Raw genomic sequence first — 52,007 nt, 5'->3', positions numbered from 1 at the left:
CGGAAATTCACCGTCAACTCACATACGGCCGCATACGGTTCGTTGCGGAAATGTTCGATGTACGGGACAAATCCGGATTTACCGGCGTCCTTGAGATCACACTGACCGTCATGTCCGATAATGATGACGTGGCAGTCCGTGTGAATCCGCGTAAGCACCTTTTTAAGCTCGCCGCGTGTTAAGTTCTGCGCCTCATCGATGATTACCGTTTTCCCTTTCAGGTTCATGCCGCGAGCGAATACGTGCGACATCGGATACACCCACACGTCACCGCGCTTCTGCGCCTCCATATTCTCCGGATCGAATATCGATTTCGACGGATTCTCGCCGATCTCATACAGCGCATCGGTTAGCGGAGTGATATACGCGGCTTCCTTTTCGCGCTGCGTGCCTGGGCGGAATCCCATACGCCCTTCTTCGACCGGACTGAATACGTAGACTAGCGGCTTTCCGAGCAGTTTCGCAACGGCGACAGCGAGCGTAGTCTTTCCGGTACCTGATGGCGCGTTAACAATCGTGAGCTGACGGTCGAATATCGAGTTAACATAGGCGCGCTGCTCGTCCGTTAGCTTGGCGGCGAATCCGAAGAATAGCGAGTCTTTCGGTAGTGGCATAGCGTGCGTTCCTCCTTCGTTAGATTGGTTCCGGCGCGGCGTATTGGCGCCTTCCCTGTATATGTTCCCTCTCAGGCGCTTTCCGCACAGTTTGCGGTAATTATTTTTGCGCCTTACATATACCTAGACGTACGTCAACTAGAAACCGTACACCTAAACGCAAAAAAGGAGACGGAAAATTATCCGCCTCCCTCGTTTATAAATCGTCGAATCCGTTGTCGCCGCCCACTTTGCCGTAATTGCGCGACTTCCCTTCGAAAAAGTCCGTTTTCGTTGCGTTGAGCGCATCGTCCGAGAACGGTTTAATCCACGGCATACAGTTAACGTCGACGCCTTCGTATAGATTCGGCAGTCCCATCATGCGCAGGCGTCTGTTCGCAATGTACCGGATATAATCGGACAGCTCGCCGAGATCAATGCCGCGGACGTTAGCGAGCGTATAGCGCGCCCAATTCGTCTCGAGTTCGACGGCACGGTCGATCGTTGCGTAAACGTAATCGCGATTGGCCTGCGTATCGAGTTCCGGGAAGTCTACGAGAAGCTGCTTGAATACTTCCGCGAAGAAATAACAATGCTGGTTCTCGTCGCGTTGAATATACGATATCATCTGCGACGTTCCCATCATCTTCTGATCGCGCGCCAGGTTGTAGAAGAACGCGAACGTGCTGTAGAAGAAGATGCCCTCGAGAATGAGATCCGCGACCAGCGCTTCGAAAAACGTCTGCGGCGACGGCTCATCGCGGAACTTCTGGTATATCGCGCTAATAAACGTATTCCTTTCGAGCAACACAGCGTCATGCTTCCAGTATTCGAAGATTTCGCGCTGTTCCTTATCGCTTACGATCGACGACAACACGTACGAATACGATTGATTGTGCACGACCTCCTGCTGTCCGATAATGGCCGCGATTGCTTCGAGTGAGCTATCGGTAAAATATCGCTTAACATCGCCGACGAACATCGTCTGCATCGAGTCCAGGACCGCGAGCAATCCGATATTAATCTTGAACGTGCGCTGTTCTTCCGGGTCCAGACGCGCAAATTGCTGCGCATCCTTCGCCATCGGAATTTCGTCCGCTATCCAGTGATTGAGCAGCAGGACCTTGTACAGCTTATACATATGCGGCATCCGGATATCGTTCCAGTTGAGAATACCGGAGCACTCTCCGTCAATAATCCGCGTAGATTTATTCGGTGCGTTCGTGTTGAATATCGCTTGTTGGCGCAAGATATCGCCCTCCTATTCGTTATTTGCAGCAGGTGAGTTATGAAGCTTTAAACTTATGTTTTATGTGCCATATAGCCTGCGGAGTCACCCCGTAGTCTTTAGCTATCTCCGAGAGTGTCCGTTGGTCGGCTAATATCTCCATCCTTTGATAATCTTTTAGTTTCGAATTACCGTTATCCTCTCCCCTAACCCTCCTGCCGTCAAAAAGTCCGGTAGCAAACGCGTGCCTGATGTTATATTTGCGATCACACCACTCAAGATTGGATACGAAATTATCAGTTTTAATCCCGTTTCTATGATTAACTTCTGGTAAACCATCGGGATTAGGGATGAAAGCAATAGCGACTAGGCGGTGAACTAAGAACATCTTTCTTTCGCGTGAAGGGCTAACCAGACATATTTGTAGATACCCTCCTTTAATAGGGTTTCCTCTCATAACTCTACGTGTGGTTATGTTCCTAACTAAGCCGGTATCGCTGACCTCGTAGTTGCAAAACCCCTCGATACGTCTCCACGTTTCTCGACCACTCATCTGCAGCCCCCTCATCGTATTAAGACGAACAACTCTGACATTCCTCAATCGTTAATGCACGGCTTCTAATGTAGTAGCTACTCTTGATTCCGGACTTCCACGCGTCAATATGAAGCGCCAAGAATGCGCTCGCCTTAATATCCGGCGTTACGTAAAGATTGAATGATTGCGCTTGGTCAACGTGACGCTGACGGACTGCGGCCGCCTTAATCGACCAGTGCTGATCGATAGTGAACGCGGTCTTGTAGTACCACATCGTGGCCGGCGAAAGGTCTGGCGCAGGATTAGCGATTTTATACGTCGTCTTTTCCTCGTACGACAGCAGCTCGTAAATTGGGTCGATACTGGCGGTCGAACCCGCGATAATGGACGTTGAGCCATTCGGTGCGATCGCGAGTAAATAGCCGTTACGGATTCCGTGCTGAACGACCTGCAGCGTTAACTGCGCCCATCTGTCGTCGGCAACGATAGTGTCCGCTACTGGATCGATATAACCGCGTTTAGCGAAATACTCTCCGCTATGCCAATCGCTGCCCTCGAACGCAGGATATGCGCCTTTTTCTTTCGCCAGGTCAGCGCTCGCCTTTATCGTCAAATACGCGATGTCTTCGTACAGGCGGTCGTTGTAGGCGACGGCTTCGTCCGATTCCCAGCGGATACCCTCAAGCGCGAGTAGGTGGTGGAGACCGAACGTACCGAGTCCGACCGCGCGGTATTGCTGATTCGTATATTGCGCCTGCAGGATTTCGATATTGTTGATATCGATAACGTTATCGAGCATGCGGACTTGTATCGGAATCAAGCGGTCGAGGACGCCGTCCGGAACAGCACGCGCCAAGTGAATCGAGTTCAAGTTACATACGACGAAATCGCCTGGCACCTTCGTAATGATGATGCGCGTTTGACCGTCCTTCGTTACGAGTTCCTCAGTTTCCGTCACGGTCGGCGATTGATTCTGCATGATTTCCGTACACAGATTCGACGAATAGATCATGCCGCGATGACTGTTCGGGTTCGCGCGGTTGACGGTATCTCGATAAAACATGTACGGCGTGCCGGTCTCAAGTTGCGACTTCATAATGCGCTTCATAATATCGATCGCCTGCACGGTAATTCGCGGTAACAACGGATGCGCCAGCGCTTCGGCGTACTTCTCGCGGAATGAGCCGGCGCCGACTTCCTCATCGTAGAAGTCTTCGAGGCCCCATCCGAATGTTTTGCGGACTTCATGCGGACAGAATAGCGCCCACTCGCCGCGCTGCTCGACCGTTTCCATGAAGAGATCCGGAATGCAGACGCCGTGGAAGATATCATGCGCGCGCATCCGCTCGTCTCCGTTGTTTAATTTGAGGTCAAGGAACGCTAGGATATCCTTGTGGAATACGTCGAGATAGACGGCGATTGCGCCTTTACGTGTGCCGAGCTGGTCTACGCTGACGGCCGTATTGTTGAGCTGCCGAATCCACGGAATGACGCCGCTTGACGTGTTCTTATGGCCGCGGATGTCCGATCCTCTTGCGCGCACCTTGCCGAGGTAAACGCCGATGCCGCCGCCCATTTTCGATAGGCGCGCTACGTCCGTATTAGAGTCGAAGATACCCTCGAGTGAATCGTCGACCGTATCGATGAAACACGATGATAACTGTCCGCCCGTCGCCTTGCCTGCGTTCGATAGCGTAGGCGTCGCGACCGTCATGTACAGATTGGACATCGCCCAATACGCCTCTTTGACGAGATCAAGGCGTTTGTCGGCCGGTTCATTCTGCATAAGGAACATTGCGATAACCATATAGCGTTCTTGCGGAAGCTCCATAACACGTCCTTCGAAATCTGTCGCGAGATAACGTTCCTGCAGCGTAAGTAATCCAATATAATCGAAAAGTAAATCGCGTCGGTAGTCGATACACTCGCCAAGCGCCGCAATCTGTTCCGGTGTGTACGCGCTAAGCAATTCCTCGCGATAGATGCCGCGCTCGACCAGTTCGCTGACTAGCGGTAGGAATGCACCGTATGGCCGGTCGCTATACGCCTTATAGCGCCGATTAACTGCGGCCTTCTTATACAGCGTAGTCAATAGCGCACGAGCCGCCGCGAATTTCCATTCCGGAGTCTCCTTCGTTACGAGTTCAAGCGCAGACATAGCGAAGGCCGTCGTAATCTCATCGCCTGATACGGATTCGGCGCGTAGCTTGGCGTTGACGCCGCGTAGGAGCTGCGTCTTATCTACGCCGGCCAAACCGGAGAGAATCCGGTCGGCGAACGTGGATAGGCGGCCTGGATCGAACGTAAGTCGGCGGTTATTAGGCTTCGTTACATATTGCGGTGTGTGCGTGATATGTCATCGCTCCGTTTCGTATTTTTGTATTTGGCGCTCAATCTGCGAGAGTCTGGCGCATAGCCTTGCGATATCTTCGCCCTTAATGCGGAGGGCTTCCGTTAACTGTTCGCGTTCGTGGCGTAAGTAGTGGGCGAGAAGTTGGTCGCGGCTCATACACCACTGCACAGCGGAACGATGTTCGGATCGATAATACCTTCGCCAGTTTCGTCGACATCCCATTCGCTACCACATGACGGACAACTTACGTCTTCCGGAACTTCAAATTTCGGAATAGCAAAACCGCAACCACAATCACAAGCGAAAACAATCCACGTCATTACGCAATCCCTCCGTCTATTAGATTTTCGCGAATTAAGTACGTCAGCGTTACCGTGATTGCATCCGCCTCGTCGCCGTCTTTATTGAGCGGTAAGTCCGGCAGGTTGAAGAATATACGCACGGCTTCCGCAATCATCGCCTTATCGTTCCGCTTACCTGGCGATTCCGTTATCCGCCTTGCCCACGCCTTAACCGTTTGTATATTGATGTCGTAAATTTCGTAATCCGCGAGTGCGAACTCAGTTACTCCGTGGCTTTTGAATATCTGTTTTGTCGGAAGGTTAAACCGCACGATGCCGGCTTCTCGCGGTATCACTCGTTCTATCGGATATTTGCTTATGATCCCCGTTATGCCTGCGTGAATCTGACGAAGACGCTCTCCGTCCGATAGATTAGCGTTAGATTTTATAAGTCCGTAATCAACTAACGTCGGTTTCCGATCAGTGACGGATATGATTGCGAAGCCTGATTTCGTGAGTGACGTATCAAGTCCGAGGTGTATCGTTGTCTTCGCCAGAATCGACCGCCTCCTCTCCGCCATAGTATCCGCACAGAAACAGGACTAGCGCGAGTATTACGGCAACAATGCGCAGGAATAGCGTCGAGTCACCGAATATTAGCTCCATTACGAAGCCGACGCCGAGCGCTACCGCACCGCCGAGTCCAACGAATAGTAAACCGGTCGCAATCCGTTCCAACATTAAGCAGCGCCTCCATTTCGTAGTTTCATAATTTCCGCCAATGCTTTTACCGCGCTATTCTTCCGCCAGTCCGGAAGTCCTGATCGCTGAATCGCGCTCACTTCGCGTTTAATCTGCGCTATTTCCTCGTCTGTTAATGACGCTGATATCAACCGTTTATACGGATTAAACGTCCAGCGACTTATATCGGTCTTTGGCGGAGTGCTTGAGTCGGCTGCCGTTACAATGTCCGCAAAGTGATCGAGAATTTCAGCGCGGTCAGCATCCGTAATATAGACGCCGAACGCCATAATATCCGGATTCTTTTCGAAGTCCTCCGCAGACATGTCCCACGCCTTACGAGCGCCGTTTACGTAGATGATGACGTAGATGTCAACGTCGTACATGATCGAGTAGCAGACGCATTGCTTAACGTGCTTGTCTTCCGCGCCATTACGCATTGAATACGGAGACGTTTTCGCATACGTCGATTGCTTCGACTTTATCTCGAGGCCGACGCGCAGCACTTCGCCATCTTCGGAGACATAGCGCATGATGCCGTCGCAAGTACCGTATAACGCGAATTGCTTACCGCGATGAGTAATTCGTTTCGCTATCTGTGCAAAGTTTTCGAACATCGGCTCGCCGCGGTCATTACGTTCGAATGCGAAACGGCTGGCGCTCATATGTTTCTCTGCGAATAGAATATCGCGCTGGATAACGTCGCCGATCGCGGTACCGATTCGAGTCTGACGCCCTTGATTCGGTTGGCTGGCGCTAATTTCCCGTTTAGCACCGCGAACTTTTTCGTATAAGGCGCGCGGATCTGTGTCGGCCGACGATGGCGAGAAATACGGAATGCCTCGTGGCGGCCATACTTTGCGCGACTTGTCCGATAAGATGTCTGCGTACCAGCGGTGAATCTGCGCGTCGAGTGCGTCGTCGTACACTTCGGGCGCTGAGTGCCAAGCGTTAAGGTAGTCCGTAAAGTCTTGCGCTATTTTATCCGCGATTGATTGTGTAATGAAAACCACACTCCTTATTTATATTTATCTGCGAACTCCGGCAGCGGCCGGTTATTCGCGTAATCCCAATCGTCCGGACCGAATTCCTGCATCCAGCGTTTTTGTATAACGATGTCGGTCGTCAATGGCACGCTCAATTCCGTCGTCTTCGTCATTACATCGTTAATGAGCGCAATCGTTTCTGGCGTCACCTGCTCGTCCGGTACGCTGACGATAATTTCATCGTGTATGGAGGCGTTAAATTCCCAACCACGTTCGCGACAAATTTGCGCAATGCGAATGCCGATGCGCTTGAGGATGTCCGCACCTGTTCCTTGAATGACCGCGTTAAATGCTGCGCGTTCCCAATATCCGATGAGACCGCGCTTAGCCGCTAAGATATCGATTTCGTCCTGTACCGCGAGCATTCTCTGCTCATCGCGTGGAGATGGTTTTGTTATATTGCGAAGCGCCTTCCGCTCGGTATATAACCGTATTAAACGCTGCTCGTTCTTGGTCTGCGCTGCCGCAACGGATTTATAATCGGGAAAACGACGTTTACGTCCGTCCAATGTCTCTACGTACCCGTGTCTGCGCATAAACTCGCGGATATCTGCCACCATCGTTTTAAACGACGGAAATGTACGGTCGAAGTTTTCGAAGAACATATGCGCCACATCGTCCGTTACGTTCATTTTCTTCGCGAACGATTTCGGCGATTGGTCGTACGATACCGCGAGTTGGCCGGTCTTCATCATCTTCCGCGGCTGAAACGTGCCGGTCGGATCGTACGCCTTGTCTACGCAATATTCTTGCGCCAGGCCAAACGTCATCATTGCCATCGTTGTATAAAGATCAACGCCGTCTAAGAAGATTTGCCGCATGGAGTTATCTCCGTATCTCACGTACATTATGTGCGACATATTTCTAGGCTCGATCTGGCCGAGATCAGCGCCGATAAACGTAAAGCCTTCGCGTGGTATGAATTGATTACGGACGCGATTGCCTGCGCCTTTTGACGGCATGTTCTGCAGGTTCGTCCCTTTCGCTACCTTGCGCTCATCAGCGATGAGTTTACGAACAATGGCGTGATAGTTGGCGTCAGTTATCGTCATCCCCATCGATCAACCTCCAAAGATGTACTGCGCTGGGAACGACAAAAGAAATATGAAAATTACCGTAATCCAGAAGAACTTAGCCGACTCTTTTGCTGTATCAAAGAAAAAAGATAACACAAGTCCGATTAAACTAAGACCTGATATTAACGACAGAATAACAAATGCCGTCCACGCTATAATCACGCTTACCCCTCCGTTTCAAATTCGCTTAGAATATCGATCGGTCTGCCGCTATATCCTGCGGAACTATACCGCCCTGTCGCCGTACCGCCCGCCTTGAACTCGGAATGCAGACGCCCGTCTCCTTCGAGCGCATCCGGAATCTTCTTCACGTACGTATTCAGCAATTTCTCGTACGCAGCAACGACCGCCAGCGGTTTTAGCGCTTCTTCCTCTTCGTAATAAACTTCGAGGATCTCCGCAGCCGTCGACCGCGTCTTGCCGCGCTTAAACTGGCCGGTACGATCGCGAATGCCGAGGTAATCGTAAATCAGATACGCCAGGTGATTTCCGTTCGTTATCGTAAACTCCTCTACGAATAACGGCGCGTGTTCCTCGTCTGCTGGCGACAATTCGCGCGCTTCCGTCTGCAGCTCCGCAAGCCTAGCGACCGCGCTCGTATATTTCTTAAGCGTTGTTTTGCCGGCTGCCTCGCATTCCGCGATAATAGCGCGCTGTTTCTCCTGCGCCTCTTTATTCCGTGCGATCCGTTTGCGCTGCGCCTCAACCCACGCCTCGACCTTCTTAGCGTTAAGCGTACGGTCCATCTTCCGAACAAAGTCCGCGTCGATCTTGTACGAATCAACAACGTCCTGGCGCGCCTTTTCGAGCAATGGCGTGAACTCCGCCTCTAACTCCGCAAGTCCGTCGAGATCCACGACGAAGCCGCACCGCGCCATGAATACGTCCGTCTCCGGCAACTTCGAGTCAATGAGCGCATAGCATTCGAGCAGCTTACCGGCGCCACTAGCGGACGGAGCTTTCGCCATTTGAGCGAATTGCCATTCCGTCAGTTTCCATCCGTAGAGAACGTCCTTAATCGCGTAGATGCCGACCAATTCGACGCTGAACGGAGCTGGCGACCGGTTGCCGAACATGTCTTCGAACGTGTAGATTGGACCGTTTATGCCGAAGTGTGCACCGTATTTCGCGATTAGCGGTTTGAGACCGAAAGACTCTTCGTGCTCATTTAGCGAGTTCATCGCATCCAACGAGTCCCATACGCAGCCGCGGATCTCGTATCCGTCTTTAATCGCAACGTGAAGGTCATAGCGCGCCGACCCCATGTGAAACGACTTGCCGTGCGCCTGGCTCGATAAATACGGCTTAATGGCCGCCAGCACTTTCGAACGTGTGAGCTGCTTATCGTCCGCCTTAAACGCACATGTATCATCCAGGAAATCGAAGCCGTCCTCGCCGCGCATATCAACGTGACCGTACGGAAGATAGTAGCCTTCGTCCAATAACGGCAGCCATATCGAAAAGCCAATCGATAGGTCGATATACGTATCTACGCCGGTACCTTCGAAGTCGCCCGCAGTCATCGTTTCAACGCCGAGTATGCGCCAGCGGTCCGTCCATTCCGCCATTTGCCGCCGACATTCCGTTCTCACACGCTCGATGAACGCTGGTAATTCCGCGTCGTCCGTCAGTATGTGGAAGTTGGCCGGCTTTGACCGTAATGTCTCCGCGATCCTTTCCGCGCGCTCACTGTGCTTCCTTTCCGCGAGTAGGCGCGATCCTGCCGCTAATACGTCCGCCTTCGAAATCTGTCCGCCACCGGACCGGAGACTGCCTGTCTCTCCGGTCTTGACGGATTCCTTAACGATGTCTACGAGTTGGCGCTCGCGGTCCGTTAATTTCATTTGGCTAACGCGTTCGATCGCTTCTTCTACGGTTTCGGATGCGTCTTTCTTCCGCTTGGCTGCCGCTTTGACAGCTTCGCGTGCTACCGCTCTTGATGCGCTGTCGTCCGGACGGTTAAGCGAAAGTTTTATTTCGATGTGGATACGCCTCCTTCCGCACGGTCAAAGCGTTGTTCGACCGGTACAATGAGTTTTACCTTAGACCAGCACGCACTTCCACTCGGACGATCAACCGTCGCTACTCTGATGTCGCCGTTATGGTCCATTGCGCTAACTGTCTCGCCGATATGCCCGACTGGTGCGTGCCCTCCGCGGCTGTTCACCACCTCAACGATATCGCCCTTTCTAATCTCGCCGACTTTCCGCCCGATCGCCGCCCATTTCGCTTCCTCTTCGATACGTGCGACCTCCTCTGCGCTGACCTTTTCGATGTTCTTCGCGTGGATATATCCATTGCCGCCGTAAGTGAGGCGTTTAACTGCGTAATCAAAAGAATCGAAAGGGCCGTCGGTGATCTTAGTAATCTGGACGATATGTCCGACGCGATGTTCGTAGTTATCAGCGATAACTTTCGCGTAGTCACCAACGCTAAACACCGGCTTCGACTTCGTCGCCTCCTCGTATTCCTCACGCGTCACCTTGCGGAGTGCGTCGGCGTTGCAGTAACCGCTGTTATTTCCGACAACCTTCAGCGGATAAATGCGGTGGTCAGGTTCGTAAAGTTCGACGGTAACGTAATCTCCGTCTTTAAATCCGGCCAGACAATGCGACTTACTCACGTCAACCACTACCGCATAGCCGCCGTCCGCAAACTCTCCGATTGCTTTCGCACGTTCAGCGGCCTTTTTGGCGGCTTCGACTTCGGATTCGGTGGCGCGGACTAGACTTTCCGGATCAGCCCACGGATTTCCACCGTAGTCGTGACCGTCAATACGTTCGCACTTGTATCGACTATCCGATTCTCTGACGATGTTAACGACATCCCCGTCTTTCCCTCCGAAAAAGCTACGGTGAGAACTGCCGATAACCCTCGCGTACTCACCGACTTTCAAGCGTTCAGGCTGCGGTGCTGGCTCGGCAACATTGACCGGCTCGATTACGGCGTATTCACTTAGGAGGACAAGTTTGCGAGAGTTTCCGGGAATCCTGACGCGTACATCACCGTCACCGTCTGTGTTACATACAACAAATTCGGCACCATTCTCATATTTATCTTCGGTTGGATACTTATCAACGATCCGAATACGCTCTCCGACCTCCGCCTCACGCTTAACCTCGCGATACTCAACCGCAGCCGGCCTCGTCACCTTTTCGTAGACTTCGAATCTTTGCGGATGATAGCGCAACCCAGCACAACGAAGGTCTCCGACGTTATCGCAGAAACCCGTCTCCCCATCCGCGTCAATAACTTCATAGAATGCGCCCTTATCTACGTCAGTATTACGATCAGTTAGCGCCTTAACGATATCGCCCGCCTGCGCCTTACGCTCAACCTTGCGGTATTTAACAGCTTCGCCACTCGCGCCCCTAACCTCGACCTCATTACTCGGAACTACTACGCTCAATTTCGCCATATTTAATCGATCTCCCCTCGGATATTAATCGTTCCCATTGCGTCGTATACTCGTTCTTCTGCGTACTTGACTGCGCAGTCCGTTCCGTAATTAGCGTGAACGTAGCCGCCCACGTCATCAATCCGCTTAACCTCGTCGCCTGCGTAGATTTCGCGGTGACAATACGCACACTCTGCGACTACGGCCGGCTCGTCTGGCGGTGCGAAACGGTCAAACTGCGTCATACCGCCGCAACCTCAACGGGACCGTCCAGCGTCTGCTGCGTATAGATTTCGCGCTGAATACTTAGCGGAAGTTCAATCCAACGCTTTTCTGCGCTCGCTTCCGTAGCCCAATACTCGGTAAGTCCGGTATTTTCGAATACCCAAACGCGCGGTGCTTCGGCTTCTTTCGCGCCAAGTACGCCAATAATATAGTCGGCTTCTGGCTGCGTATAAGCCTCTCCGTTACCTTTCCGCGCATAAACGACCATTTCATTACGGCGGTCCGAGCGGAGCTTGATCGTCTTGACTTGGAACGTTTTCCATGCGCCATTATTAGGCTCTCGCGCCACAATGTCGTATGATTCCCGCGTCTCCGTCTTCGCCACCGTCCAGCCGGCGCAGATTAACGCCGTCCGTGCGAAAGCCTCCGATACTTGTCCAACGATTTCAGTAATGTGCGCCATTCATTCGTCCCCTTCCGGTATACATACGATTTCGATTTCGTTAGACTCCTCCGGCGGCTGTGCGGCGCCGAACGCGGTTGACTCCGCAGGTTCGACGCTCACCGCTATGCTGACCGCAAACAGTCCGTGTTCTTGCGTTAGATTCGTCAGGAACTTCGAAAGATAGGCGCCCGTTTGCGGCAGCTTCTTCGCATCCCTAACGTTGAGTAAGACGGTAACATTGCGCATTTCCGGGCCTGCTACGTCCATATGTGCCGCCTCCTTTCGGTTGATTGCGTGTTAGAACGGCAAGTCCTCTTCCGAAATGTCGAGCGGTCCGTCGTCGATTGGCGTTACGTTATCGTTGGATTGCGTTTTTGTCTGGACAGTGTCGCCAGGCAATACGGACTTATCGATATGGTCCGGATCGGCCTCGTTAAGCAGCGCGATGATATCGTCCTCTTCGCGGAAATTGGCGAGTTCTTCGTAAGGGAACGCGAATCCCACAAACTGAGCGGCCTCTGCCGGTACGTCTGCGTCGCCCGATTCGAGGGAATACGACTTACCGTCGGACGTCTTTCCGATTTTGATTACGTCGCCTACGATCGAATATTCCTTGTTGAATTTCTTCGCGGCCTTCTCGAGTTTGTCGTAGTCGCCGATTAAGTTATTCGCGTGGAACTCTTTAACGTCCAGGACGCGCCAAGTCATATACTCGAGGTCGAATACCGGAATCATAAAGTAGAGTTTGCGCTTGGCCTTCGCTTTGCACGAGATGCATACGCCGCCATTCGGCTTTTGATACGCGGTAAAGTTGGCGCCGACTTCTTTCGGAGAATGGAGACAAGTGTGTTTTCTGACGTAAGTTGCGCGCGTGGCGTAATCTCCGTCCTCGTGGCAGTGGTAGAAGAACCAATTATCCGGGTCTGCGAGCATAACGAATTGGCGGCCATCTTTCAATTCCGCACCAAGTCGGACATATCGCGTTACGCCTTCCGGCAATCCGTCGTTCAGTCCGTTTCCTTTCGGTGCGCTGCGTTCCTCTTCACGCTTTTTCAGTTGGTCGCGAATGGACATTTAATCACGTTCCTTTTCGTTTATTTTGTGCGGAAGGATTGCGCTCGCCTACGTGTCGACCCGCAGGTTTGCGGCTTACGCTTCGGCAAGGTGACGGCGGATTATTCCGCGGCCCTCCTCTCTACGTGCGCGGTGAGAGCTTTCGCAGTCTCCGCATGGTTCACGGCTCCTTCCGCTCGGACACGTCTTTCCTGCGCCCGTGACGCGACATCAACGCTACTTTCCGAAACACGCGGATTCGGCGACCGAGATACCCCGGTCCTTCACGTTGATAACGCGTAGCCGACGCAGGAACATCGGCATTATTCAAACGTAAGCAGCTACGCTTTTCATAATCGTCTTCTTTTCGCGTTTGATATCGAACAATTCGCGTTCCAATTTCGCAATTTCAACGTCAATTTCCGTTATCTTTGCGTTCATATCGGCGATAACCTTAACGGATTCAGACTTCGCTTGCCGTAATTCGCAGTTAGCGCGCTCAACCATTAACTCCGCCTTCTGTACCGTAATACGTTTAGTTTCGCGTACCTCTTTGCGCTGAGCCGCCTTAATCGCGCGTTGGATAATCCTTTCGATCGGACTGCGTACAATCTCGTTAGCCTGCGATTGCGGATGGATTGTGATAACGGTCGATTCCGTCGGCGATACGATAAGGACAACGCGGTTATGTGCGAACATGCGGGCGGAGTTTCCGTTATCGTCGATTACGTCCGGATCGATTAGCGCGGCTTTGCGCAGGATATCCATTACGAACATTGGCGCCTTGCTGCGGTCGATTCCGAAATGTTCGGTTGCGCGGTCGCAAGCGTGAGGAGTGACGAATATCTTGCCGGTGAAATGCGTGCCGGCCTTCGGATCAATAGCGATACTCATCCGACGCGCACCCCTTTCAACGTGAGTTCTGGCGAATAGTAATCCGCGATATCTTCGTGTTCTTCGATGCCTCCGTGATAGGCGACGTCAACGCTGCGTGGATTTTTCGAATTATTTTTCGGGGAAAACGAAACCTTTCCCGCTGTTAGCCGTATTGTAGTCATATAGTTAGCCTCCGTTAGAGTTTTGGGCATGGTTAAAGAAGCGTTTGACAAGCACTCAATTTTTGAGTAAAATATTAAACGTCGAGGTATACTATTGGAATTTTTAGGTAAGTATTATACATAAGCGTCTTGTATGTTATAATTTAATTGAGAACGACTTTCATGCCTGAAAAGCCGTTCTCGGTTTTTCTACCTAGGCCGATATAAACTCGCTTCTTAGCCGAAGACTTTTCGGCAAGTAATCGGATAAATCTCCGTGAACTTTGCGGTCATAGTTTCGAGCAAGACGTCGTAGTTTACGGTCTACGGTGTTGCGTTGAAGCCCGAGCGATTTTGCGATCGCATTCGGAGTCTCACCGCGCATGGTTCCTTCGATGACGGCAATCATCGTTGGATCTAACAGAATCTTGGCAGATTCGAGAAGGGAATCAATCAGTTGGCGCTGGTTGGTTCTCTTCTTTTCTTCATTTTGAAGCGCTTCCCCTTCGACATCCACATCAGCTTTGAGTACCAGCGTTGGCGCGCCTTCACTCTCTGTGGTATGCTCGTCCAGGTAGTGCTCGATCTTCTTCCTTCGGCTGCTCTCAGACCTCACGAAGTCGATCCTTGCGTTCCGAAGCGACGTTCGCATTGCTAGGGCGAACTCTTTGATTTCTCGGTCTTTGGATAGTTTCCAAAAAACATCATCAAAAATCGTGTCCGCATCATTCGGGTCTATGTATCCCATGGTGATTAATTTCCCGCGATTTGGAATGAGGAATACTTTCCTTGCGATCTTGTACATCAAGACTAGTGACTCTTCGCAAGAGTTGGCTTTGTACTCCTGGAACGCTTTATTCAGTTTTTCAAGACTCAAACAACTCACCTCTTTTCAATTTTGTGCGTTACATATACTTAGACGTACTTCAATCCAAAACCGTACACTTTGAAATGAAAAATATGCTAAAATTATTTTTGGGTAAAATTTCTAACACCGACTTGGAGGAGCGCACACATGGTACCTGTTGCCGTGCGCTGCCGTATCTCCGATCTTGCTAGCGAAAAAGGCTGGTCATTAGGCGAACTATCTCGCCGCACAGGGATAAGCAAATCAACGTTATCCTCGTACGATACAATGCGGACAAAAGATATGCCTCTCCGGATTGCCATAATAGTATCAGGCGCTCTCGGCGTCGAACCGGTTGACCTTTACGTTTGGAAATGGCGGTAGCGCTACCCGTAGGAACTTTCGTTCCTGCGCAGGCATCTCGTCCACAATCCTGCACGGTGACTTCCATTATATAACATGTCTGTGTAAAGTGTCGATATAAATTGCGTTTTTGTAACTATTGTTTAGGGCAGTAAGTCCCTTTATTCTCGCTAACTCGTTCGCATCCTTCACGTAACTTGGTACTATCGCAATAGATACGCCTACACTCCCGCGCAAGTCCGCCACGATTCGATTACGCCATTGCCGGCCTGCAGCGTCCACATCGCGCAGAATCACGACCTCCTCGATCGGTGACCTCGCTATCATATCGCGCTTACCGGCGTTCCAGGACGTAGCGCCACCGGTTGCTATCGCGGGTATTCCAGCCGACATCAACGTCATAGCGTCAACCTCCGCCTCCACTAGCGCCACCTTACGCAGCCGCCTCGCATACACGACATCGATTCCGTAGAGCATGTCGCGGATTGGCCGTCCGCCTCGTTCGTACCAGAAGACCTTCGTATCTACGCGCCTATACTTGATCGCGCCGAGACTTCCGTCCGGATTGAACCACGGAATAACTACGGCATTCCTTTCGCGGTCGAATCCGATGCGCATGAGCCGTTGGACCGGTTCGCTAATGCTGCGCTCGCCTAAATACGGATGGCGCCACTTGTAGTGGTCGAGAATCGCGCTATCGAGCGGTCGGTACCGTCGCGCCGTCTCCTGCGTGAGTCTCAGCGGTTTAAGTTGCGGAAGTCCGTCCGAGTTGGCGCTCGTGTCCTCTCCGTACTTATCGCGCAAATACTCAAGCGTTTCGGCCGGCGTTTCGTTGCGTAGGAAGGCCAGCAGCTTAACGATGCCGCCACGTTGCCATTCCGGATCGCGTGCGCCAGGATCGCCCCAATAGCCGGATTTAGCGTCGGCCGTGTCCGCAGTATAAACGTAGAATGATGGCGTGCGGTCATAGCGGAACGGTGATACGGCGATTAAGCGGTCATGCGTCCAAGTTGCACGCTCCCATTCGAAGAGTTCGAGTTCGGCGCGTACGTCGATTGGAATGTTCATACGCCTTCTCCGTTAATGTGCGGAAATACCTCCTCGAAAGTGAAACCGTCAGTGATCGCGGGATGCATATACCGTCTCCATACGTCTTCATACGAACAGTTGAAGAGACCGGCCAGCTCCTTTACGGCATTAGCAACAGATTCGATTGTCATGTTTACGCCTCCCTTATATAGCTATACGAAAGTTGTCCGAAATCCCACGCTAGAACGCAAATTGTTGTGCGGCGGCTTGTCCGGTTTCGAACTCGCGGACGATCCCGTAATTAGGTAGAAACACGATTTCGACCTGCGTATCCTCTCCGCCATTCCGTCCCTTACCGAGTTCGAGTATTCCGCGCCCTTCCTGCGCTAATGTGTCGACGCCAATAAGGAGCGCCGCGTCCTGCAGGATCGCCTTACTCTTCATGACTTCCGCACGTTTTGGCGGCTTCAACTCGCGAATACCGTCCGTCTTTTCCGACGCATCTTCCTCCGCCTGGGTTATAACGTGGATAACCGCGCCTGTTGCTCCGGCCACTCTACGTAAGGCGATCGAGGTCGCTGCCACGTCTCCGCCTGTCGTACGCGATGTATTCGCCTCGAAATCCATATAATAGATCGGATCGATTACGACGACGTCCGCCTTTGTCCGCCGAATGTCCGCCTCAAGCTCACGGATCGTACGGACACTAAAATCCGCATCGTCTACGGCACGAAGCGTTATGTTACCCGCGAGCGTGTCCGGCAGCGTAGTCGCAAATGTGCGCAATCCTTCTTCGAACTCTGGCGACAGGTTGCCGGTTAATAGCGCGCGGTTCTCGAAGCCGGCCTCGTATTTCGCGCCGTCAATCATTGCGGTAACTAAGCCCTGGCGCGCTGATAACGATGAGTAAGCGCGGGCTAACCACTCATAGCGCGACATCTCCATCGCCCACACGAGAACATTTGCGCCTTGAGCTGCGGACTCGATTCCGTCCTCCATCGTTACAACGGACTTACCGCGACCAGACCGGCCGAACCATGCGTAAACGTTGCCGCTAATGTATCCGCCTCCGATCGCTTTATTTATAGACGGAAACTTACTCCGCCAAATTTTAAATGACTCGCCTTTTCGGCGCTTCTCATACTCTTCTAGAAATGTCGTTGCCGATTCTTTAACGTTAATTCCCTTTTGGCAACGAACTGATGTTCCCATTTTAATCGATTGAAGTCTCTCCTGCAAGGTAGAAATTACCGTGTCAGAATCTGAGGAATCGTATAACGTAGGGAGTTCTTTGTTGATCAACTCCGCAATCCTCTGTTTTCCTTCCTTTTCCTTAATTTTTCGTGCCAAATATTCGAATGAGTCCGTAACGCTTGGAACATACATGAAGTCGGGGAAATTCGTAACGATCGTCGCGTAACTTGGTGCACTTCCTCCGTTTTCCTTCGCATAATCGAGCGTAAACTTAACCACGCTAGACTCGAGCGGCGTCGCGAAACTCTCCGGCTCAATGCCGAACTCCTTAAACGCGGCTACGTTATTCTCATCGATTACTTTCGATACAAATAGTTCGCAAGTCATTCGCTATCTCCGCCCCCTTTTCGATTTGCCTACGAAATGAATCTCGCCGCACATGTCGCGTATACGGTCCGCAATCCTGGCGTCAAACAGCCGCAGCATGTCCGCCATCGGAATATTCGAAGTGTATACGTCAGTTAATCCGTTCGCGGTCCGATCATTAACTACGGAATGCAGATCCGCACGAAACGCGTCACTTGCGTCACGTACCCCGATATCGTCGAGGACCAGAAACGGAACTTTCGACGCGATCGTCATCGTACGGTAATAGCGTGCTGCGGCCGGCTCCGCGATCTCTTCCGGAACGCGCGGACGATTGAACGCGTTAAAATCTTTCTGCCAGGCGTTGACATCGAGAAAGAAAGCCGGACGCTCAAGCGGAGTCTCGCCGCGCTGCAGACATCCGATATAGTGTGCGGTCAGATATTCGTTAAGGAGTGCGGCAGCCGTCGTCGTCTTACCCGTTCCAGGCTCCGCGCTATACAAGTACAGCGACTTGACGCGATCGCCCGTCTTAAACGTGTCTACGTATTTGTCTACGGCAACGTATACGTCAGCTTGTCCGGCGCGTGCTGGCGAGTTGTTAACGGTAAGGTGCCGGTATTCTGACGGCAGGCCCGCCGCTCCTACTCGTCCGCCATCGCCGGCATAACCGTGCATCGCGACATATGACGGACACATCCGATTGCACTTATCCGTATCAGCGAGCGTACAGGGTCCGCTTAAGATACAATTTGCGCTGTGATTAATCGCAACCGCCTCCGTTCGTGACGCGTAGGTAATTTCGTAACCACATGCGTCTAAGATTCGTGTTATTGCGTGACAGGTCCGCGAGGAATAAGAAGATGCGCGGCGGGCATTCGATGAAATCTACGACTTTCATTTGCGTTCCACCTTTACCATTCGGATTATTGCGGCCATATACGCGGACAGACGCTTCTGCCGGTACTGATTCCGTATAGGAGCCGCGGCTTTCTTTTCTGCGAAGTCAATTCGGTCGATTAACGTTTTCATTAACGTATCTCCTTTAACGCGAAATAACCTCGCGCTGCCCTGCCGTTTTGGAGGTCGGCAAAGCTGTCGCCGGATCTGCGTAAGAGGTACGCTGGGTCCGTGATCGTTTTAGGCGGAGGTTTTGGTGCGTGGGCGGACGGTCGAGGATGTCCGCGTGTAATGCGAAGGTTGGCGCTGATGGCCGAAGAGGTAAATATTTCTTATGATGCTACTTTAAACCTATATGACGGAGATGTCAATCACTTTTTGTGACTTTTGCTACATATTGACGTTGGTTCCATCATATATGATATAATAGACAAACTTATACATATAGGAAGGTGTAATTATGCCTTTGTTCCCAAGCTATAAACCTCTAAGAAAATTAGTAGTAGACCGAGATATGAAAATGTCTGACTTGTACAAGAATGACGTTGTCTCACGCTCTACCGTATCCGTCCTAAATATGGATCGATTTGTTTCACTCGAAACGCTGGCTTTGATTTGCGAATACCTTAACTGCCGCATAGAAGACGTTGTCGAGTTCGTTGACGACACGCAATCATAACCAATCGACCAACTCGCTAATACTTGGCGCCTCGCTCTCCGCAGCCTGGCGCCTTTTGGCCGTCTCCATTTCCGCCAGCACACGCGGCATGATACGCGGCAGCATATACGTCAGCAGAAAGCCGGCCGTTAATTGCGGATAGTCAGCGCTCGGCCGATATTCGGCGAAGGAGCGCTCGATCGTTTCGCGTACAGCCTCCGCGCCGTATTCGTTGAGCACGCGTTTGATTACGCCCTGTTCGTATCCGTATCCGCGATTCGGAACGTATTTCTCGACACCGTAATGTTCGCGATTGAGATCCGCAACCATCGTCTGCACCGAGAGCGTGTTCCAGTGTTCGAGCGGAAGGTTTCGCCAGTCCTTGCGCTCATCGGCCGTTATTTTCTTGCGTGGACTTTTCGCCATTACTTAGCGCCTCCCTTGCCTTCCGTTTAATATCGCGAGCCATATCGTCGACGGATGCGTATTGCGACATCGTAGCGCCTGCGATTTGTTCGAGTGCATCGCGGAGGCGTGCGTTCTCCTTCTGCAGTCGAATATTTTTGATTCTGCATTCGTACCAATTGCGGGAATAATTTATGGCGCGCTCCTCCGCCTGGTCACGCGACTTTCGCGCGTCATCAAGGGCTACGCAAAGAAAATCGTACTTCTTCCGCAGTTTACTCCGCCACATCTGAACCCACCTCCAACAGAATGTACCGTTCTATCTTCCGCAACATATCTTCCAGTCCGTTCTCATGTACGAATGTACAGTCGGTTATATACGCGGATGATCTCGCCGCCTCCAATTCAACGGTTATACTATTTCGTAGGTGATTAACGCCGTTCCTCAACCGCTCAACCTCCGCCTCGGCCGTCATTGCCCTCCGTATTGCTTCCGGCCAGCCTTCGCGTGATTCGACGAATAAGAGCGCGTCTTCCGTCTTCTCAAACCGCGCAATAATCGGATACTGCTCGTCCTCCGAAAGTAGCGGTTGCCAATACGATAAATGTACATCCGTATCGCCCACGCACATATCCGCGCCATCTGTCGCCGCCTCGCATATCGCCAGGTCTGCCGCAAGGTCACGCTTATTTTCCGTTGTCATTCCGTTTGCACCTCTTCCGCTTGGATTTGATTATATTTCGTGTCTGTCCGATTGGTCGAACGTCATATTCGGCCGTTTTCACATTCGAAATCGCTCGCGCGTAGGTATCGAAAATTTCCGGTTTTACCAGGTATAAGTCCGATTTAAGAAAAAATATTTCCGCTTTTACCAGGTAAAACTTCGCTTTTTCGCAACTATCCGGAAACGCTTATCGACAGGCGCGATCTCTTTAATTCTCGCGGTATCTCATCCGTACGTACTTTTACGCTCATTTCACGGGAGACGTACGCTCACCCTTTCCGCCCATAATATCGCAAGATCCCGTCAACCGTCCGCAGCTCAAGCGCGGCGTCCAACTGGCGCTCGATTTCCTGCGCGATCGCTGCGGCTTCGTTACGTTGTTGGTCCGTGTTCATTCCGATTCCTCCTCGATTCTTGGATACGTACACATTACCGCGCACTGTTTGCAGATATCGTACTCACGTCCGGTTACTGGCGATTTAACCGCTACGGCCTTTAGGCGGTCATCGCAAAAGTCGCACCATTCGTCATTACGCGCCATCTATTCGCCCACCTCCCCGTTGAGTAATTCCGGCCGACATTCCGCGCACCAATCGTATCCTGGAACGACTAGATTTCGTCCGCATCTTGCGCAATGGTCTTCGTTTAGCCATTCGAGAAACAGCGCCCTCATATCGTCCATTATTCGCCCACCTCCCGTTCCTCAATAACGTAAATCTTCCCGCGCTGCTCGACGATTTCGTATTTCGTCGCGTCGATAACGTGGCCTGGGCGGAGTGTGACTTCGTGGCGGATTGGCTCGCGCCCATTGTCGTCCGCTAGAACTAATAGCGTGACTCCTCCGATAAGTATTGCGCAGATTAAATTTCCGGCTGCGTTGCCGGTTTCCTTGCGTATCAAGCTATATAGTCCTACCGCCCATAGCAAGATCGAGAGAATTGCTGTGCATATCGCTACGATTATTTGCGGAGCGCTTAGTCCGCCGCCTGTCGTATTCAATACGTCCATTTACCGTTCACACCCTTCGGGGAAATTTTTTGCTCTTATATAGCTATACGGAAGCCGCGCGGAATCACACAGAGCGAATAAACTTCGCTCATTTTGCCGTCGATAATTTCGCAATGATTGCCGCGAGTCCGATCGCTTCCGGTGCGGTCTCTTTCGTAATATCAATCGGATATGAATACGGATGTGTGTCCGTATATGTGTACACTTCGTAATAACGAGCGTCCGGTTTTCCGTAACATCCGATCTGCATTCCGCCCCATTTCGCGCTTTCGTCGACAACTGTCCACGCTGCGGCAATGTCTGTCGTGTAATTCGGTAATATAATCGAGAACCTACCGTCCTCATACTGGACCTTACTGCTGCGTAACTGTTCGCCTTCTGGCGGAAATATTTGATCGCCCATGATACGCCATTTAAAAACAGCGAGCGCCACCCATGCGTCACGTGCGCGTGGATCGAGCGTCTCCCATTTATCGATAATTTGTTCGCGTGTCATTCTGCGGACACCTCCTTCGGGTGAAATAGATGCGGAACGATATACGGTTCCTTTTCTTCGCCAGCCGGTTCGCTATTCTGAACGAGCATGAACATGCCCTTAATGCGGTGATGCTTCGGTAATTCATGGAACAACGCATCATATCCGCACACACCTTCCGGTAACTCTACGGTCTCTTGCGTGTAGTATTTTCCGCTCGGCTTAAAGTACGTTACATTTACCGTTTTCACTTAATCGCTCCCCTTCTCGCTAATTTTAAGTGCCATTCCAGCGCCTTCTCCCCTTGCCCTTCCGTTAACCCTACCGCACGCCCAACGCGCCTATTTCGCCGCTAATGTTCGGGCTGACGCCCCGTAAGGCTTAACGCGGCATTAATCGCGTCAGCTAACCGCGCTGTCTCTTCCGCATAGATAGCGAGCGCCTCCGACAATGTCTCCGCACGACTAACGTTCGTATCGCGCAGAATAGCCGTCTTAGTGGCCGCGGTAATGCCGGCGCTATTGTACGTATAGAATCCGTCATCCTTCCACGTTTCGCGAACCGGTGGCGGTGGCGATCCGTCTGCAGGCGGCGCGTAGGCGGGCGATTTCGTAGGGTCGACGATGTGGCGGCGCTGTAGGATGAATTGTTGGGCTGGCGCTGTCTTCGTTTCATCCGTTGTTAGGCGGTAGTTTTGCGTGATATATACGTTAAATTTCGTGTTCATGCGTTCACCCCTTCGATTTTGATGCCGAACGTTTCGAGCGTGTAGATAATACCGTGTCGCGCGCCTCTTCCGTATGGATCTCCGCAATAATATCGATACTCTGCGCGGATACACTCGTGCGCCAGCTCCTCCGCGGACTTCTCGACGACGTATCCGTTGACTAGTGCGGATAGGAGCGTGTCGAACGGTATTAGGCGCAACGTAATCGTATCGTTGTGAAGTCCGCCTCCTGTGCGCGAAGCTAAGTCGCAAATAAATGCGTCACCGTAGTCGGGGTTCCGGCGAAGTTTTTCGATTACTTCCGCAACCTCCTTCGGAATAATGGGCAGCGTGACCATAACAGCAGTGCGTTTGTTTTCGTTCATAACGTGATCCCTCCTATAATTGTGTGAAATAGTGCAAATAAATGGCGCTATAAAAATAAGTGTTGACAAGTCGGCGTCGATGTGCTATTTTATAAATCTTTTAAGATCTTAAAGATCTAAGAACTTAAGATCTAGTTATTACTCACTTACGTTCGTAATAACTCCGACAACGAAACGAAAATCCGTTTCATTATCGGTATTAACAAGGGATTAACGGCGCGTAGGCTCTTAAAAGAGAGAGAGAAGACAACGATGATCCGGCCGATTTCCGCCGCGCCACCTCCGCACGAATCCTGCGCATATACCTGCGGCCAAATTTCAGCGGCGATTTAGGCGTTCTGGCTGCGATCGGGTACGTTTATGCTGTCCGGATATATCTGCGCCTAAATCTGCGGTAATTTTACGCCAACTCCACGGGACCGGAAATGTCCCGATTTGATAACGGTGGGTTGGCGCGGATTTGTGCGTCGGTTTCCTGTTTGTGTGAAATAGTGCAAATGCGTCGTTCGAACGATTGCCTGTTTCGCTCGATCAGCGTTTATCTTATCGCCTCCCTTTCGCCTTCTACCGAATATGTTCCCTTACGAGTGCGTCTCGCACACTTTTGCGTAAATTAATTTCGCGACTTACACATACCTAGACGGACGCCAATCGGAAACCGTACAGCCTGCCGCTAAATTTTTCCGCGTACACTAACATCAACGACGGTCGATTGCGATCCGCACATTTTGCGCAAAAAAATAACGCCCACCTCCGAAGAGATGAGCGTTACGATTAGACGATATGTGTTTTCTCTAATGAGCGGTGTTTGTGCAGCTCCGTTTCGTATTTCAATAACGTAGTCCTCACGCGATTGATGTGAGAATCCCCATCAGGATGATCTTTAAATAGTTGCTCAGTCTTTTCGACATAATGCCGCAACGCAATAACAACATCAGTAAGCTCGTTAATCTTCTCTCTGTTGGCTACATAATTGAATTCCCTCACGCTAAACCCTCCGCTCATAATTATCATTACGATTACGTTGACGTCAACGATTACGTTTAAAATATTCGTCCAGCAGCTCGTTAATGATCGCAGTCATGGCGCCGCGCTCCGCCTGGATTTCTTCGTCAACCATTGCGGCGATATCATTGCGAATCCAAAACGTTTTACGCGTGTGCGTTTCCTCAAACTTCGGCTTGGGCGTGCGTTTCTTGCGCGTATTATCAGCGCTTAATAATTGCGCATGTACGTCCGACTTCGTTCCACCGGCTATCTTCGCCTTAATCTGATCCAGTTTATTTGTTGACACGTTCAATCAACTCCTTTAAGAAGTCTCGATATTGAGTAACCGCGACGTTTAATTCCGGGTTATCCAGGAATCCGTTAATACTGATCCGGCCGGCAGCCGCAGTCCGCGTTAGAATCGTATCGAAGCACAAATCGCCGTACTCGTCGCCTACGATCTGCAGGAGCGCCTTATTATCCGTACGTCGCGAATCAATCATGCCGCGGAGTATGCCGACGATCTCCATATTAACTTCCGGTAGCTGCTGAACGTGTACGCACGTTTCCAGGAAGCGCGACAACGCCGTATAGCAGAATTTGCTCGCTTCGAACATCGCGACAACATGGTCGGACGCTGCGAGCGCATTTATCGTCTGCTCGCCGAGTGCTGGCGGAGTGTCCACGATAATGTAATCGTATTGATCGGCCACCGTCGCTAATGTTTCCGCAAGCACTAGCGAAGGGTTTCCGTGATAACCTCCGTTATACAGCCACTTCGAGAACGTCGCCAGCAAGTCGTTCGCGGCCAATATGTGCAGCTTGTCCGTAATTTTATGTATGTATTCCCGCGCGTCCTGCGCCTTGAGCGCTTCGAAAACCGTTACGCCTTGGAAATCGTATATGTCTTGTTGCGTCAATAATTCCGTAAGATTGCCTTGCGAATCCATGTCGACAGCCAATACGCGATACTCTTCGCTCAACAAATACGCCACGACTCCGCTTGTTGTCGTTTTCGAGCTGCCGCCTTTCTGTATGCCGAACGTGATAATCTTCGCCAATTTATCCACATCCTCTTTCGCGGTGTTTGCGAATAGTATAACGCGATGCGTACGTCAACGTCAACATAAACGATTACGTAGTGTTTAAAGTTCGGCGTAATTGGGCACGCTGAAACTAACCCCAAACCTTGCGCAAATAATCGTCAAGCAGGTAATCGCAAAGCACCCGGTAGAAGTAGCCGCCAAGTCCGTCATCGCTCGAATTGCGGATCTTGCGCTGTTTATACTGACGCACGACATCGCGCCAGGCTTGTCCGATCGTATCCCACGAAGCATTCGTCATATCAACGCAACTCTTCTTAATCGCAACGCAGACGGTTTTCCAGCGCGCAGCAATAACGTCAGGAGATCCGTCATAATACGGCTTCATGATTGCGATAAATTCCGTTGGGACCGATTTTAAAACGTCATCAACGTCAGGCTCGTTATTATCGATTTTTATCGAATTGGTTTTATCTTTTAATGTTTTATGTGAGTTTGTATCTAAGTTCTTATGTACTTGCGGCTGACTCGCGGAAACCTCGGCCTGGCGCGGCATCTCGGCCACTTTTTCGGACTCGTACGGTGATTCATTCGCGGATTCATTCGCCGGTTCAATGGCCGCTAATTCTGCGCCTATAAACTCGCGATTGATGACGTATACGCTGTGCGTTTGGCCGCCGCGTTTAGTATGTATCGTGTGGTGAACGGTTAGGATGCCGGTTTCCTTTAGCGCCTTGATCGCGCGGTTAACCGACGAAAGGGATACGCCGGCTTTACGTGCGATTTCCTCGCGATAGAGCCAGCAGACGCCGACGAAGCGCTTGGCGTGGAGTTTAATCGTATTGAGGACGGACTCGGCTGCGGAAGTGAGTTCGTAGACGGAAACGAAGCGCTTGACCACGGCGTTCATTTCGTCCACGTTTGTGAACGATTGATATTCGGAGAAAGACTGCCAGTATGCGGATGCGGACTTAAATTTAAACATATAAAAACGCTCCTCTTTGGATACCGATACTTGTCCAAATTTGAGCGCGCTAAAGTCTTCCGTTTTCACTAGTTATGTGGTATACTTGTCCCATAACTTAATGATTTACGGAAGTCCTTACTTTGCGCTTCGATCTCATGGAAACCTTTAAGTGATAAACTTTGGTCGGTTGGTCACTTAAACGGTAATGGTCGATTTGGAAAAGGTAAGGGCTTCTTTGTTTTTGTCGAATCGAATCTATTAACTTGATTCATAGTATAACATAGACATAAAAAGTTGCCCACAAGTATTTTAGAAAAGTTATCCACATATGCACAGAAAAGCCGGGTTCAAGTTTTCGCTTGATACGACCGGCTCTTGATTTTATTCTATTGTGAAATATTCATATGGTGTAAAGTTCATAATAGTACGCCACAATTTTGTCGTATTAACGCGACCTCCTCACCGCTTTATACGCGCCATCATCTCGTCAACGCTCGCCTGGTACACGCGGAACGGACGCTCTCCGACGTTATACTTCGCGGCTCCGATAATCCATACGTACGGAAATATCGCACGGTTCTGCGGCTGCCACGGCTCGCGCTTCCATTCTCCGCTATTGTAGTACGCCTCATAGCGATTTAGCTTCTCCGCCATCTGTTTATCCGTATAGGTCGACCGCTGAATCTCTACGTACCACGGAGCGCCTTTCCATATCGTAAATACGTCCGGCTCCGGCTGTCCTTTTCCGCCAAGTTTCGGTTCAACTTCGAATACTCGCGGCTCCTCTACGGCACGTATGCGCTTGTAATAGTCCGCGATCGCCAGGAAGTGCGCCACCTTCTGCGAGTCCGCCTTTAACTTCCGGTCTGCAGCGTAATAGACGTATTTGCGCCGCTCGGTCGAACACTTAACGTATCCATCGCGTCTCAATCGCTTGAGCACGAGATTAGTCTGCGTTATGGGATGGCGCGTATGACCGAAGTACAGCTCCGCAATGTCATCGCGAGTTAGGTACCGAAACCGCTCAATGTCCGCGATTATCGCCTTGTCACGCGCATTCATTACAGCACCTCCAATTCGATTACGTCATCGTTATTAATATCATGATTATTATTGATAACATTAACGTTAGCATTATTAATTTTGTAATCCTTAAGCAGTTCGCGCGCAGCCGGCAACGTTAAGTGCGGTCCCTGTACGTATTCGCATCCGTTTAGCTTCAATACCATGCGCCCCTTGTCGCGCTCCATTATCGCCGCAGCTTCGTCTGATCCGATCGTTATGCGGCTGTTAATCGCGTCCGAATGACGGAAGGCCATGCGCACAGTCAAATTGTTCTTTAGGCGCCCCTCCAATACGCCAGCATCCGGCCGCTGCATCGATAGGATAAGGAATACGCCTAAGGCACGCCCAATCGTGCTGACGTCCTCTACAGCGGCCATGACGTCTTTCTCACGCTTCAATAGCGCCACCTCATCGATTGCCAGAACGATATAAGGCGGCCGCTTATTCGCAGGTAAGTCGTCAACGTGCGCTACCTCTTCCGCGTCCAGGAGATCGCCACGCTTCCGCATTTCACGCTGCAGGCGGAGGACAATGCGCTCCAATCCGTCGACATCCGTTACGACTTCGCGGGCCACTCCGCGAAATACGTGGAACTCCGACCGCTTGAGATCCGCGCAATATAGTTCGAGCTTATCGCCGCTATGACGGATGAGCGTCGTCAATATCGAGCGCAATGCGACGGACTTGCCGCTGCCCGTTTCGCCGGCTACGAGTAGATGCGGATTGTCGACCATCTCGTACGCGACGTTGCCTGTGCGCGATTTGCCGACGTATATCGGTAACCGCATACCGCGAATCGTTTCCGTTACCTCATCCGGATCGTACGCGAACTCCGCCATATTGACCGTGTACACACGTAGGACGAACGTACGCGCATCGTTGACCGGCGATAACTCCGCATCAGCTCCGAACACCTGGCGAAATAACCACTCGGATTCCGTTATGCGTGACGGGTCCATTCCGACCGGTAATCGAAACGCCGCCTCAATCCGGTTGAGATACGTATTCACGCGTAAGATGGTCGGATAGCTGCGCACCTCTCGGCCGCGAAATCCGCGTATCTTATAGTACAAGTCGCCGCGCCGGAAGACGTTAACGAGTGACCTCCGCAATACTTGGTCCGGAAACGTATGCCACAACTGCCACGCTGCGATTCCGCATCCTCCTGCGCCGATTACTTTAGCGAGCGCCAACGCGCCGCCTGCTCCGCTTACCAACATTCAGCCCGCCTCCTTTGGTGCCGTGCTTTAAACAGTTTCGTAAAACCGCGCCACTATGCGCCTTTAGACGCCGATTACATAAGTACCGATACATACGTTGATGTATACGTAAATGCATACGTCACAGGTCGAATATGCGGACGGCAAAACGGAAGAGGTCGCGCCATTGATACATAGTTATTACGCCGTAAATTACATACGTAGCCAGGCGGATAAAGACAACCTTTCCGCCATGTCCTGCGTGTTCAACCTTGCGCTCGAGCATATGCGAAGCCACTCCAACAACCGCCATCTGGACGAACGGTACTGCGTTAATCATTTCGACCACACTCCTTAATCGCGTTTGCTAAATACATATGTACGACGGCCTGGTCATCTTTCCGCATTTTTGCGGATAGAGTCGTATAAATTTCGCTAGACTTGTCCACGCTATGGATGAGGTGATCGTATGGGACTCGGAAAACAGCGCAGCAAATTCGGCGCCTACTTGGACCGTAAGAGGATTCCGCAGGAGAGGATACGCGAGGAAACGAAACTAGGCCGCGACACATTAACGCGGGTCTGCAGCCGGCCGGAATATTACCCGAGCGGTTCGACTATGCGCAAACTAATCGCTGCCGTCCGAAAGTTGACCGGCGATAACGTGTCGCCTGACGATTTTTGGTCGATGTAATCCGCTGCAAATTGCGCTATAATATACGAACAAACATTCGGAGGTGAACGTCATGCCGCCGCTAATTAGTTCGGAGGATTACGTGTTAATACAACCGTATATTGTGCTGCCGTTCATCATATCGGCGCTTGAACGCGATCGGAAGGTTATCGCCGAGTCGGGCGTGATTCGGACGCCATATCCGTATATACTGGCGATTGATGACGCGATTAAGCAGGCGAGGGCGGACTTGTACGAAATCAAGCAGGAGTGCCGGAAGCGCGGAATAAAAGTGTTCGATACTGAGCGGAATAAATACGGAATTGCAGCGCGTTATATGTGCCGCGGCTATCACGGAGTGTTCGAAATGCTGGACGATTACTTGACCGCGCAGGCAAGCGTATTAATGCACGGATACATTGGCGGACGTGGTGCGGAGGTTTTAGCGGACATGAAAAGACCGCCTGATTAGCGGCGGCCTGGTGGATTATAGTTCGAGTTTTATCGTTTTATATTCGGCTTTATTTCCGAAAGCCTTATCTACGGAACTTTGGATCGCGTCATAATTAACCGCGGCCTTTAATCCGTACGCATCATCAGGCACCTCAAACGTCACTTTGCCCTCGGTTTCCATCCCGGGATTAACCGTTAACTTAGAAACGGTATCCAGTGCGTGCTCATAGATTCGGCCGTTAACGTCTACCAGACGCACACTTCCTCCGTAAAGCGCTTCGGCCTGGCTTCCGTGATTCTTCGCCCGGACATGCAGCGTTACCTCTTCTCCGTCGCGTTTGGCGTCAGTTATCGTGAAACCAAAAGGCCCGTCAATTAACTCGTCACCAATACCGTACTGGATCGAAGGCTGCGGCGGTTCGTTCTGAATGTCGATTGATAATATCGCAGGTATCGTTATGAAAAGAACTACTAAAACAAGGACTCCCCCTGCAATATTCTCTTTGGTTAGGTACTTTTTCATTGAGTTATTTCCCCCCCTTATCGCCTAAATAATACCACAAACAAAGAAAAGCGCCCACCAACGAAGTGTATACGATCCTATACGTATCAACTCCGCCGATGGGCGCATTTATTTTATTCGTTTTCGCTATCTGTGTACCCGTTGCCTTCTTTCGGATTGCTTACGATGCCCAGGACGACCAGCACGCCGAGCACCGCGTTAACAGCGGCCACAACTTCGTCATACTGTTCCGGCGTAATCGTAAAGCCGAAGATGCCGCCCACCGCCTGAATCGCGAGCAATACCGCAGCCGTCAACGATACCCACATTCCGTAGTTTTTCCACTTACTCATATTAACCACGCTCCTTAGACGTAATAGTTGCGATTTTCTTCGTATTGTCCCACGCCACATTTGCGCCGACTCTCTCGGCAATATAGCGCAAGGGTACGTACACGCTGCCGTCAATGATAACGGCGTCCTGCGCCTTAACTCCGTCGTACATGACGGTTGCTTTCGGAATTTCCACTTTGGCCGTTGCTCCTTTCATTTCGTCCAGCTTACGTTGTACTGACGCCTTGAACGCGAACCAGCCCGTCCATTTTCCGTCATCATACATAAGCCGCGGACAAATCTTGCCGGACCAATCGAAATGGCGGCGCAATCGATCAACGCCCCATCCCCGGTCCTTTAACATCTGCGCAACCAATGACGCAGCGTTATCGAGTGTCTTCGCGTAGTTCCCACTTTCGCATATTTCAACGCCGATTGATGTGCGGTTGCCGGACTTAGCGCCGCTGCCGTCGCCCGCGTGCCAGGCGCTCTCGTTCAACGGAATGCATTCGATAGCCTCGCGCTCGTCGACAACAATGTGATACGATGCCTGAGCCTTATTTGCCGGATTCGTTAGCCAACTGCGTTCGTTCGCCGCTGTTGACGTCAGGTTAGCGGTATTGTGAATCGTAATCGTCGAAGGCGCCATGAAGTATTCCGGACGCCTATTTTGCGGAGTATCTTTCGGTATGTGATTCGATACATATCGCATTGATTAAACGCCGCCTTTCGTGAACACATACGTTATGAGCGCTATGATAGTACCGCCGAGAACGTATTTGATTAGCGATATCCAAGCGCGCTGATTCGCCGTCCTTTCCTTCGCACCGTCCGTCTGTGTTTGTTGTAGTAGCGTAAACAACTTCGTTTCGAGCGAGTCAAACCGCCCGAGAATCTGCATATAGTGCTCTTTCATCGCGCCCGTTGATATCTTGATTTCGCGGATTTCGTCGTCATGTCGTTTTTGCGTCTCCTCTAGTAGTTTTAACCGCGTTTCGTCCGCCACGTTTGCCGCCGACAGCCGCGCAAATTCGGCCGACAGCGATTGTAGCTGCTGGATTACTTCGTCCTGATCCGGCATATTTCCGTACTCCTTCCGTCTTTCCATATAACAAAAACCCCCGGAAATTTATCCGAGGGCTTTATACTTGCGGTTCTTTCAGCGCCACTGTTGCGTCATATTCTTCCTGCGTTATCCATCCGGAAGCGAGTGCACGATCGAGCGTCGCCATATCGTACTCTGCAGCCGCGTATTCCTTGACCGGCTCTACATAACTGGCGAAGATGTCCGGAAACGTCTTCGTGCCGTGGCGGAATATTGCCGTCGAGTATGCGATCTTAAGCGAGTTGATTATCGTAGCCATTATACGCCACCTCCTGCGAGTGTTTCCCATACGTCGATGATTGCGAGGTTAAGTGCGGCCGTTTCCGCCTTGAGTTCCGCGACTTGTGCGGTTAGTGGCGGTTGATATACCGGCGGTTGCTCAGGGTTAGTCGGATCGGGATACGCGAACTCGATTTCGCCTGTGTCCGGATTGAAGCGCCAACTTGACGCGGTTGCGAACTCTTCCGCATATTGTCCGGGTTCAAACGTGGTCATTTCGATAGCGTCCGGCTCGTACGGCTTTAACTCCACGTAGACTGCGAAATCTTCCTCTTTCGTGGATTCGATGCCGGCGGACATTTCGTTCCGCTGCGCCACTATATTTCCGGTAGACTTCACCCAAAAGAAGCGTCTACCTAACGGTTCAACTGTTCTCATCCGTTATTCCCTCCCTATACTCCGAATACGATATACGCTGTTCCATTAGGGGATACCGTTCCCGTAATGCCATCAAAACTCACAGAATTTGCGCCAAATACGACGTTTGTTAGTGTCTGTGTATTAGTTTCTATGCTAAAACCATCCCGATATAGGTCAGCCAGCAGTGAGTTACCAATTGTGTTGCTACCACTAAGGTTATACGCGATTCCGTAGCCGCGTGCTCGTGCCTGATACCCTGAGTTAATTAAAGTTTCTGCTCTCCCATATACTATTAATATCTGCGGTTTAAACGGTAAATTCGATATGGTTCTCGCCCCAGTTGAGACCGCCAAGTTACCCGACGACACTTGTATCCCCGTCTTAATCTGCGAAATCTTATTCGCTAATACCGCAAACTCGTCGCTACCTGATGCCGGAACTCCCTTGCCGCTAATGGCGGTAGCGATCGCCTGTTTCCCGTTAGCGACAGAGGACTTTAAATCAGCTACACTTGTCTGTCCAGACTCATCCAAAAAAACAATATTACCGCCGGAGCATTGGATATGAAAGTCCGCAAGGTCTCCTCCGAACCCTGTGTAAGCCTTTCTCCCTGCCGCAATACCTTTAGGATAATACTCTTGGTATGCATGAGTAGCCCCAACAATTCCGAAGATAGGACCATCGCCTGATAGGAGTCCACCCGTCCTCGGTAAACTTGCGTTCTTCGCATTCGTCTCCGCAGTATTCGCTTTCGCCTGTGCCCCTGCCGGAGTCTCTGCCGCATCTGCCTTCGCTTGTGCCGCCGCCGCTGCCGTTACGCCTTCGCTACCTCGATCATACGCACGCCTAACCGCATCAGCCGTCCCAGCTTGCGTCTTATTCGTACTTGTCGTCGTATCGTTAAGCTGCACAACGCCCTTCTGTGTAGTCGTAGCGTCCGGCACCGTTACGCCCTCGACCGCCTCCGTTACCGCCGTATCTACCGCCTCGGCCAACGCGTTCATGTCGCGCGGTACATCCGCCGTCATATTCGCATCGATTAGCGGTAGCCCTAAATTCGCTGTTTGCGCCATATATTACGTCAACCCCCGATTATAAATTTCGCCGTACGTCTTGCCCGTCGCCACCACATCCCCGTAAGTCCGTCCGCCTGCCGCCAATTCCGCGTAAGTGTAGAAACGGAATACGTACTCAATCGCAAGATGAGCCGGCGTAGTATCGCGTACGGCCGCCTTGAGCGCGTCAATCTGATCCGGAACGCCTAGCGAGCTGACAAACGTGATAATGACGGTATATGCCGGCGCGTTGATGTCTACGTCTACGTCACCGTTTGCGTACGCTTGAGCGACGTTTTCGATAAGCTCCGCCGTTACCGTGCCGACGCCACGCAGTCTCGACAGAAGGATCTCGCGCCGCTGTGCGTATGTCTTCGTTAAGTCCGTCGTCAGGCCGAAGATACGCTCCCAATGCGTTAGCCCCCACGTTGCCGTCTCGATAAAGAATTGCGCCAGGACATCGTCAATGCTGGCGTCAAGTCGCGCAATCTCTTCGGCTTCGCGGTCGAGTATGTTCGTGGCGACCGGCATTTCCGTATAGTATTTCGGCACATAGTCGCGCATTCTCTTCGCTACTTCGTTCACGTCGTCACCACCACCGTACCTAATACCGCAACCTCTCCGTCAGCGATCGCGATGTTAGCTCCGCCACCATTTACCGTAAGATTCTCGTAGTCAATGACTGGCGGAATGTCGAGGATTACGTTAGCGATCCGCGTCACACGTACAAGCGGATCAGTAAACGCGAGGCTCTGCAGATAAGCGCGTACGCCCGCCTCAATTTGCGCCTGTACTTCCGCCGTCGTTGCGCCAGGAGCGAGTTGTACTTTTACCGCGGTATTAATCGGAACCTCTACCGCGCCCGCCACCGTAGCGACTGCGCCAATAGGAGCGACGCCCTGGCCCGTTCCGTCTTGCGTCGGATCAATGTACGCCTGAACTGCGCTAACAATCGTCGAGTCCGGCGCGGTCTTCTCATCGTCAAGCAGGACGATTTTAACCGTTCCCGGTCCGTTCCATATCGGATAGACTCGCGCATCAGATACGCCAGGAACTTCGAGCGCCCATTGCCGATATTGATTCGCGTTGCCTGACGTAGCCGGACGCCCTGCACGTTCGAGATAGCGCGCCAATAACGACGCATCGGATTCGGCATCGACGCCGCCTTCGAAGAATGTGCCGTTTGTAACCGTTACGACGCCGACTAAATCGCCGATGAGAGTGTTAATCGTGCCTGCGCCTGCATTTCCGTCCGCTCCGCCTTCCTGCGCTTCTGCAGCGACCGTAACCGTTCCGCCTGCGATTGCGGCCGGCGCCTTCGTTACGAAATAGACCGGAGTCTCTCCGCCCGTTGACGCGACTGTTCCCGCAGGAATAACGGTTCCGTCCGGACCGCTGAACGTTAGCGAGCCGATTGCCTTAACCGCAGGCTTACGTGTCAGGCCGTATTCTCGCGCTCGCATATCGAGCCACGGTCCGTAAGTTGTATCCGCAAATCCTGCGGCCAGCACGACGTCGAGTTCGACATATGCGCGCTCAATCTCGATCGCTGCTGGCGCCGTCAAATCGTACGTAACCGAGCCTTGCCGCTTATCAATGTCCGGAGGCGACGCGTCTAACATCCGCTGTTGTATCGCGGCTTGCGTTTGGTCCTCATACGCCATTAAATCGTCACCTCCATCGGTATAACTTCCTCGTTTATCTCAATGTAAAAAGACACGAAAAGGCGGTCGCCCTCGCGTGTCAATTCGAAATCATATACGTCGTCAATGCGGTCATCGTAGAGCAGCGCCTCCTCGATAACACGCGGCACCTCTGTATCCAACAATTCTGCAGATGCATCCGAGCCGATAAGGTCCTCGATCTCGCTACCGTAATCATCGTCATAAATCGTAAATCGGAATCGCGCCGTCTTTACCGCTTTGACAACGAATTGCTTAATCGCGGTCATGCCGTCAACCGTCCCGCCCAACTCGCCGTTAACGAAGTCGAGTCCGTATGTCTTAAGCGGCTGCTCATCCGTTAAATCTGCGACCTCTTCTGCTGCGATATCAACCGGTTCTAGCGGACTTAGCGCCATACTATACGCCTCCTATCCGGTCGAGAATGACGTACACTTGCGCGGACTCATTGGACGCGACGATTACGCGATCTCCGGTCGCCAACGCTGCGCTGTAAACGATATCGACCTCGGAACCGCCGTCTATCGTAGCTTTGCGCGTATGCTCCGTAAGATGCTCGCAGATAACGAGGTCGTCAGCGTCCAATTCTACCGGCATATTGTCGATTTTGATGCGCAGATTAGGAGGCGCGGCTGTTACCGTCGCAAACTCGATATCTACGTCTTTGTTGTATCCTAGCGTTTGTATCAACGCCTTAAACTGGCTGATTCCGCTGCCTTCGATTAATTGCGTCAAATCTCCGCACCTCCTATCGATTGCTTATCGATTGTATAAATAAATCCGATGCGCTCGGCTTTTTCGTCTTCTTCGATTTGGTCGTCTTGCCGGCCGCTTTCTTTTTCTTCTTCTTAACTTCGGCTTTCTTAACCGGATCGTCTTCGTATTCCAATTTCGGCAAGTCGTCCGTTTTGGAAAGCGTGACATCCATTAGGTGCGTGCCGCCCTGGAACGTATGAGTATCCGCGTTAACGTAAAACCCGCCGACCAGGTCCGTCATGCTCTCGAACGCGTAAACGGCTGTGCCGGCCACGACATCCGATATTCCGAGCGCCTCGACCGATACCTCTTCGTTTACTTTCGCGAGATCCTTTAGTCGTTGCTTGGCGAGCTGCGTTATCGCGGATTGCTTAAGGTCGGACTCCGCCTGCTCTAAATGCTGCATAAGACCGTACTGCTTTACCATGGCCGCGTCCGTTTCCGTAGCTGTCAGCGGCTTCTTATCGTCGCCACCGATTACCTTAACGGATGTACGCGTCTCCTCTATCGACCGCGACCGGCTGGCACTCGTAATATTAACGCCGTCTTCGAGCATCCAACGCACGGCTCCGTCTTTCTTTTCGCGCAGATGGAGCTTTCCGTTACTCGCGACCGGGACGAATTTACGACCGTTCTGCTTGCGTGTTTCAGTTAGCGCGGTAACGATCATGTCCCACAGCGTCATATTGCGCAGTATCAGCTTCGGTATAACGTAGCCTGTCGCCGCGATATCACCCGTTGGGATGCCGTATGCCTTGCCGATTTCCTTAACGATGGCCTGCGCGGTCATATTCACGAATTTGCGCGTATCTACGTTCTTCGTGAGGTAGACGTTCTCATCGTGCGCGGTCAGCGTTGCGTCGCCGCGATTGCTCACGTTGTATTCGAATATGATGCCGCGGAACAGGCCGGCCCCGTCCGCATAGAAACGGATCTCTTTGCCGACTTCGATATCGACCGCCTGTTCCTCGCCATTTATCGTATTGGATAACGATACCTGCAGCGTACGGTGCGGCTTCGCTACGTCACCGGACCATTTGACGGATTTAACAAGCGGTTCGATATAATACTTGCCGTCATACAATACGCGAATATTCGTCGCCATTACGGTATCACCAACTTCAACCCAGGCCGGATAACGTTCGGATTCGCACCGATCGCCTTTTTATTCGCGTCGTAAATCTTCCGCCAATCGTTGCCCTTACCGTAAACCGTCGCGCTGATCTTGAAGAGCGAGTCGCCGGATTTAACCGTATAGGACGTCGGAACAACTCGCGTACTTGGCCGCTGCGCTGACGTTGTGGCCTTCGGTGCGGCTGCGCTACTGTTTGCGTTTGGATCGCCCTTCTTTGCGACTTTAATAAACGTGTACTCTTTAAGGTCCAGCGTATAATAAATATCGCCAGGCTCACCGCCGCGCTCCTCGTATTCGAAATTACGAATTGTGACCGCGATGTTAATCGGCGTATTGGTGACGATATAGCGGACAGGCTTTCCGGACCGCTGCCACCGTTCGATTGTCTTTACGTATTCCCACGGATCTAATAACCTCGGATGCTCGCAAAAGGAGGCGTTATAATCACGCGGAAACAAAGAAGACAGGGTGAACTCTTTCTGGCGGCCGTTACCGATAATGGTATACTCGCCGAGATTAGAGACTTCGATGTCTTCGTAACCGTGCACAGATGCTACGGCAATTGTGTCCGGATTGACCGGTAACCACATCACCTCTGCGCCGTTATTAAATTTCAGCCAAAACTGCGGCTTTCCTCGCGCCATGTATTCGCCTCCTTATTGCGACATTTCGTATGCCAATCGTTTTGCAATTCGTTCGATATCTGCTTCTTCGCGTACAGTTAGGCCGTACACGTTAACCGTTACTCCGCCTGTTCCTGCGCCATTGGCACCGCGCTCATTTCTGTACCTTTTCGCTTCCTCACGAGGCAAGACAGCTTCGCCTGCGTGCAATCTCGCCGGCATATTATTGTAAGGGACATTTTGGATTCCCCCACTAAACCCGAGGCCCAAGAAACCTTTCTTCTTGGTCGGTGCCTGCATAACGCCGCCTTCCCCAAGCAGTGGAACGTTATCCGGAGTGGATTCCATTTTACTGTTAAAATCTATTAGGCGTTGTTTTTGAGGTGATTCTGCGCCAGGGACTAGATTCAGAATGGACTCCGGAAGAGTAAACGCGTCCATAATTCCTTTGCGGATTCCGTTGGCAATTCCTACCCCCAACTTTATGGCCGCATCAATAAGGGGCTGAGAGTTTCCAAGTACGTTCGCAACAACGTTAGTTATGTTCGTGGCTGCCTTAGTTACAAGCGATTCCCCGTCAGATGACCACCATTGGTTAAATGCTTCACCAAACTTATCGAACGTAAATGCTATCTTCTGCTCTAATGTTGTGAGCTTCTGCCACTCCGGATTGTCCGTAAAATTCGTCTTGATGTACGCTTTCGCACGGTCAACCATCGATTGGATTCCGGCCGTAATCTGCGGACTGTATGCCTCAATGAAATCCGCAGCTCCATTCGCGAGATCCTTAACGAGTGGTAATATCGGCATCATGCCCGCAATCTGCAGCGTTTCGAGCGCGCCGCGGAATTGTTCAACCGCACCGGCCGCGTTATCCATCTTCTTACGCGCAACATCGAGCGCTGTGACCTTCGACATTTCCTCGCGGAACTCTTCTACGCCTTCCGAACCCTCTTTAAACAGGATCGTAGCCGCACGTACCGCGTCTGTACCGAACATGAGTTTAAGCGCGTGCTGTCGCTCTTGGTTCGTCAACTTCGCCATGGATTTACGTAAGGTTCCCGCGATATCGTTCAGCGATTTGATATTACCGGCCGCGTCGAAGAACTGGTTTGATCCGTCCGCCGTCACGAGTCCGAGTGCGCGGAATAATTCGATTTGCTCGTCCGTTACTGGCTGTAGCGTTTGAAGCATCGTTTTCAATGACGTACCGGCGTCCGATCCTTTAAGGCCGCGGTTCGCGAATAGGCCGAGCGCAACGTTAACGTCTTCGAAGTTCATGCCGAGACCGGCCGCAACCGCCGACGACATCGAAAGGGAATAGCGCAATTCCTCGACGCTTGTTGCGGATGCATTCGCCGTACCTGCGAGAATGTCCGCCGCTTGTGCCGCTGTCATGCCGTCTTCCTGGAACGCGTTAAGCGCGGTCGACATAATTTCCGCAGCCGCTGCGAGATCAAGTCCGCCAGCCGTCGCGAGGTTAAGTGCCGCCTCCAATGCGCCTGATTGAACGGTTGCCGGCCGTATACCTGCCTTGAGCAGCTCTTCGATGGCTTGCGCAGCTTCTAACGCGTTGTATTTCGTAGCCGCGCCCATCTTAAGGGCGAGCGCCTGCATCTGCGCCATTTCCTTTTCGGTCGCGCCCGTTAACGCCTCGATCGAGGACATCTGCGCCTCGAAATCCATCGCCTTACTAAGCGACTTTCCACCGAAGTATGCCGCCGTACCGAGCGCTGCGATTCCGCCGAATAACGCGCCCTTACCGATGCCTGCGCCCATGCTGCGGAAAACGTTCTTAACCTTCGAGTTAAGTCCGTCCATCGCCTTTTCCGCGTTCTTTGTGGCGCGTTCAACTCCGGACAATTCCCGTTTTACATTGGTCGAGGCGGAACTTGCGGCTTGCTGCGCTCTGGCGAGCATCTTATTGGTGTCCGTAAACTCCGAACTTGCTTTTTTGGCGCGGTCTAGTTGCTTCTCTAAGTCCCTTAGCGTTCGGCTTGCGCCATCGTCTTTAATTCGGATGCGTCCTTCGAGATTAAATGCCAATTACTCGTCGCCCTCCTCCCTGCGCACGATTTCGCGCTCTCTCTGCGGTTTTCCGTTCCTTTTCCTCGTCTTCCAGGACTAAGAGCATCGACGCAAACAGGAAGATTTGATGACGTTTTTCTTTTGCGTAAATTTCATCAGGCGGGATATGGTGCCGCTGGAAAATGACATGAAGAAGGAACGGGACACCCCCCGCCTTGATTAGTTTTTTGCGTCTTCGATTAGCTCTTCCTCATTACCGAATCCAGACAAATCGAGAATAGCGCGGAGCACTTTTGCCATTTCACCGGGCAACAACGCTTTTGTAACGCAATCAACGTCATCGACCGCTTCGTAGTGAGACTTAAGCGCCTTATCGTTAAAGTCCGGATCAACGCAACCTTTTACCACAACCAGCGCGTTAAACATCCGGTCGTCCGTTACCATGCCGCCTTTACCGTCCGGTTTCGATGCACGGTCATTGATTCTGCGTAAATCCTCATTACCGAGCGCTTTAATGGTGAAATGTGTTTTCAAACGTGCGATATATACTTCCTTCGTAAGTTCAAGCGTTGCGCCGAGCAGCGCGTCCAATCCTTTAGCCATGCGTTTATCCCTCCGAAATTAAAAAGGAGCGAACCGGAGTCCGCCCTCTTGTCGTTTATTTGCGTTATTAGTTCGGTCTAATTGCGTCGATAACTTCGTAGCCGGAGAATACAAACGTGTACTCCTGTTCTACTAGCGAGCCTACCTCAAAGTTGATTACCGGGATATTGTCAAATGTGACGTTTTTCAACCGCACACGATACGCACCGAAAGATTCCGGATCGTCAAGTTCCGCAATGAGTTCTGTGACAAATGGCGAACTCACGTCGTCTGTTACTTGGTTCATGCGCTCAGTCCATTCGGAGGTGACCATGTATCCGCCAATACTGCCGGAACCCTTAAGCGTAGTCGTTTTATTTCCAAGCCAACGCGTTCCAGAACGACGTACCTCCTCCATGCCGATCTCGATGTTAGCCTCGATCGACGTTACATTCGTGAGCCACATACCGTCGACATCGTACACTTTTCCGAAGTTTCCGCTAATGACGCGTTTTGCGTCTAATGGTACTGCCATCTATTTTCACCGTCCTTAAATGTTGATTGTGAGGAAGATTCGTTCGATGCTATCGACTTCGATGTATCCAATCACGAGGAATACGGAGTCGCCAACGCTCGGACGGTTCGGATCTAGTGCGACTACCGGATTCATTAATACGCCCTCTGCTTCCAGCGTTTCGAGGTACGCTTTAATCGCGACGATAAGAACCGCCTGCCCGCTTGGATTGTTGTCCAATTTGCCGATGTAGTTGTCGGTAGCTGTGCGTGTAATGTCGGTCGCAATCGCTTGTCGTGCGCGAATATTCCGAATTTTCTTACCGGAGGTAGTGACGCCGCTCTCGATTTTCACTTTCGCGCCATCATGCACGAGCAGAAGCGAACCGGCTTCGAGCGCTGCCGTTATCTGTGCGTTAGTCAAGCGTTTATTTACGTCCTCAAGCGGTGCCGGATCGTACGTAATCGATTCGTTAATCGGAGTGCCTGCGATGTCGCCCGCCACCCACGGCGCGTATTCTGCGGATGTGTATGTCTCCGTACCGATAACGCCGCCGACCGTCACGTTTACGATATAGTCGTCGCTATTAAGCGTTGTCCGTGCGATGCCGGCCGTTGGATCTGCGTCGGATGCCGCGTCGCCACCGATAACAACGAAGAAATGCTTTCCTTCCTCGCGATTGCGTTCGACCCACGTTTTAGTTGCCGCCTGCTGTACCGGATCAGATTCGCCGTCGAATACGAACACGTTGAACGGCCGCGTATCGAATGCTTCGCGCATATCAACGTAATCCTGTTCGACCGGAGCTGTCGGCATCGTGTAGACGAGAACGTCACGCGCACCGCCTTGAAGCGCGAGCAGAATCGACTCAACGTTAGCGAGTCCGAACTGTGCTGCGGCCTCTGCTTCGGATGCCACCGTGTAAAACGTTTTGGCTGTCGCTGTATTTGCGTAACTCAACAACGGAATAGCGACAGTACCGCGTGCGCCTCCGTTGATTTGAGCGGCCGCGGCTTCTTTGAAGTTAATGTAGATGCCTGGGCGCTTTGGTAGCGCTGTTGGGTCCCATTGACCTGCTGCCATGTGAGTACCTCCTTTTGGGTATAAAAAGAGCGCCCCAATTCGGGACGCCCGTTAAATCCGTCGTACATTGACGTTATTAATTTTTGGATATTGCGTTTGGTTGCGCGCTTCTCTCACGCTCGTATCGAGTACGCCGATAATTACGAATAGGCCGTTTTCGGTCTTGGCCGGCTGTGATACGGAAAACGCATTGACGCGGATATGTTCGATCAACTCCGACTGATATACCGCCGATCCTAGCGCATCCATATTCGCCAGCACCGTGTCCGGCCTGTTCGCAACGTGGACGATTTGATAAGCGCGATCTATCCGGAAGTGGTAACGTGTTTCCGTCTCGCGGTCTTCGTCAATCATCCGCACGTAGAACGAATTAGACGGAGGTTGCAGCGGCACGTCTTGCTTGCCGGTCGTTGCTGTCGGGAACAACGCTTTGATATACGCTTCAATCGCGACCATGTCCGTTATTACGCTCAAGTTACGTCATCCCCTTCCGCTGCAGCTCCGCCTCGATTGCGTCTTCAATTAACCGGTGCATACGCGCTTCGCTGTCGTTCTTCGCCTGCTCTAAGAAGTCGAGGACCGTTCCAGGTTCGCGCGCTGTTCCGCCGCTCTTGGCCGCCACATCATGCAGATATAGCGAATAGTTGAAGCCGTTATTAAACGCATTCGCTACGACGGAACCCGTTATACCGTCCGGTCCAACTTTCGGCGTCGTGTGGTCGATACGTGCGCGTAGATTACCGCCGCGGCGCCCTTTATAACGGCCGATTGGCGCAATATTCGTCGCCTTCAATTGCCAGTATTCAAGCGCATCCTCAACGCCATTGACTGCGCCATCCTGGACGGCCTCGCCCGCCTTGTCCATCAGCTTCGCGAATTTAGCGAAGTCCATCTCGAACTCGATCGACATTAGACGTACACCTCCGTTATCAAAGGCGTCCCATCTACGCGCCGCTTAACCGCAATCCGGACCGGTTCACGCTCGACGATTACGCCGATCTCGTTAACATACCGGATCTTATCGCGGTAAGAGATGCGCGCCAATCCTTCGAGTACGATGCGGAGCTGAACGACGGCCTCTTCGCCGTATTGATTCGCAACGGTTCGCGTCTCTTCCTGAACGAAGCAATCGAGCGTAAACGCTGGCAGCTCGATCGGCTGCCCCCATCCGTCATCAACTGCGCTTGGCTTAACGGTGACACTTTGACCGTCCGTGACCGCGAGCATCAGGCGGCATTCATAGCGATTTAATCCGCCGAGTCCTCTCGCATCAATGTCCGTCAGAATGTACCGCTGATTATGGCGCCATATCTTAAGCGCGGTGTAAATACCGACTTCCGGATCGAATGACGCCTGGTAGTCGTTGTTATCGAACGAATAGTCGCCGACAGCTCGCGCCGGACTTCCGTTCGGTACACGAGGCTCCGACCATATGACGTTTGCGACCGTTTGGCGGCCGTCTGTGTGCTCAACGATTACGGATTCGGTGCGGTGCTGCTTGATATCCGCCCGATTAGCGCGTATAAACTCGACATCTGCGTCCGTTAACATTACCGCACCTCCTCCGATAAGATGTATTGCGTATAGGCCGTACAGTACGGATGAATGTTGTAGATGTCCGCGTCACCAGGTAAGAAGATGCCGGCGCCGAGTCCGTGGCGGTTCTGTTGCGATACCGATACGCATTTCTCCGATTGATGGACGCCGGGAATAAGGCGAAGTGCGCTAACGAATTTCGATTTCTCGGCCGTATAACCTATCGCGGTTCTGTATGCCGTATTCGCCTCCGTTATTGCGAGTCTTCGCGCCTTCCAGGCTTCCGTATCGTATACTTCTCGTATCTCGCGTACCATCTTCGTCGTTGTATCTCCGCGAATGATTCCGCGCCGCAGCACGTTACCCATTTCCGCACGCTGATCGCCGGCAAACTGCCATACGCGATTCGATAGCGTTAATCCGTCAGGCCCGGTTCGTTGCGCCAGGTATTCCGCAATATTGCGAGGCGTTGGCTTGCGCCCGTTCAATCCGGACAGGATCTCGCTTTCAGCCACCTTCGCAGTCAAAACGAAATCAGCCGATAGGCCGAGCGCCTTCTGGAACGCCGTAAAAGCGTCACTATACGCAATATCTGCGCTGTCCTCCATCGCGCCGATTAACGCCGATTCAGTGACGTCGCGGATATCGCGTTCGACCGCCTCTAGGTCGCGGAGTAGAGTATTGACGCGCGATCGACTTATCGTATTGTCCTTGTTCGCGTATTCCTCTATTAAATCCACGACCTGCAGGCGCGTACTTGCGACATCCTTGACGACAGTGTCGGACATGTCCTCGGACGCTTCGAGATAGGCGTCATGCAATTCGGCCAATAATTCGTTTAGCCTGCGCTCGTTCTCCGTCACTGGCGCCACCACCAGCCATAACGCCTCGGCACCGTCATATCGCGGTCAATACGACGCATCACCTTAAACGTTGAAGCCGATTTGCGGCCGATAATTACGCCCCGTTCGCGCTCATACTCCGCAGCAAGATCGGCGGCGAGTTTGCGGTACTGTTCGGAGACCATCGTCTTATCTACCGCCTCTTCGCCGTCCGTGTACTTGAAGTAATGCGCAACCGAGAACGCGATCGATCGGGCGCCTTGTATCTGCGCCAACGTTATAACGAGCGGCGTTTCGTCGTCTGGAATGTCTGCGGCAGTTAACGGCGAGTATCCGTATTGATAGAGCGCCTCGGTTAACCACGCATCGATATCCGTAGGCAATACGCCGGGAACGTTGTGAAAACGGGCGGCCAAGCGCTCAGTTAATTCGGGCAATGTCGCCATTCTGCCGCCTCCTTATTTGCCGCGTTTGGATTTCGTTGCTTCTGCGGGCTTATCTTCCGACTTCTCCGCTTTCTTTTCCTCTACTACGCGTACATAGCCGATGCTGGCGAGGTGTTTCGCGGTCTTCGCTTCCACGTCGAGAACCGCGCCTTTACCTTTGCCGTCGACTACTGCGTCGAGGACTTCGACCTTTACGTTAGCCATTATTACGGAGTGTAAACGTCAGCGTGGAAGATGAGAGATGGCGCTTCAACCGCAGGGAAGCCGGCTGCTACCGTACGCAGAACGGATTCGATCGGCTCGTTCTTATCGTAAGCATCGAGTACAACGCCAGGCTGGAAGTCGTTCTCAACCGTTGGACCGTACAGGAAGTTACCGATACCCTCGGACAACATTACAACGCGATTAACCGGGAAAAACTCGATTGTTTCGTCTTGGCCGGTATAGATGTCCTTAACGGTCACCTTGCGGTTAGTAACGATTTGAACCGGAGGCAGACCGTAGCCACCAAGAACGCTGTTCAGCTCGTCGACACTAACGCGAGTTGCTCCGCTATTTGCGCCGCGCGCTTCGTTAACGATGACGGAGTTTTTCAGCAACAGCGCTTGGACTTCGCGCGAGATCAGGATTACGTCCGGTGCTTTACCGTTAGTAGTGGAGTATCCGTCAACCCAATCGAGAAGGTCTCCGATAACATCTGCGCTAGCGTCGGACCATGCTGCCGTACCTGTCAAAGCGACTTTGTTTTCCGCAGGAATACCGAAATCAACGCCAACTTTAACGCCGTTCTTGTTGTAAGAGAAGTTGCCCTTCGTCAGTGCTTCCATTTTAATTACGTCAACACGACGCAGGAGAGCGTTGACCAAGTCTACGCCTTTTACCGTCAGACGATCGATGATTGCTTGTTTTTCGCCTTCATTACGAGCCTGATTCAGCATCAGCAATTCCTCTTCGGTTGCGATGTATTTCAGACCCATCTTCGCAATTTCGCCCATTTTGGACGCTACTGCATCACGGTCTACAACCGGAGGCTCGGCGCCGTAACCGATCATTGCGCCAATGTGTTGGGATTTCTTGATGATGTCGTACGCAAAGGTATTAGAGAAGATGCGGTCGTCCGGAAGGAAACGGTCACCAAGCGTTGGAACCTCGTTTCTGTCCGCCAGTGTTGCGTCTACCAAGCCGCGAAGTGCGGGTTTTTGGAATTGCTCAAGATATGTGATACCTGCCATTTAAATTTCCTCCTAATGTGTGTTTTTGGGCGTAAAAAAGACGCCTCCGATTTTCGAAAGGCGCCTGCTTTTTAGATGTGGGTTACGAAACGAATCATTGGCGTAACTGCTTTGAAATCTGCGAGTGCTGCGTTCGTCGGCAACTTCGCTTCGTACACGGAACCGCGAACGATTACCTCGCCGACAACAAAATCTGTAGCTCCGTCAGATACCAGGTCGATGTTCAAGATTCCGAAATTATCAAAGCCTATTGCGGTTGTGAACGGCTCGTATTTACCGGATGTAGTGTTGCGCGCGATGAGCGTTCCTACTTCGACTGTGCCGGCCGGAAACTTCGTACCGTCGAGCGTTGCGCCACCTTCGATAAATTGGAGATGCTCGGACGCAAGAATGTTCTTTCCGCCTCTGAATGCTGTTTGAGATGTTTTCAAGCTATAAGCTGGCATTTGTTTTCCTCCTTGGTTTTGGTTATGTCAACGAATCCAATTAACGGCGCAGTTTACCCGCGGCTTTCAAGCGTTCATACTGCGTCTTGCCGACGTTAGTTAAATCGCCTGGCTTCGGATCTGGCTTGCGGCCGTTCCCCGGATTCGGGTCGACCCCGTTTGCTTTCGGCGGCATGTCCGCAATGACTTCGGCAATACTCGCCTTAATTGCGTCCTCATCCTCGCCGATTACGTACTTGCTAACGCGAGCCAATTGTTCCGCCGAATATCCGGCCTCAATCAGCAATTGCGTTTTCGTAGCGTTGAGTGCTGCCGTTTTTGCTTCGGTGCGAGCGCGGTCGAGTTCCGCTTGAGCGTCTTGGTACAGTCGTTTGTACTCCTCGTTTTTCTCGCGTTCCATGCGTTCGGCCTCCGCCTTTGCTGCCGCCTTCTCGTCGTCGAATTTCTTCTGCTGGCGAGCGAGACGTTCTTTAATCATCGCGTCAACCGCGGCCTGTTGTTCCGCAGTAAGTTCTACTTTGGCCGGCTTTTGCTCTGCGCCTTCCTGTCCGCCCTCGCCGCCGCCTTCCTCCGCAAATAACTGCAGGTCTAGCGGTAATCTAAATCGTTGTTTCATCGCAATACCTCCGTTTAAAGTCCGTCGACTATTACGTTAAATGACCGCCAGTTTAACGACATGCCGTAAGTCGGTCACGCTATTCGAGGATCTCGATAACGTAACTGTCTTCGTTCTCTTCTACGATCTGCCACCATTCGGCCGCCGTATCCGGACGCACTGGATCGTCAAATGATCCGGTCCCGATTTTCGGTACGGTTACAATCACGGCGCCACCGCCTTTATCTCGAAATCGTCCCATACGCCGCTTGTTCCGTTGCCGTTGCGCATACCGAAGCACTTGTTATCGATGAGAGCGGTATCCGTGGCAGATACGACTTTCAGACCGTTATAGTAGGCGTCAATATTAGCGCCGTTAAGAACGATCTCTAATTCGGCCCACTCGATGCCGCTCGGCGGATTGTACGAACCAAGCGCGTTCCAAGCGCCGGCGACGTTCTTGTATAGGCGTCCGTCCTTGCCCCATTGGTAAAAGTTATCGCGTGAATCCGGATTGTATCGGACGATGATCGACGCATCGGATGCGCCCATTTGTACGTGTGCTTTGACGGATACCTTGTCCGCGCCAGGCAGGTTAACGTACACAATCTGATCGTAGTCGGGACTCGCGATAATCTTCGCAGTGTTACCCGATATGCCCCAACTTCCCGCGAACACGGACCACGGTGCGCCTAACGTGGCGGCATCCGCACGATTAAAGTCATCCGCAAATAATACCGGCGGCTCTGCGTTTACCTTGGCCGCGCTCATTCCTACGCCTACTCCGATAATCATCGTTAGTACACCGCGACAATGCCGACCGCCGTTGTTCCGGTAGCTTTAACGCGTACGACCGATAGCGGATGGACAATGCCGGCAGCCAATCCGGTAAATTTGACTTCGCTTCCGCCCGCCATGACTACGACAACATCGCCGGAACCGCCAACGTACAGCCCTTTCGTAGCACCGCGCGTCAGATTAGCGTTGTTGTTTGGCGTAACTGCCTGCGCATCGACCGCATTAGCGCCGGCTAAATGCGTGACGGTTGAGTTTGAAAACCTAGACACTACCGTTTCCTCCTTGGTACGGGTCTGTCTCCGCTCGTCTTTCCGCCGTCTCACCTGCGATTTCTTGCTTTTTCGCCGCGACATTCTCTACGCCTAAACGACGCATAGCACCGGCAATGGATTCGAATCCTGATGCGGTTTCTTCCGTCAACAACTCAACGAGTGATTTGCGGTTATCCGGCAACGGAAGAACGAATTTAATCTCGTTTGTATAGTCGTTAATCGACCGTACAACCGATTTGTCGTACGCAAAAACAGCGCGATCGAGGCGCGCCTTAAGGTAGCGTATAGACTTCTCATGTAGCTCCTGCAGACCGTCCTGCCATTCGAGCCAGTGTTCTTCTGTTTCCTGTATGATCGATTGGAATAGTACGTGTAGCGCATCGCCATTGAGTCCGCCGAAGTTAAGTTCCTGCGGCACAACGTTAGGAAGCGATGTGATCTCGTGCAATGCCGCTTTCAATCGCGAATATTGTCCGTCGAATGCCGCGGACCAGGAGAACGTACCTTCAATCCGTTTGACGTCTGGTTTCGCCTCGGTACCGCCCATCCCGCCGACCACTTCGATAACTGCGCCTGGCGCAATCTGTACCTTTTCCGCTGTTCCGGCCGGCACGTTAAGGAGCGCCGTCATCGCGAACATTTCGAATTTAAGCGAATCGGCGGCATCCTCGTTCATCGCGTTAAGACGATCGGTAACGGCGCGCATCGCTTCGATTTCTGACGTATCCATCTCCTCGCCAGACAGTCCGGGAACCGCGAACACCACAAGCGGAAGGAAATCGATTCCCATCGACGCCTTCTCTGTAATAGTGCGGTAGCGTTTCAAGTCCGTCGTATATTCGGCGTCTTCGTAATAGCACGCTCCGCCTTCGAGCGTAAACGATTCTTTGCGGATGAGTGTCCGCCCGTCCTCTTCGCGTTCTGATACGAAGTGGCCGCCGATTAACAGCGTCATGTCTTCGTCGGAATAAACGGGAACAAATTCGGTATCCGGCCGCCATACCCAACGTAATTTGCCGGTATTCGTGTCAAATACGATCTTGCATACGACTCGGCGGGCGATAAGGTAATCGCGAGCTGCTTTCGTTAAGGACGTCCGCATCTTGTTTTCGCGCCATAACTGATACAGCAACGACTCGTAACTTGCGGCAACCTTCGCCTGCTCTGGCGTCGGCTCTTGCGGAGTCGGAACGTTAATACCGTGTTGACCGCCCATAAGCCAGCGCGCTTTCTTGTCGATGAACGATTTGAAATAGTTCGTCGGAAAACGGATCGGATCGTAATCCAATTCGGGCGGCCTCGGCATCTCCTTCGCGGTTACGAGCTGACCGGTCGCAGGATTTACGTGCTGCTTGCCGGCGTAATATTCGTAATCGCGTAGCTGACGGTCGATCCGGCGCCAGGTCTGGCCGCCTAACGCCTGCTGCAGCGGAGAGAAAATAAGGCGCTCGTAAAAGTCTTCGCTAATCGTCGCGTATGGCGCTATGAGTTTCGTAAGCATTTACGCCCTCCTTTCGTTTAGTTATCGTGTACGTTTGCGCGCTGTCCGGACATATCCGGAAGATGATAGCGCGGCAGAAACGGCCATTTGCAAGGCATCCGGTCCGTCATCGTGGTTATGATTCGGATATAATTCGAACATTTCGAGCAACAAGCGCTGTTCCCGTTTGAATCGGATGCGGCCCGCCTGGATGTCCGGCAGTAGCGCCTCAATCCGTAGGCTTTTTCGCGTACGTTGCTTAATTTGCTTTAAGCGAGTGTGCGCTGGATATCCGCGCTTCTGTAAGGCTTCCGCCAACTTCTGCGCGAACCATTCTTGCGCTTGTTGCGCCTCTACCGCCAGGCCATCGTATTGAAACCGTAATGTTTTTTCGACCGCGGTATCGAGCAATATGTCCGGATGAACGCGCTCAAGGAAAACGTCGAGTACGTAGCAAACGCCGGCCGCCGATTTGCCGACCGATATGATGCCGCTATAGTCGCCCTTCTCCTTGCCCATCGCGAAGTCAATGCCGGCGTAAATCTCAAGCGTGTTGATATCGATGTCCGACTCAGTATAGTAAACGAAGTCTTCCGGCTTAAATACCTGCGACTCCTCGTCGATCGGATTGCCGAGATATTCCTGATTGAACGCCTTGGTTCCAATAGCCTCGCGCTTTTCCATGAAATACTTGTACGTGTAGGCTTGCGGCCACAATACTTCTGTACCGCGTAGCATTTCCGCTTCGTTCTTCGCATAGAAATCGTCGGCCTCGTCTTTCGCTTCGTCTCTGTCCGCGTTGTAGATTTCGCGCCATTGCTGCCATAAGTCTTCGCGTTCAGACCAACGCAAAATCGCCGGAAACTTACGCGAGATAAAGTCCTTACGCTTGGTCAGTACGTGATTGAGTAGCGAGTCGTAATGGACGATGGTTCCCATGTATACGCAAATGCCGCCGAAGCCTAACGCCTCGAGCATCTCCGTCCGGAACCAGTTAAGGTTCTTCGCGCGCAATTCCTTCGTGTTCGTATTGTCGCCGGATTCCAAATCGTCGAGCAAAAACAAGTCTGGCCGGTGCGATCCGTGGCGGAGTCCGCGCATCTGCGTACCCATGCCCTTCGCTTCGACCTTCGTTCCGGTTAGCGTGATAAATTCGTACTTGTTGTCCGTCTCGTTCATCGACTTTCGCGGATGAAGGAGGACGCCGAAATCCTCGCGCAGCTTCTCGTTGAATACGAGCTGATTGCGTGCCCACTGAATAAAGTCGCCGGCTACGTCCGTTGTCTCCGATACCTCGACGATATAATGCTTGTGCCGATATACCGCTTGGTGACATAGATACGAGTTCGACAGGTAGGCGGTCTTGGCGTGGCGCCGTCCTACCGACCAGCCGACGTTAGACTCGATTCCTCCGCGCGAGATATCGTCCAGCAGCGAACACAATGTCCGGTGAAATTCCGCCGCGTCTTCGTATTTCTGTCCGGCCGGTATCAAGTTATCGGGATTGCCCGGATTCAAGTCCTCCGAGAAATATTCGTATGTGAAGTAGAGCAAATCGTACTCAGCGCGATCGATACGTTTGAGCCGCTTTAACTCCGCAATCGTAGCGCGCAATGATTCTTCGTGATATGTTGTTGCTCGGCCGGCTTTGACTAGGTCGCGTAGTTTCTTGGCGCGCTCACTAACGAGCTTGATGCGCTCTTCTCGCGCAGCTTTATCAAGCCAGGCATCGTTGACAAATGCGATTGGAACGCACCTCCTTCGTTATTCTTCGCCGTCGACGTCCGCCAGCAGCGTGTCCAATTCTTCGAGTTCCTGCGTGATCTCTTCGTTCGAACGCGTTGACGTAGCGTCTTTCGATTCGACCGCGACCTGCTGCGTAATGAGACCGTGCCGCTTAAAGTAGAGATCTATACCCTTAACACTAGGCTGCGGTCCGTTTATCGTCTTCATTAGCTGGCGGTAGACGTACGCACGCTCAGACGCTAGGAAATCATCCGCGACATAATTGACATATTCGATAAAGGCGCGGTTTTGCGTGCGCCACTTAAACAGCGATTGGCGGCTGATGCCGATTTCTTCCGCGATTTCATCGAATGACTTGCGCTCGTCTTCCGCTGCGAACTCGCGCTCAACGCACAGTAGCGCGGCTTTAATCTGGCGCCCCTCTAATCGTGCTTCGAGGGCGGCTTTTTTCTTATCGGACATGGTTGCGTCCTCCTTCCGTAAAATTAGCGTGGATTTAGCGTTTGATTGCGCTGGATGACCGTTTATACTCCGGAAACACAAAAATGCCTAAATCAACGGTCAGATTTGGCGTAGGGTATATGTGCGTTGCGGAATGCCTCCGCCTCTTCGTCAGATAACGGATACAGCGCATCGTCGCAGCTTGCCATTCCGTAAATTAATCCGTCGTGCAGAACGTAATAGTCGTACATCCCGCCGTCATCCGTAGGGCAGCGCAGGTATCGGTCATCCAATGTTAACACCTCCGTGAAAATTAGCGTCGTTTTATCGTTTATAATCGTCCGGCCTCCGTTAACCCTTCCGCAATACAAAAAGCGCTAAATCCACGGTAGAATTAGCGCTCAGGTATATGCTTGCGTATTCGATTACGTTAACCCCTCGGTTATAAAATTTTGCGAGAAATGTTCGGGCGTCAGGTGGCGCTCACTTTTCGTAACCACCCCCGGGGGCCTCCACTTTAGTGCTTTACAGTACGGACATGTGCACAAAATATGGGTTTTATACATATGTCTGCGCCTGCCAATCCGCATAGTTACGCGGTTTTCAATTTCCGTATCCATTTTCACGCCAATATGCACGCAATATTCATCGTTTATACACCGTTTATGCATGAAAACA

77 protein-coding genes (1 of these 77 running past the window's edge) are annotated in these 52,007 nt (G+C 52.0%); 4 read left to right on the top strand and 73 right to left on the bottom strand.

Going from position 1 to position 52,007, the window contains the following annotated elements:
* The 18 genes from JNUCC32_RS31380 to JNUCC32_RS31295 all read right to left on the bottom strand — a co-directional run.
* A protein-coding gene (locus JNUCC32_RS31380; protein ID WP_192572785.1) for a PhoH family protein crosses the window boundary here: on the bottom strand, nt 1–614 show its 5' portion. Its footprint begins 40 nt before the window's first position; only the first 614 of its 654 coding nucleotides appear in the window; its start codon is at nt 612–614; its stop codon lies off the left edge, out of view.
* Between the two features lie 196 nt (nt 615–810).
* A complete protein-coding gene (locus JNUCC32_RS31375; RefSeq protein WP_192572784.1) occupies nt 811–1,842 on the bottom strand; it encodes a ribonucleotide-diphosphate reductase subunit beta in 1,032 nt (343 codons plus the stop codon).
* A 37-nt stretch (nt 1,843–1,879) separates the two neighbouring features.
* Nucleotides 1,880–2,374 (bottom strand): NUMOD4 domain-containing protein, encoded by a 495-nt coding sequence (locus JNUCC32_RS31370; RefSeq protein WP_192572783.1) that lies wholly within the window; start codon nt 2,372–2,374, stop codon nt 1,880–1,882.
* 19 nt (nt 2,375–2,393) lie between these two features.
* The gene (locus tag JNUCC32_RS31365) at nt 2,394–4,709 is read right to left on the bottom strand and encodes a ribonucleoside-diphosphate reductase subunit alpha (protein WP_192572852.1); all 2,316 of its coding nucleotides are present in this window, start codon (nt 4,707–4,709) and stop codon (nt 2,394–2,396) included.
* Nucleotides 4,710–4,861: 152 nt separating this feature from the next.
* The gene (locus JNUCC32_RS31360; RefSeq protein WP_192572782.1) at nt 4,862–5,029 is read right to left on the bottom strand and encodes a hypothetical protein; all 168 of its coding nucleotides are present in this window, start codon (nt 5,027–5,029) and stop codon (nt 4,862–4,864) included.
* Nucleotides 5,029–5,571, bottom strand: a complete 543-nt coding sequence (locus JNUCC32_RS31355; RefSeq protein WP_192572781.1) for a crossover junction endodeoxyribonuclease RuvC — start codon at nt 5,569–5,571, stop codon at nt 5,029–5,031. Before JNUCC32_RS31355 ends, JNUCC32_RS31360 begins: the two co-directional genes overlap by 1 nt.
* Nucleotides 5,516–5,731 (bottom strand): hypothetical protein, encoded by a 216-nt coding sequence (locus JNUCC32_RS31350; RefSeq protein ID WP_192572780.1) that lies wholly within the window; start codon nt 5,729–5,731, stop codon nt 5,516–5,518. Before JNUCC32_RS31350 ends, JNUCC32_RS31355 begins: the two co-directional genes overlap by 56 nt.
* Nucleotides 5,731–6,744, bottom strand: a complete 1,014-nt coding sequence (locus JNUCC32_RS31345) for a hypothetical protein (RefSeq protein WP_228469032.1) — start codon at nt 6,742–6,744, stop codon at nt 5,731–5,733. Before JNUCC32_RS31345 ends, JNUCC32_RS31350 begins: the two co-directional genes overlap by 1 nt.
* Before the next feature lie 5 nt (nt 6,745–6,749).
* Nucleotides 6,750–7,835, bottom strand: a complete 1,086-nt coding sequence (locus JNUCC32_RS31340) for a DNA polymerase (protein ID WP_192572779.1) — start codon at nt 7,833–7,835, stop codon at nt 6,750–6,752.
* A gap of 182 nt (nt 7,836–8,017) precedes the next feature.
* Nucleotides 8,018–9,697 carry a DNA polymerase gene (locus JNUCC32_RS31335; RefSeq protein WP_192572778.1) on the bottom strand — a complete coding sequence of 560 codons (1,680 nt, stop codon included), beginning with the start codon at nt 9,695–9,697 and terminating at the stop codon, nt 8,018–8,020.
* 128 nt (nt 9,698–9,825) lie between these two features.
* Nucleotides 9,826–11,271 (bottom strand): hypothetical protein, encoded by a 1,446-nt coding sequence (locus JNUCC32_RS31330; RefSeq protein WP_192572777.1) that lies wholly within the window; start codon nt 11,269–11,271, stop codon nt 9,826–9,828.
* A 2-nt stretch (nt 11,272–11,273) separates the two neighbouring features.
* Nucleotides 11,274–11,495, bottom strand: coding sequence for a hypothetical protein (locus JNUCC32_RS31325; RefSeq protein ID WP_192572776.1), 222 nt, complete (start codon nt 11,493–11,495; stop codon nt 11,274–11,276).
* Nucleotides 11,492–11,938: a hypothetical protein gene (locus tag JNUCC32_RS31320; protein WP_192572775.1), complete on the bottom strand. Its 447-nt coding sequence runs from the start codon at nt 11,936–11,938 to the stop codon at nt 11,492–11,494. Before JNUCC32_RS31320 ends, JNUCC32_RS31325 begins: the two co-directional genes overlap by 4 nt.
* Nucleotides 11,939–12,187, bottom strand: a complete 249-nt coding sequence (locus JNUCC32_RS31315) for a hypothetical protein (RefSeq protein WP_192572774.1) — start codon at nt 12,185–12,187, stop codon at nt 11,939–11,941.
* A 30-nt stretch (nt 12,188–12,217) separates the two neighbouring features.
* Nucleotides 12,218–12,994 (bottom strand): single-stranded DNA-binding protein, encoded by a 777-nt coding sequence (locus tag JNUCC32_RS31310; RefSeq protein WP_192572773.1) that lies wholly within the window; start codon nt 12,992–12,994, stop codon nt 12,218–12,220.
* A 306-nt stretch (nt 12,995–13,300) separates the two neighbouring features.
* Entirely contained in the window at nt 13,301–13,867 is a 567-nt protein-coding gene (locus JNUCC32_RS31305; protein ID WP_192572772.1) for a hypothetical protein, read from the bottom strand.
* On the bottom strand, nt 13,864–14,031 hold the full coding sequence (locus tag JNUCC32_RS31300) for a hypothetical protein (protein WP_192572771.1): 168 nt from the start codon (nt 14,029–14,031) through the stop codon (nt 13,864–13,866). Before JNUCC32_RS31300 ends, JNUCC32_RS31305 begins: the two co-directional genes overlap by 4 nt.
* Nucleotides 14,032–14,224: 193 nt before the next feature.
* Nucleotides 14,225–14,887, bottom strand: coding sequence for an RNA polymerase sigma factor (locus JNUCC32_RS31295; protein WP_192572770.1), 663 nt, complete (start codon nt 14,885–14,887; stop codon nt 14,225–14,227).
* 138 nt (nt 14,888–15,025) lie between these two features.
* On the opposite strand from JNUCC32_RS31295, the gene JNUCC32_RS31290 reads away from it, so the two are divergent.
* Nucleotides 15,026–15,241 (top strand): helix-turn-helix domain-containing protein, encoded by a 216-nt coding sequence (locus tag JNUCC32_RS31290; protein ID WP_192572769.1) that lies wholly within the window; start codon nt 15,026–15,028, stop codon nt 15,239–15,241.
* Between the two features lie 66 nt (nt 15,242–15,307).
* Here the strand turns inward: JNUCC32_RS31290 and JNUCC32_RS31285 are convergent, their stop codons facing one another.
* The 5 genes from JNUCC32_RS31285 to JNUCC32_RS31765 form a co-directional block, all read right to left on the bottom strand.
* Nucleotides 15,308–16,288 (bottom strand): toprim domain-containing protein, encoded by a 981-nt coding sequence (locus JNUCC32_RS31285; protein ID WP_192572768.1) that lies wholly within the window; start codon nt 16,286–16,288, stop codon nt 15,308–15,310.
* On the bottom strand, nt 16,285–16,440 hold the full coding sequence (locus JNUCC32_RS31280) for a hypothetical protein (protein ID WP_192572767.1): 156 nt from the start codon (nt 16,438–16,440) through the stop codon (nt 16,285–16,287). The genes JNUCC32_RS31285 and JNUCC32_RS31280 overlap by 4 nt, the downstream gene beginning before the upstream one ends.
* A gap of 49 nt (nt 16,441–16,489) precedes the next feature.
* Entirely contained in the window at nt 16,490–17,830 is a 1,341-nt protein-coding gene (locus tag JNUCC32_RS31275) for an AAA family ATPase (RefSeq protein ID WP_192572766.1), read from the bottom strand.
* A gap of 3 nt (nt 17,831–17,833) precedes the next feature.
* The gene (locus JNUCC32_RS31270; RefSeq protein ID WP_228469031.1) at nt 17,834–18,508 is read right to left on the bottom strand and encodes a P-loop NTPase family protein; all 675 of its coding nucleotides are present in this window, start codon (nt 18,506–18,508) and stop codon (nt 17,834–17,836) included.
* Nucleotides 18,509–18,706: 198 nt separating this feature from the next.
* The gene (locus JNUCC32_RS31765; RefSeq protein ID WP_267132991.1) at nt 18,707–18,841 is read right to left on the bottom strand and encodes a hypothetical protein; all 135 of its coding nucleotides are present in this window, start codon (nt 18,839–18,841) and stop codon (nt 18,707–18,709) included.
* A 328-nt stretch (nt 18,842–19,169) separates the two neighbouring features.
* Between JNUCC32_RS31765 and JNUCC32_RS31875 the strand changes: the two genes are divergently transcribed.
* The gene (locus JNUCC32_RS31875; RefSeq protein WP_430623476.1) at nt 19,170–19,388 is read left to right on the top strand and encodes a helix-turn-helix domain-containing protein; all 219 of its coding nucleotides are present in this window, start codon (nt 19,170–19,172) and stop codon (nt 19,386–19,388) included.
* On the opposite strand, the gene JNUCC32_RS31260 is transcribed toward JNUCC32_RS31875, so the two are convergent.
* The 17 genes from JNUCC32_RS31260 to JNUCC32_RS31185 all read right to left on the bottom strand — a co-directional run bounded on the left by JNUCC32_RS31260 (nt 19,383) and on the right by JNUCC32_RS31185 (nt 28,673).
* The gene (locus JNUCC32_RS31260) at nt 19,383–19,793 is read right to left on the bottom strand and encodes a hypothetical protein (RefSeq protein WP_192572764.1); all 411 of its coding nucleotides are present in this window, start codon (nt 19,791–19,793) and stop codon (nt 19,383–19,385) included. The genes JNUCC32_RS31875 and JNUCC32_RS31260 overlap by 6 nt on opposite strands.
* Nucleotides 19,756–20,061 carry a hypothetical protein gene (locus tag JNUCC32_RS31255; RefSeq protein ID WP_192572763.1) on the bottom strand — a complete coding sequence of 102 codons (306 nt, stop codon included), beginning with the start codon at nt 20,059–20,061 and terminating at the stop codon, nt 19,756–19,758. Before JNUCC32_RS31255 ends, JNUCC32_RS31260 begins: the two co-directional genes overlap by 38 nt.
* On the bottom strand, nt 20,048–20,476 hold the full coding sequence (locus JNUCC32_RS31250) for a hypothetical protein (RefSeq protein WP_192572762.1): 429 nt from the start codon (nt 20,474–20,476) through the stop codon (nt 20,048–20,050). The genes JNUCC32_RS31255 and JNUCC32_RS31250 overlap by 14 nt, the downstream gene beginning before the upstream one ends.
* Before the next feature lie 290 nt (nt 20,477–20,766).
* Entirely contained in the window at nt 20,767–20,892 is a 126-nt protein-coding gene (locus tag JNUCC32_RS31760; protein ID WP_267132993.1) for a hypothetical protein, read from the bottom strand.
* A complete protein-coding gene (locus JNUCC32_RS31245; protein ID WP_192572847.1) occupies nt 20,889–21,038 on the bottom strand; it encodes a hypothetical protein in 150 nt (49 codons plus the stop codon). The genes JNUCC32_RS31760 and JNUCC32_RS31245 overlap by 4 nt, the downstream gene beginning before the upstream one ends.
* 140 nt (nt 21,039–21,178) lie before the next feature.
* The gene (locus JNUCC32_RS31240) at nt 21,179–21,505 is read right to left on the bottom strand and encodes a hypothetical protein (protein ID WP_192572846.1); all 327 of its coding nucleotides are present in this window, start codon (nt 21,503–21,505) and stop codon (nt 21,179–21,181) included.
* 88 nt (nt 21,506–21,593) lie between these two features.
* The gene (locus JNUCC32_RS31235; protein ID WP_192572845.1) at nt 21,594–22,001 is read right to left on the bottom strand and encodes a BC1872 family protein; all 408 of its coding nucleotides are present in this window, start codon (nt 21,999–22,001) and stop codon (nt 21,594–21,596) included.
* A complete protein-coding gene (locus JNUCC32_RS31230; RefSeq protein WP_192572844.1) occupies nt 21,998–22,231 on the bottom strand; it encodes a hypothetical protein in 234 nt (77 codons plus the stop codon). Before JNUCC32_RS31230 ends, JNUCC32_RS31235 begins: the two co-directional genes overlap by 4 nt.
* Before the next feature lie 101 nt (nt 22,232–22,332).
* A complete protein-coding gene (locus JNUCC32_RS31225; RefSeq protein ID WP_192572843.1) occupies nt 22,333–22,707 on the bottom strand; it encodes a hypothetical protein in 375 nt (124 codons plus the stop codon).
* Entirely contained in the window at nt 22,704–23,072 is a 369-nt protein-coding gene (locus tag JNUCC32_RS31220; protein ID WP_192572842.1) for a hypothetical protein, read from the bottom strand. Before JNUCC32_RS31220 ends, JNUCC32_RS31225 begins: the two co-directional genes overlap by 4 nt.
* A gap of 774 nt (nt 23,073–23,846) precedes the next feature.
* Nucleotides 23,847–24,059: a hypothetical protein gene (locus JNUCC32_RS31215; RefSeq protein ID WP_192572841.1), complete on the bottom strand. Its 213-nt coding sequence runs from the start codon at nt 24,057–24,059 to the stop codon at nt 23,847–23,849.
* Between the two features lie 43 nt (nt 24,060–24,102).
* On the bottom strand, nt 24,103–24,366 hold the full coding sequence (locus tag JNUCC32_RS31210; RefSeq protein ID WP_192572840.1) for a hypothetical protein: 264 nt from the start codon (nt 24,364–24,366) through the stop codon (nt 24,103–24,105).
* Nucleotides 24,353–25,120 (bottom strand): ParA family protein, encoded by a 768-nt coding sequence (locus JNUCC32_RS31205; protein ID WP_192572839.1) that lies wholly within the window; start codon nt 25,118–25,120, stop codon nt 24,353–24,355. Before JNUCC32_RS31205 ends, JNUCC32_RS31210 begins: the two co-directional genes overlap by 14 nt.
* A 115-nt stretch (nt 25,121–25,235) precedes the next feature.
* On the bottom strand, nt 25,236–26,087 hold the full coding sequence (locus JNUCC32_RS31200) for a helix-turn-helix domain-containing protein (protein WP_192572838.1): 852 nt from the start codon (nt 26,085–26,087) through the stop codon (nt 25,236–25,238).
* 441 nt (nt 26,088–26,528) lie between these two features.
* Nucleotides 26,529–27,131, bottom strand: coding sequence for a replication-relaxation family protein (locus tag JNUCC32_RS31195; protein WP_192572837.1), 603 nt, complete (start codon nt 27,129–27,131; stop codon nt 26,529–26,531).
* The gene (locus tag JNUCC32_RS31190; RefSeq protein ID WP_192572836.1) at nt 27,131–28,354 is read right to left on the bottom strand and encodes an FtsK/SpoIIIE domain-containing protein; all 1,224 of its coding nucleotides are present in this window, start codon (nt 28,352–28,354) and stop codon (nt 27,131–27,133) included. The genes JNUCC32_RS31195 and JNUCC32_RS31190 overlap by 1 nt, the downstream gene beginning before the upstream one ends.
* Before the next feature lie 121 nt (nt 28,355–28,475).
* Nucleotides 28,476–28,673, bottom strand: a complete 198-nt coding sequence (locus JNUCC32_RS31185) for a hypothetical protein (protein WP_192572835.1) — start codon at nt 28,671–28,673, stop codon at nt 28,476–28,478.
* 129 nt (nt 28,674–28,802) lie between these two features.
* Here JNUCC32_RS31185 and JNUCC32_RS31180 point away from each other — a divergent pair, with 129 nt between their 5' ends.
* Nucleotides 28,803–29,027 carry a transcriptional regulator gene (locus JNUCC32_RS31180; protein WP_192572834.1) on the top strand — a complete coding sequence of 75 codons (225 nt, stop codon included), beginning with the start codon at nt 28,803–28,805 and terminating at the stop codon, nt 29,025–29,027.
* A 52-nt stretch (nt 29,028–29,079) separates the two neighbouring features.
* On the top strand, nt 29,080–29,478 hold the full coding sequence (locus JNUCC32_RS31175) for a YhjD family protein (RefSeq protein ID WP_192572833.1): 399 nt from the start codon (nt 29,080–29,082) through the stop codon (nt 29,476–29,478).
* 15 nt (nt 29,479–29,493) lie between these two features.
* On the opposite strand, the gene JNUCC32_RS31170 is transcribed toward JNUCC32_RS31175, so the two are convergent.
* The 33 genes from JNUCC32_RS31170 to JNUCC32_RS31015 all read right to left on the bottom strand — a co-directional run bounded on the left by JNUCC32_RS31170 (nt 29,494) and on the right by JNUCC32_RS31015 (nt 51,622).
* The gene (locus JNUCC32_RS31170) at nt 29,494–29,982 is read right to left on the bottom strand and encodes a DUF4352 domain-containing protein (RefSeq protein ID WP_192572832.1); all 489 of its coding nucleotides are present in this window, start codon (nt 29,980–29,982) and stop codon (nt 29,494–29,496) included.
* Nucleotides 29,983–30,095: 113 nt separating this feature from the next.
* The gene (locus JNUCC32_RS31165) at nt 30,096–30,314 is read right to left on the bottom strand and encodes a phage holin (protein WP_228469036.1); all 219 of its coding nucleotides are present in this window, start codon (nt 30,312–30,314) and stop codon (nt 30,096–30,098) included.
* A 1-nt stretch (nt 30,315) separates the two neighbouring features.
* Nucleotides 30,316–31,005 (bottom strand): N-acetylmuramoyl-L-alanine amidase, encoded by a 690-nt coding sequence (locus tag JNUCC32_RS31160; protein WP_192572830.1) that lies wholly within the window; start codon nt 31,003–31,005, stop codon nt 30,316–30,318.
* A 3-nt stretch (nt 31,006–31,008) separates the two neighbouring features.
* Complete coding sequence (locus JNUCC32_RS31155; protein WP_192572829.1) at nt 31,009–31,401, bottom strand: hypothetical protein; 393 nt, start codon at nt 31,399–31,401, stop codon at nt 31,009–31,011.
* 34 nt (nt 31,402–31,435) lie between these two features.
* A complete protein-coding gene (locus tag JNUCC32_RS31150) occupies nt 31,436–31,657 on the bottom strand; it encodes a hypothetical protein (RefSeq protein ID WP_192572828.1) in 222 nt (73 codons plus the stop codon).
* The gene (locus tag JNUCC32_RS31145) at nt 31,657–32,055 is read right to left on the bottom strand and encodes a hypothetical protein (RefSeq protein ID WP_192572827.1); all 399 of its coding nucleotides are present in this window, start codon (nt 32,053–32,055) and stop codon (nt 31,657–31,659) included. Before JNUCC32_RS31145 ends, JNUCC32_RS31150 begins: the two co-directional genes overlap by 1 nt.
* Before the next feature lie 14 nt (nt 32,056–32,069).
* Nucleotides 32,070–33,110: a phage tail protein gene (locus JNUCC32_RS31140; RefSeq protein ID WP_192572826.1), complete on the bottom strand. Its 1,041-nt coding sequence runs from the start codon at nt 33,108–33,110 to the stop codon at nt 32,070–32,072.
* A 3-nt stretch (nt 33,111–33,113) separates the two neighbouring features.
* Nucleotides 33,114–33,677, bottom strand: a complete 564-nt coding sequence (locus JNUCC32_RS31135; protein WP_192572825.1) for a YmfQ family protein — start codon at nt 33,675–33,677, stop codon at nt 33,114–33,116.
* A complete protein-coding gene (locus tag JNUCC32_RS31130) occupies nt 33,674–34,756 on the bottom strand; it encodes a baseplate J/gp47 family protein (protein WP_192572824.1) in 1,083 nt (360 codons plus the stop codon). The genes JNUCC32_RS31135 and JNUCC32_RS31130 overlap by 4 nt, the downstream gene beginning before the upstream one ends.
* A complete protein-coding gene (locus JNUCC32_RS31125) occupies nt 34,756–35,172 on the bottom strand; it encodes a DUF2634 domain-containing protein (RefSeq protein WP_192572823.1) in 417 nt (138 codons plus the stop codon). Before JNUCC32_RS31125 ends, JNUCC32_RS31130 begins: the two co-directional genes overlap by 1 nt.
* A gap of 1 nt (nt 35,173) precedes the next feature.
* The gene (locus JNUCC32_RS31120; protein ID WP_192572822.1) at nt 35,174–35,509 is read right to left on the bottom strand and encodes a DUF2577 domain-containing protein; all 336 of its coding nucleotides are present in this window, start codon (nt 35,507–35,509) and stop codon (nt 35,174–35,176) included.
* Nucleotides 35,510–35,522: 13 nt separating this feature from the next.
* Entirely contained in the window at nt 35,523–36,635 is a 1,113-nt protein-coding gene (locus JNUCC32_RS31115) for an XkdQ/YqbQ family protein (RefSeq protein ID WP_192572821.1), read from the bottom strand.
* Nucleotides 36,635–37,309, bottom strand: a complete 675-nt coding sequence (locus tag JNUCC32_RS31110; RefSeq protein ID WP_192572820.1) for a LysM peptidoglycan-binding domain-containing protein — start codon at nt 37,307–37,309, stop codon at nt 36,635–36,637. Before JNUCC32_RS31110 ends, JNUCC32_RS31115 begins: the two co-directional genes overlap by 1 nt.
* Nucleotides 37,310–37,321: 12 nt before the next feature.
* Nucleotides 37,322–39,334 carry a phage tail tape measure protein gene (locus JNUCC32_RS31105; protein WP_228469035.1) on the bottom strand — a complete coding sequence of 671 codons (2,013 nt, stop codon included), beginning with the start codon at nt 39,332–39,334 and terminating at the stop codon, nt 37,322–37,324.
* A 201-nt stretch (nt 39,335–39,535) separates the two neighbouring features.
* Nucleotides 39,536–39,919: a phage tail assembly chaperone gene (locus JNUCC32_RS31100; RefSeq protein WP_192572819.1), complete on the bottom strand. Its 384-nt coding sequence runs from the start codon at nt 39,917–39,919 to the stop codon at nt 39,536–39,538.
* A 67-nt stretch (nt 39,920–39,986) separates the two neighbouring features.
* A complete protein-coding gene (locus JNUCC32_RS31095) occupies nt 39,987–40,433 on the bottom strand; it encodes a phage tail tube protein (protein ID WP_192572818.1) in 447 nt (148 codons plus the stop codon).
* 15 nt (nt 40,434–40,448) lie between these two features.
* Nucleotides 40,449–41,495, bottom strand: coding sequence for a phage tail sheath subtilisin-like domain-containing protein (locus JNUCC32_RS31090; RefSeq protein ID WP_192572817.1), 1,047 nt, complete (start codon nt 41,493–41,495; stop codon nt 40,449–40,451).
* Nucleotides 41,496–41,546: 51 nt separating this feature from the next.
* Nucleotides 41,547–41,969 carry a hypothetical protein gene (locus JNUCC32_RS31085; RefSeq protein WP_192572816.1) on the bottom strand — a complete coding sequence of 141 codons (423 nt, stop codon included), beginning with the start codon at nt 41,967–41,969 and terminating at the stop codon, nt 41,547–41,549.
* A 1-nt stretch (nt 41,970) separates the two neighbouring features.
* Nucleotides 41,971–42,387: a hypothetical protein gene (locus tag JNUCC32_RS31080; protein ID WP_192572815.1), complete on the bottom strand. Its 417-nt coding sequence runs from the start codon at nt 42,385–42,387 to the stop codon at nt 41,971–41,973.
* A 17-nt stretch (nt 42,388–42,404) separates the two neighbouring features.
* On the bottom strand, nt 42,405–43,046 hold the full coding sequence (locus JNUCC32_RS31075) for a hypothetical protein (RefSeq protein ID WP_192572814.1): 642 nt from the start codon (nt 43,044–43,046) through the stop codon (nt 42,405–42,407).
* The gene (locus tag JNUCC32_RS31070; protein ID WP_192572813.1) at nt 43,046–43,894 is read right to left on the bottom strand and encodes a structural protein; all 849 of its coding nucleotides are present in this window, start codon (nt 43,892–43,894) and stop codon (nt 43,046–43,048) included. Before JNUCC32_RS31070 ends, JNUCC32_RS31075 begins: the two co-directional genes overlap by 1 nt.
* Nucleotides 43,891–44,319 (bottom strand): hypothetical protein, encoded by a 429-nt coding sequence (locus JNUCC32_RS31065; RefSeq protein WP_192572812.1) that lies wholly within the window; start codon nt 44,317–44,319, stop codon nt 43,891–43,893. Before JNUCC32_RS31065 ends, JNUCC32_RS31070 begins: the two co-directional genes overlap by 4 nt.
* Before the next feature lie 12 nt (nt 44,320–44,331).
* Nucleotides 44,332–44,523: a hypothetical protein gene (locus JNUCC32_RS31060; RefSeq protein ID WP_192572811.1), complete on the bottom strand. Its 192-nt coding sequence runs from the start codon at nt 44,521–44,523 to the stop codon at nt 44,332–44,334.
* A gap of 2 nt (nt 44,524–44,525) precedes the next feature.
* Nucleotides 44,526–45,551 carry a major capsid protein gene (locus JNUCC32_RS31055; RefSeq protein WP_192572810.1) on the bottom strand — a complete coding sequence of 342 codons (1,026 nt, stop codon included), beginning with the start codon at nt 45,549–45,551 and terminating at the stop codon, nt 44,526–44,528.
* Between the two features lie 71 nt (nt 45,552–45,622).
* The gene (locus JNUCC32_RS31050; protein ID WP_192572809.1) at nt 45,623–45,997 is read right to left on the bottom strand and encodes a hypothetical protein; all 375 of its coding nucleotides are present in this window, start codon (nt 45,995–45,997) and stop codon (nt 45,623–45,625) included.
* A gap of 40 nt (nt 45,998–46,037) precedes the next feature.
* Complete coding sequence (locus JNUCC32_RS31045; protein WP_192572808.1) at nt 46,038–46,613, bottom strand: capsid assembly scaffolding protein Gp46 family protein; 576 nt, start codon at nt 46,611–46,613, stop codon at nt 46,038–46,040.
* A 79-nt stretch (nt 46,614–46,692) separates the two neighbouring features.
* Nucleotides 46,693–46,821 (bottom strand): hypothetical protein, encoded by a 129-nt coding sequence (locus JNUCC32_RS31755; protein WP_267132992.1) that lies wholly within the window; start codon nt 46,819–46,821, stop codon nt 46,693–46,695.
* Nucleotides 46,818–47,387: a hypothetical protein gene (locus tag JNUCC32_RS31040; protein ID WP_192572807.1), complete on the bottom strand. Its 570-nt coding sequence runs from the start codon at nt 47,385–47,387 to the stop codon at nt 46,818–46,820. The genes JNUCC32_RS31755 and JNUCC32_RS31040 overlap by 4 nt, the downstream gene beginning before the upstream one ends.
* Before the next feature lie 2 nt (nt 47,388–47,389).
* Nucleotides 47,390–47,659, bottom strand: a complete 270-nt coding sequence (locus tag JNUCC32_RS31035; RefSeq protein ID WP_192572806.1) for a spike base protein, RCAP_Rcc01079 family — start codon at nt 47,657–47,659, stop codon at nt 47,390–47,392.
* The gene (locus JNUCC32_RS31030) at nt 47,652–49,163 is read right to left on the bottom strand and encodes a phage portal protein (RefSeq protein ID WP_192572805.1); all 1,512 of its coding nucleotides are present in this window, start codon (nt 49,161–49,163) and stop codon (nt 47,652–47,654) included. The genes JNUCC32_RS31035 and JNUCC32_RS31030 overlap by 8 nt, the downstream gene beginning before the upstream one ends.
* A 21-nt stretch (nt 49,164–49,184) precedes the next feature.
* Nucleotides 49,185–50,756, bottom strand: coding sequence for a phage terminase large subunit (gene terL, locus JNUCC32_RS31025; RefSeq protein ID WP_228469034.1), 1,572 nt, complete (start codon nt 50,754–50,756; stop codon nt 49,185–49,187).
* A 150-nt stretch (nt 50,757–50,906) separates the two neighbouring features.
* Nucleotides 50,907–51,350 carry a phBC6A51 family helix-turn-helix protein gene (locus JNUCC32_RS31020; RefSeq protein WP_192572804.1) on the bottom strand — a complete coding sequence of 148 codons (444 nt, stop codon included), beginning with the start codon at nt 51,348–51,350 and terminating at the stop codon, nt 50,907–50,909.
* Nucleotides 51,351–51,442: 92 nt separating this feature from the next.
* Nucleotides 51,443–51,622 carry a hypothetical protein gene (locus JNUCC32_RS31015; protein ID WP_192572803.1) on the bottom strand — a complete coding sequence of 60 codons (180 nt, stop codon included), beginning with the start codon at nt 51,620–51,622 and terminating at the stop codon, nt 51,443–51,445.
* Between the last annotated feature and the right edge of the window lie 385 nt (nt 51,623–52,007).

It is taken from the genome of Paenibacillus sp. JNUCC32 (assembly GCF_014863545.1).
Lineage (GTDB): Bacteria > Bacillota > Bacilli > Paenibacillales > Paenibacillaceae > Paenibacillus_AQ > Paenibacillus_AQ lautus_A.
The sequence above is the reverse complement of the archived record's forward strand: the minus strand, read 5'-3'. Positions and strand labels throughout refer to the sequence as shown.

Coding starts and splice junctions, on each gene's coding strand:
- JNUCC32_RS31360 (WP_192572782.1), bottom strand. CDS start 5,029: ATGACGTGGATTGTTTTCGCTTGTGATTGTGGTTGCGGTTTTGCTATT.
- JNUCC32_RS31075 (WP_192572814.1), bottom strand. CDS start 43,046: ATGTTAACGGACGCAGATGTCGAGTTTATACGCGCTAATCGGGCGGAT.
- JNUCC32_RS31280 (WP_192572767.1), bottom strand. CDS start 16,440: ATGACAATCGAATCTGTTGCTAATGCCGTAAAGGAGCTGGCCGGTCTC.
- JNUCC32_RS31140 (WP_192572826.1), bottom strand. CDS start 33,110: ATGGCGCAAACAGCGAATTTAGGGCTACCGCTAATCGATGCGAATATG.
- JNUCC32_RS31145 (WP_192572827.1), bottom strand. CDS start 32,055: ATGAGAACAGTTGAACCGTTAGGTAGACGCTTCTTTTGGGTGAAGTCT.
- JNUCC32_RS31240 (WP_192572846.1), bottom strand. CDS start 21,505: ATGGACGTATTGAATACGACAGGCGGCGGACTAAGCGCTCCGCAAATA.
- JNUCC32_RS31130 (WP_192572824.1), bottom strand. CDS start 34,756: ATGGCGTATGAGGACCAAACGCAAGCCGCGATACAACAGCGGATGTTA.
- JNUCC32_RS31335 (WP_192572778.1), bottom strand. CDS start 9,697: ATGAAATTAACGGACCGCGAGCGCCAACTCGTAGACATCGTTAAGGAA.
- JNUCC32_RS31125 (WP_192572823.1), bottom strand. CDS start 35,172: ATGGCGCTAAGTCCGCTAGAACCGGTTGATATCGCAGCAGAAGAGGTC.
- JNUCC32_RS31115 (WP_192572821.1), bottom strand. CDS start 36,635: ATGGCGACGAATATTCGCGTATTGTATGACGGCAAGTATTATATCGAA.
- JNUCC32_RS31170 (WP_192572832.1), bottom strand. CDS start 29,982: ATGAAAAAGTACCTAACCAAAGAGAATATTGCAGGGGGAGTCCTTGTT.
- JNUCC32_RS31300 (WP_192572771.1), bottom strand. CDS start 14,031: ATGACTACAATACGGCTAACAGCGGGAAAGGTTTCGTTTTCCCCGAAA.
- JNUCC32_RS31330 (WP_192572777.1), bottom strand. CDS start 11,271: ATGGCGAAATTGAGCGTAGTAGTTCCGAGTAATGAGGTCGAGGTTAGG.
- JNUCC32_RS31080 (WP_192572815.1), bottom strand. CDS start 42,387: ATGGACTTCGCTAAATTCGCGAAGCTGATGGACAAGGCGGGCGAGGCC.
- JNUCC32_RS31760 (WP_267132993.1), bottom strand. CDS start 20,892: ATGAACACGGACCAACAACGTAACGAAGCCGCAGCGATCGCGCAGGAA.
- JNUCC32_RS31260 (WP_192572764.1), bottom strand. CDS start 19,793: ATGGCGAAAAGTCCACGCAAGAAAATAACGGCCGATGAGCGCAAGGAC.
- JNUCC32_RS31155 (WP_192572829.1), bottom strand. CDS start 31,401: ATGGAAAGACGGAAGGAGTACGGAAATATGCCGGATCAGGACGAAGTA.
- JNUCC32_RS31060 (WP_192572811.1), bottom strand. CDS start 44,523: ATGGCTAACGTAAAGGTCGAAGTCCTCGACGCAGTAGTCGACGGCAAA.
- JNUCC32_RS31250 (WP_192572762.1), bottom strand. CDS start 20,476: ATGACAACGGAAAATAAGCGTGACCTTGCGGCAGACCTGGCGATATGC.
- JNUCC32_RS31190 (WP_192572836.1), bottom strand. CDS start 28,354: ATGTTGGTAAGCGGAGCAGGCGGCGCGTTGGCGCTCGCTAAAGTAATC.
- JNUCC32_RS31050 (WP_192572809.1), bottom strand. CDS start 45,997: ATGCCAGCTTATAGCTTGAAAACATCTCAAACAGCATTCAGAGGCGGA.
- JNUCC32_RS31370 (WP_192572783.1), bottom strand. CDS start 2,374: ATGAGTGGTCGAGAAACGTGGAGACGTATCGAGGGGTTTTGCAACTAC.
- JNUCC32_RS31765 (WP_267132991.1), bottom strand. CDS start 18,841: ATGAAAACGTTAATCGACCGAATTGACTTCGCAGAAAAGAAAGCCGCG.
- JNUCC32_RS31095 (WP_192572818.1), bottom strand. CDS start 40,433: ATGGCAGTACCATTAGACGCAAAACGCGTCATTAGCGGAAACTTCGGA.
- JNUCC32_RS31110 (WP_192572820.1), bottom strand. CDS start 37,309: ATGGCGCGAGGAAAGCCGCAGTTTTGGCTGAAATTTAATAACGGCGCA.
- JNUCC32_RS31065 (WP_192572812.1), bottom strand. CDS start 44,319: ATGGCGACATTGCCCGAATTAACTGAGCGCTTGGCCGCCCGTTTTCAC.
- JNUCC32_RS31275 (WP_192572766.1), bottom strand. CDS start 17,830: ATGACTTGCGAACTATTTGTATCGAAAGTAATCGATGAGAATAACGTA.
- JNUCC32_RS31350 (WP_192572780.1), bottom strand. CDS start 5,731: ATGTTGGAACGGATTGCGACCGGTTTACTATTCGTTGGACTCGGCGGT.
- JNUCC32_RS31185 (WP_192572835.1), bottom strand. CDS start 28,673: ATGATTAACGCAGTACCGTTCGTCCAGATGGCGGTTGTTGGAGTGGCT.
- JNUCC32_RS31320 (WP_192572775.1), bottom strand. CDS start 11,938: ATGGCGCACATTACTGAAATCGTTGGACAAGTATCGGAGGCTTTCGCA.
- JNUCC32_RS31875 (WP_430623476.1), top strand. CDS start 19,170: ATGCCTTTGTTCCCAAGCTATAAACCTCTAAGAAAATTAGTAGTAGAC.
- JNUCC32_RS31100 (WP_192572819.1), bottom strand. CDS start 39,919: ATGGCTAAAGGATTGGACGCGCTGCTCGGCGCAACGCTTGAACTTACG.
- JNUCC32_RS31305 (WP_192572772.1), bottom strand. CDS start 13,867: ATGAGTATCGCTATTGATCCGAAGGCCGGCACGCATTTCACCGGCAAG.
- JNUCC32_RS31175 (WP_192572833.1), top strand. CDS start 29,080: ATGCCGCCGCTAATTAGTTCGGAGGATTACGTGTTAATACAACCGTAT.
- JNUCC32_RS31245 (WP_192572847.1), bottom strand. CDS start 21,038: ATGGCGCGTAATGACGAATGGTGCGACTTTTGCGATGACCGCCTAAAG.
- JNUCC32_RS31355 (WP_192572781.1), bottom strand. CDS start 5,571: ATGGCGGAGAGGAGGCGGTCGATTCTGGCGAAGACAACGATACACCTC.
- JNUCC32_RS31200 (WP_192572838.1), bottom strand. CDS start 26,087: ATGTTTAAATTTAAGTCCGCATCCGCATACTGGCAGTCTTTCTCCGAA.
- JNUCC32_RS31195 (WP_192572837.1), bottom strand. CDS start 27,131: ATGAATGCGCGTGACAAGGCGATAATCGCGGACATTGAGCGGTTTCGG.
- JNUCC32_RS31055 (WP_192572810.1), bottom strand. CDS start 45,551: ATGGCAGGTATCACATATCTTGAGCAATTCCAAAAACCCGCACTTCGC.
- JNUCC32_RS31040 (WP_192572807.1), bottom strand. CDS start 47,387: ATGATTATCGGAGTAGGCGTAGGAATGAGCGCGGCCAAGGTAAACGCA.
- JNUCC32_RS31315 (WP_192572774.1), bottom strand. CDS start 12,187: ATGGACGTAGCAGGCCCGGAAATGCGCAATGTTACCGTCTTACTCAAC.
- JNUCC32_RS31340 (WP_192572779.1), bottom strand. CDS start 7,835: ATGGGGATGACGATAACTGACGCCAACTATCACGCCATTGTTCGTAAA.
- JNUCC32_RS31290 (WP_192572769.1), top strand. CDS start 15,026: ATGGTACCTGTTGCCGTGCGCTGCCGTATCTCCGATCTTGCTAGCGAA.
- JNUCC32_RS31160 (WP_192572830.1), bottom strand. CDS start 31,005: ATGCGATATGTATCGAATCACATACCGAAAGATACTCCGCAAAATAGG.
- JNUCC32_RS31285 (WP_192572768.1), bottom strand. CDS start 16,288: ATGAACATTCCAATCGACGTACGCGCCGAACTCGAACTCTTCGAATGG.
- JNUCC32_RS31045 (WP_192572808.1), bottom strand. CDS start 46,613: ATGAAACAACGATTTAGATTACCGCTAGACCTGCAGTTATTTGCGGAG.
- JNUCC32_RS31325 (WP_192572776.1), bottom strand. CDS start 11,495: ATGACGCAGTTTGACCGTTTCGCACCGCCAGACGAGCCGGCCGTAGTC.
- JNUCC32_RS31150 (WP_192572828.1), bottom strand. CDS start 31,657: ATGGCTACGATAATCAACTCGCTTAAGATCGCATACTCGACGGCAATA.
- JNUCC32_RS31090 (WP_192572817.1), bottom strand. CDS start 41,495: ATGGCAGCAGGTCAATGGGACCCAACAGCGCTACCAAAGCGCCCAGGC.
- JNUCC32_RS31220 (WP_192572842.1), bottom strand. CDS start 23,072: ATGAACGAAAACAAACGCACTGCTGTTATGGTCACGCTGCCCATTATT.
- JNUCC32_RS31165 (WP_228469036.1), bottom strand. CDS start 30,314: ATGAGTAAGTGGAAAAACTACGGAATGTGGGTATCGTTGACGGCTGCG.
- JNUCC32_RS31225 (WP_192572843.1), bottom strand. CDS start 22,707: ATGAACACGAAATTTAACGTATATATCACGCAAAACTACCGCCTAACA.
- JNUCC32_RS31180 (WP_192572834.1), top strand. CDS start 28,803: ATGGGACTCGGAAAACAGCGCAGCAAATTCGGCGCCTACTTGGACCGT.
- JNUCC32_RS31020 (WP_192572804.1), bottom strand. CDS start 51,350: ATGTCCGATAAGAAAAAAGCCGCCCTCGAAGCACGATTAGAGGGGCGC.
- JNUCC32_RS31310 (WP_192572773.1), bottom strand. CDS start 12,994: ATGTCCATTCGCGACCAACTGAAAAAGCGTGAAGAGGAACGCAGCGCA.
- JNUCC32_RS31030 (WP_192572805.1), bottom strand. CDS start 49,163: ATGCTTACGAAACTCATAGCGCCATACGCGACGATTAGCGAAGACTTT.
- JNUCC32_RS31235 (WP_192572845.1), bottom strand. CDS start 22,001: ATGACACGCGAACAAATTATCGATAAATGGGAGACGCTCGATCCACGC.
- JNUCC32_RS31270 (WP_228469031.1), bottom strand. CDS start 18,508: ATGTGTCCGTCATATGTCGCGATGCACGGTTATGCCGGCGATGGCGGA.
- JNUCC32_RS31255 (WP_192572763.1), bottom strand. CDS start 20,061: ATGTGGCGGAGTAAACTGCGGAAGAAGTACGATTTTCTTTGCGTAGCC.